The following is a 57,671-nucleotide window of genomic DNA, read 5'->3' as shown; positions in this document are numbered from 1 at the left end:
TGTATCTCCCATAAAAATTTTCGCAGGGTGGAAGTTGTACACAAGGAACCCAAGCGTGCTTCCGAGCATAATAAAGCCCATCATCGTAACAAACCCGTTCCCCATCATAATCGCCATTCCTGAAATGGTAATTAATACAATGGAAGATACTCCCGCTGCCAGACCGTCTAGTCCGTCAATTAAGTTAATTGCATTCGTAATCCCGACAATCCAAAGAATGGTCAATGGAATGCTGAAAAACCCAAACTCTAACGTGCGGTCAAAAGGTAAATTAATGAACTCGATTTGAACACCGCCGTATACTACGACGATCCCCGCAGCAAGCAACTGACCGGCAAGCTTAATTTTTGCTGATAATTCCATCATATCATCCAATACACCTGTAATGATGATGATGAAACTTCCGATTAAAAGTGGCAAAGCATAAGGGCTTGTAGGCTGCATAATGAAGTAACCTACAAGGAAGCTAATAAAGATTGCCAAGCCTCCAAGGCGCGGCATGATGCGCTGGTGAACTTTGCGCTGATTCGGTTTATCTGTGGCACCTATTTTAAAGGCCAATTTCTTGACCAAAGGAGTGACTAAAATAGATGTAATAAAACAAATAAACAAGGTCAAATATAACATATAGACCCTCCTTAAGTTTATCTTAACCAAAACGATTGCTTGCACATACGTGTCTTTTATGATGGATACAACTTACATTTTTAATCTTGGTGTCAATAAGCCCTTTTTTCCACGAACAGGGCCGCGCATGCAATCATCACACGAAGATTGCTCGTACAATCCACTGGAGGATCTTCTCTTTGGCGCTTTTTGACATCTTTCATGAAACTAACTTGTTTGTCATTTTTGGTCGACTCACAACTTGGATTATATCACAATGAATCTATGACTTAAATAGAAATTTATCCTCAACCGATCTCCCCTTTCAGCTACTATATGTTTCTCCTTTATCTACATTTTTCCTTCTTTTCTGCAAATAGAAGGCAAATTTTCTCCTGATTTTGCTATAATGCTAGATAGAAAGCTTACATTCAGGAGGTTCTCATGTTGCGTTTCAAACGAAAAATAGCGATTATTGTTTGTGCATCCACACTATGTATAACCGGGTTAACGGCCGCTAAAACGTCCGCAAACAGCGAAGCCGTATTAGCAAGCGTTGACTGGGTCATGACCAAAATCAATCCATTGCAGCAGAAAGTAGACAACTTAGAAGCGAAAGTGAAAGAATTAGAATCTGAAGTTACGAAGCTCAAACAAGAGCTAGAAAACAAGTAGGTGACGTCATGAAAAAATGGCTGCCTTTTCTATTAATGCTTACATGTATCATAATATTCCCATCTTCTTTTACAGCAAATAGCGGATTACCTTTTTCCTATAAGACGGAAGTGAAAGTTCGTTTGTTACAAAAACCTACATTTTCCGCTACTCTTACCGGTACATATTCGTTAATGGATTTAAATGGGAATCAACTTATTCCGTTAAACGGTAAAAACACCTTGTCCTTCCAGCAACAAAGCGGACAAATTGTGGTGACAATTGGAACAGAAACTGCCGCTTCCACATCTGGTTTTGCAGTATATGAAACCACAACGAGTGACCAAAATTCATTTACAATAACCGGGATGGAAGCTACATCCGGCTCGAAAGATGGAAACATGACGTTCCGGGGTTCCTTTACAGTAAAACCTGGAACAGACCGCCCGCTCGTTTTGAATGTGCTCGATATGGAGGACTATTTAAAGGGAGTCGTCCCTGGTGAAATGCCTGCTCTTTGGCATGCCGAAGCGGTGAAAGCACAGGCTGTCGTTGCACGAAGCTATGCATATACAGATGTCGCAAAAAGCTCATTTTTAGAGATGACCGTCGCCAGCCAAGTGTATAAAGGAAAATCCGTCGAGCACCCGAACTCAACAAAAGCGGTGCTCGATACAGCAGGTGTATATGTGACATATGGCGGAAAGCCTGTTAAAACGTACTTCTATTCCAGTTCTGGAGGACGAACGGAGAATGCAGAAGATGTGTGGGGCAATGCCGTTCCATATATTCGCTCCGTTAAAGACGACTTTGACCGTCATACAGGCAATACCCATTACGGCTGGGAGCAATCCGTTGCCGCAAGTACCATTGCGCAAAAACTCCAATTGCCAAGCACACAAATGCTTTTAGGTTTGCAGGTCGCAACGCGTACAGAAGGTGGCAACGCCAAGCAAGTAACAGCTACTATTTATGATAAAACGTCTAAGCAAACGTCCGAAAAACAACTTCTCGGCACGTCTGCCAGATATCCAGATGCATACCGCACCTTATTTGGCGGGTTGAAAAGCAGTAAATTTTCTGTTTCAACCAATACTTCTTCTAACATTATGAAAGCAGATGGATCCACAGAGAAAACCAGTCATCTCATTGGATACAAAATTCAAAAAGCAGATGGTACAACGGAATACATTGAAGATCCGAACATTAAAGTACGAACAAAAGAAAGCAGCAACTTGCTGTCCACCTCTCCTGCCAACTATACGTTTAAAGGAGATGGATACGGCCACGGCGCAGGCTTAAGCCAATGGGGAGCAAGAGGCATGGCGGAAGCTGGTTATTCCTATGATGCCATTTTAAAGTACTACTATACAGGAATTGACGTTCAAAAATTATACTAAACAACAAAACCCGTCATCCACATCCGGTCACATACCGGTTAGGATGACGGGTTTTCCCATCAAAAGAAAAGTTGTTATTTCACGTCTAAAGCACGATCCACAAACGCCGAAAACTGGGAACGCTTCGTCGGATCTTCCGGCTTAAAATAGCCGTCGTTCCCGTTTGCGATACCATACTGTGAAATGATTTTAATGGCTTCATAAGCTTCCATTTCAGATGTTACGTCTTTATAGTCGCTGAAAGCCGATGTTTTTTCCTCTAATTCAAACGCTCGCTGAAGCACAAGTGCCATATGCTTTCGCTTCATTGATTCAAGAGGTTTGAAATAGCCGTCGTTTCCGTTAAAGAATCCTGCCTCATATACGGTCATAATTTCACGGACATTCGGGTGAGTATCTGGAACATCCTTGAATACAGACGGCTTGTCTGATAAAGGTAAATCAAACGCTTTAATCAGCATGCTGGCGGCTTGATATCTTGTAATCGATCGTTCCGGATAAAACTTTTGCTCTTCCGGATATCCTCGAATAATGCCTTTTGTATATAGGCTCATAATATGTGTATACGCCCAATGTCCCGATTCACCGTTTGGAACATCCACGAACACAGAATCATCCGCTTTCTCCAAAAGCATCGCTACCTCTTTTTTCAGCGCATCGGCTTTTGCCGTTACACTATCCGCTTTTGTTTCCACCTTTTTGATTTCCGTTTCAGCCCATTCCACACTTGCCACTTCCATACTTTCGGCGGCTTCTGTTTCCTGTTGCTGAACTACTTCACTGCTGCAACCAGCTAACGCTAACCATGAACAACATGAGCCCCATACGAGCCATTTTTTTATTGTCATTTTCTTTCCTCTCCCAAACTGCTACCGTAATGTCTTTATCTTCTTCCACGCCTGTTCAATCTCGGCAATTTTACATAGCATACCGATTAAACCTGCTAGAAGTACAAGTATAAAAAAACCGGTCCCTGCGTTCAGCAAGGCATTCGGCAAATGAATGACCATGCTCATCACATAGGAAGCTGCCGCTAACAACCCGAAAAACACCGCATATTTTGTCAAATATGAGCGATTCTTCCTTGTTAATTTTAACACGAAACGACTAGCCAGTAATAGGAAAAAAAGCTGAAAATAAGCGCTCACCGTTGTCGCAAGGGCAATCGCTTCGGCGCCTCCCTCATCAATCCATAAAGCCATTAAAGCGATATTAAGACCAAACACCGCCACGACTCCGGTCACAACAGGATATAACGATTTTTCCATTGCGTAAAAAAAGCGGGTGACATACACATTCGCAGCATGGGCAAACATCCCAATCACAAACCATTGAAGCAATTTTGCCGTCACAATCGTCGATTCTGCTGTAAATGACCCGTATTCAAATACGAGTTCCACCACATCGCGGGCGTATACAAAAAGAAAAATCGAAATCGGAATGATGGTCACAAGCAATAAGCGCATCCCTTTATGGTACATCTGCGCAATCTGTTCAAATTCACGATTCGCCGCTTTTGCTGCCAAAGTCGGATAAATAACCGTCGTAACAGCCGTCATTAAGATGACTTGCGGAAGCTGCACGAGTTTGGAGGCATAATTTAACGCCGCCACAAGGCCATCTTCCAACTGAGAAGCAAACATGCGGTGAAGCAGAAAGTAAAATTGCAAGGTCGCCCCGCCTAGTAAAATCGGAAGGCCGACCTTGATCATTCGTTTCGCATATGCTCCATTCTCCATCTTCCAGCGAAGGCGAAATGACAGCACGCGCTCCTGCCGTAAATCTCGAATCAGCAGCCATACCATAGCTGCCGCCCCGAGCAGTGCTCCCCATGCATATGCTTCTGCTCCCATGACGGGATACAATAAGACAGCAAACAAAACAAAACCAGCATTGTTAACTAACGTTGAAAATGCTGGGCCGAAGAAACGATTTTGGATATTCAATAAACCGGAAAACCACATGGATAAGACAAGAAAGAGCGTCGAAGGAGCCATAATGGCTAATAAAGAAGACGTCATCTCGCTGTCCCCTGCTGTTAATCCCGGAAACAATAATGCAGTCACTTCACTCGAAAACAAGATGAATACAAGCGACAGTACTGCCGTCATCATCGTCGTATAGGTGAACACAAGCTCTTTAAATTGCTCCTGTTCCTGAATGGAATCTACCTTTTTATAAATGCTAATAAAGGCCGTCGTAATCGCGCCCCCTGCCACTAAGTAGATGAACGTAGGGATGGTGTACGCTAAAATAATGGAGTCTGCCAAAGCCGATGTTCCAAAGTGGTAGCCAATGACAGCCTCACGCAAAAAACCGAATAAGCGGGATACGACGTTGATGACCGTCACAACACCGATAATTTTCAGAAGTGATTTCCTCGACAACGCTGATCCCTTCTTTCTTTCCTCACAACTTACACATTTTTTTCAATGAAGGTTTCAATAAGGGAAAGAATATCATTTCTTCCACTTTGAAAAGGCGCAGGTTGAAAAGAATGAATTTTTTCGATTGCCTCACCTAAGTCTTGCTCATCATCCCAAGCAATCAGATGCCCTGTAGCCTGGAACTGGCTGACAATCTCTAACTGATGGTCATCATTGTGTTCACCGTATTTCACCAGTCTCGGCGCGGCAATCATCTTCTTGCTTTTTTTCAGTCCTGACGTAATGGAGCCCGTCCCGCCATGTGTCACAATATAAGAAGCTTGGTCATACAGTCTATCCATCTCTTCATAGCTTGTAAATTTCACAAGCTTCATCTTTGAGGACTTATACGGGGTATGCCCTACTTGGACGATGACCTCTTCACGGATATTTCCTTTTTCAATCTGCTGTTCCACTGCCTTCAACAATCTTGTAAAAGGCAGCTCATGCGTTCCTAACACAACTAAAATCAATAGATTGAACCTCCATATACAGCTTTCGGATAGTGCACTTTCATAGATTCCCATTGCACAATGAATAAATCGGCAATCGGATATATGAGCCGGCCCGAAAGCGTTGGCGTTGTCGTTTTCGCAAAGCTTTCAATAAAGATGACTTTCTTCCCGAAAAGCTTCGCAATGTAACACATCGGCACAGCTGTATGAGCCCCTGTTGTCACAATCACGTCTGGTCGTTCTTTTAAAAACAGATACAACGACTTAAAGCAGTTGTACGTAAACTTAAAGATATAACGGAATAGATAATTTCTCGCTCCATACATTAAAAATGAAAGCTCGTATTCTTTTTGGAGCTCCTCTGTAATGACAGAGCGCTCTGTCACAATATGATAATCATATGTGGAAAAAAGAGGTTTCAGCTGCAATAGCTGTGTCAAATGCCCTCCAAGAGAGGCAATAAACATAACTTTTTTCCGTTTCGTTTTTTTCTTTAGCATTTCTCTCTACCCTCCAGGAGGAGAATAAACCTCTAACACTTTTTGGATTAAATATTGTTGATCATTCTCTCGCGCCCGTTTTTCACCTTTTTCTAACAATTGTTCCACAAATGGTCCATTTGTTAGTACATCTAAGATTCCTTTATACAGTGATTCGTCATTTTGAGGTTCCACCAGTACACCCGCACCGTCTCCCAATAAATAACGAAGCCCGCCTACTTTTGTGCCAACAACAGGGGTGTGGCAACTCATCGCTTCCAACGCCACAAGGCCAAACCCTTCGATATGCGACGGCAAGACAAATGCATCGGCTGCCGCCATCCAAACCGCTATTTCTTGCTGCGGCATCGCTTCTAATATGCGGACATCTGTTAACTCTCGTTCTTCAATTAGCCGATCAAGTTCTTCCCGAAATCCTTTGTCTTTAACCGCACCTATTAAATAAAGAGCGGCGTTCGGTTTCTCCCGTTTCACTTTAGCATAAGCCTCGACAAGCTCGACTAAACCTTTTTGGCGAATTAAATTCCCGACAAACAACAGGATGGACTCATCTTCCGGTAGGTTCAGTTGCTTTCGGGCCTGTTTTGGCTCCATCGGCTTAAACACTTCACGGTTCACGCCCATATTAATAATGGACAGCTTTTCTGTTGGTACATGAAACTCTTGATGAATGGTTGAGTGCAGCTCGTGACCGACAGTAATTACATGATCCGCCTCTTGTAAAATGCGTGCCGTCCACTTGCGAATTCTTGGCGATTTCTTCGCCATGCGGTCGATATCACCGCCATGTGCCGTCACAACCATCCGTTTATTCCATAGTTTTTTGTACAGCAAGGCCAACATTCCGGTCGGAAATACATAGTGGGCATGAACAACGTCATAGCCTCTACCTTTTGTAAACAAGTTGCCGAAAGTTTGAAGCAGCCACATGCTGTATTTGCGCAGCACATTCACTTTTCCCATATTCGGGTTCGTCACAGTTAGCACATCGACGTCAAGTCCTTCAGCTTTTAAAGCTTCGACTTGATTTTTGACGAAAATGCCAAATGTCTTCGCCTGCGGTCCCGGATACATGTTACTGAGCACAAGGGCTTTTGTTTTTTTCATGTCTCATTCACCATGCTTACATTAATTTCGTTAACTGTTCCATCCCTTTCGCCGCTTCCTGTTTGAATGTCGTCGAAATGGAATGAAATTCTTCTAAAGTATGGGGCCAGTCGGTCTCCATTTGTTCCACAAGAGAGACAAACGGCTCTGTTTGCGTATGAAGCGAATTAATCGCGACAAAATTCTCTTCTTTCCCGATCGTTGCCATAAAATCTTGAACTTTTTGATGATACCCAATCCCGATCACAGGTGTTCCTGCCGTCACAGCTAAAATTAACGAGTGAAGCCTTGTCCCGATGACGAGATCATGTTCTGCACATACACGAACAATTTGCTCAGGGTATAAGTTGTCTTCCAAAATACTCGCTGCTTGCTGCTGTTTCATTTGTTGGAAGATGTCTTTTGTTACTTGCACATCTTGAGGATACTTTGTTGAAAAAAAGGTAACTTCTACCTTCCTTTCTTCTACAAGACGATCCAAGTTTGCCGCCATACCACGGATGTACGCATCATATTTTTCATCATCCACAGACGGCCAATATTGACGACTGAAGTAAGGGACCGCCGTTACTGCCACCTTACGAATTCCTTCACTACTCGTTCGTTCCCCATGAACCGGTACAAAAAAAGCAGGGTCTCCAATGACCTCAATCTCTTTGTCAATTCCAATCGAGTGAAGCAACTGCTTCGAATTCTCATCTCGAACTGAAATGGAATTCGCTTTATTCGCCAGCTGTTTAATGAAAAACATGCCGGGCTTTGTTGTAATGGGACCGGCGCCTACTCCGTAGATGGCTACCTTGCAGCCCGCATAATGCCCAAGCTGCCCTAATGTGCTGTATAACGGGGCATCCCGTTTATACATGTCCATCAGCAGTCCACCGCCGCCGATAATAAGCAAATCGAGCTCTTTCATAATCGCATAGCTCACTTTAACGGTATGAAAAACGGAAAGAAGAAAATTCCCCTTTTTATGAAGCAAACGAACCGACTTCACACCATATCGATTCGTTGTGTTTTCCGGATGATTGCTAAAAACAATAATATTCTCTTTTTGGACAGCAAGATGCTCTGTTAATTGTGTCAAAATGCCTGACAAAATAGCTTCATCGCCATTGTTGTCATGTCCGTAATTCCCAATTATGCCTACACGCATCAGACATACACCTAATTCATTGGATTTTTTAAGCAAAAGTCCCCTATATTTTCACATCGGATTCTTCTGCATTCTTCTTTTAAGTCGGGCTTGTCGATCATGTCGAATCCGATAATTCGACACAATCGACAAGCCCGTTCATCAACTTTTTTATTATACTACTCTTAACAGAAGGATTAAACCTTTGTTTTACGTCATTATACCAGTTTTTGCCCCACGACAACAGCAAAGCCCGGTTCCTTCTAGATTTGACAACAATCTAACGTGAAAAGGGATAACACTTTTATCTTCTATATATTCACTTCAATTAACCATTCGCTACATCTTCATTCAATCGAGAAACATCACAATTGTTGATTGAGCAACTCTTTGGTCATGTCGAATTTTCTAGATTGATTTATATAGACAAAAACTGGCATGAAAACCGGAATTTCTCCCTTTTTTCCATGCCAGCTTCTTTCGTCAACGTAAACCATCCGTTACGTAAGTTCATAGTCTATTCGCTTACTTTTTATAATACTCGACAATTCCACGATACATAGCTTCCGCAAACAAGTCTTTATATGTATCTGACTTTAACTTTGCCAAATCGGATGAATTAGAGATGAACGCCAACTCAACCAATACACTTACCATGTCGTTGTTTCGAAGAACGTAAAAGTCGTTATCTTTAATCCCTCGGTCTTTTGTCCCGATAAGGGAAATGATTTGCTTTTGAATTTCAGAAGCAAGCTTTTTACTTTCTTCTCCATTTAAGTTTTGAGACGTATCATAAAATGTTTCGCTTCCGCTTGCGCTTGGACTCGCTGCATTGACATGGATGCTGACAAACATATCAGCATATTTATCTTCTGCTAATTGCACACGGTCGCCAAGAGTTGGGTATGTATCCCCTGAACGAGTCATAATAATCGTCGCTCCCGCTGCTTTGAGCTTTGCTTCAAGTCGTTTCGTCACATCTAATACAATCTCTTTTTCCGTAATACCAGAGCCCACTGCTCCAGGATCACTGCCACCATGACCGGCATCAAGAACGATAACTCGCTGAGCAACTGGATTTCCTTCTGTGTTTTTCAGCTTTAAATAAAGCTTGCTTACATAACCTGTTTGATTGCCGTATTGAACCTTCACCCAGTTTCCGCTAACAGATAACACCGGAACTTGCTGACCTTTTGAAAGCGTACCGATGATGCCATTGCTTGTAGACGGACCTGTTCGAACATTTAAGCCTGATGTTAACGATATCGCAACAGTAGCGGCATCAACAGTCGCTGGCGGTTTTTCTGTATCCACACCAGATACGTCATCATTTGTTGTTTTCACACGGAAATCTGGATTGATGGTGCGTGCTAACGAAGCGGAAAACATAGCGCGATCGGCGTTGTTAAATGGATAAAAACGGTCATTACTATTATTTGTCACAATCCCTTCGTTATAAAGAGCACTAATGTAAGGACGCATTTCATGATTAACATATACGTCTAAAAACGGCTCATCATGGTTGGACGGAACGGGTACATCGAACGCATTGACAAGAATTTTACTCATTTGCTGACGAGTAAGATTATCTTCAGGTCCGAATTTTCCATTGCCTTTCCCTGAGAAAATCCCAAGCTGATAAGCCCGCTCAATCCAGCCAGATGCCCAATGGCTTTTTGGAACATCGGTGAAAGTTGCAGAAGAGACTTTCGCTTCTTGCTCTCCTAATGCAATTAACAGCATCTTTGCTGCTTGGGCACGTGTTAAGTTATTTTCAGGGGCAAAGTAGCTCCCATATCCTTTCACAATTGATTTAGAGCTTAAATAATAAATCTCCTTGCTTGCCCAGTGACTTGATGGGACATCTGAAAAACTTGCTGCTGCACTTACCTCCATAACAGGCTGTGGGGTAACCGCAGAAAGCGGCGACATCGTGACAAAAAACCCTACAGCTGTGCAGGATAGGATTTTTTTCAACATAATTTGACGGCTCCTTTCAATTTGCATCATATTTCTAGGTTAACAAATATATACCTATGTTTCTATAAAATATTTGTACTGATTTTTTAGAACAGATTGCTAGGTAAAAAGATACGGTGTACCACTCTTGTAATTTATTGTAAGTTTAAAAGTTTTAACGTATAATGGATTGGGTATTTAAACCAGTTAAGAGTCGATAAAGTTTAGCAAGCCTGACATGACTGCCTTTTAGTCATGTCGAACTTTCTAAATCAATCTACCTTACATTTTTATCGGACACATTGACTGGAAGTTTAAAAGAAATGGATGATTTTATTGAAGAAACTCATATTCTGTTTATTGTTACTATCCTTTTTTTCATTTGGATTTGCTTTAGAGACGAAAGCTAACACAACTAGCCAGTGGGTGGAAATGAAGTACGACGACGTGCTGTTGCATGAAAAAGTCAACGGCGAACTCCGTCCTTACATGCGCCTCAACACCTCGCAGCCTTATGAACTAAACGGTTCTGCGAGCGAAAACTGGTACAAGCTGAATGTTGACAAAAAAGAAGTATACATTGCAAAAATTCGTGTGAAGCCAGCTACAGCCCCTGCTAACAATAAGCAAGCGACACAAGCGACACTCTCGATCACCACCATTAAAGACACACCCGTTTTTGCTTCTCCTTCTTCTGAAGGAAAAGCGATTGCGACTTTATTAAAAGGCATGAATTATCCAGTTTCAGTTGAAAATGAACAATTTTATGCGATTAACATTGCCGGCATTAAAGGCTTCATTGCCAAATCAATGCTAACGCCTGAAGCCGATAATTCGCCATATGCCAAAAAAGTGCCGGTTTTAATGTACCATCACCTGTTAAAACAAAAGGAAAACTCATTTCCAAAGAATAACGTTATTTTAAACGTAGAAAATTTTGAACAGCAAATGAAATACTTAGCTGAACAAGATTATACGGCCATTTTACCAGACGAGCTCCTTCTGTTCATGAAAGGGGAACTACGCTTACCGAAAAAATCTGTACTCATTACTTTCGATGACGGGCACAAAACGAATTATCTTTACGCGTACCCTATTTTAAAAAAATACGATTTGCGCGCGACTGCGTTTATTATTACGAATCGTATTCAACCACAGCCGGCAACCTTTAACCCGGCCGGACTGCAGTTTTTAAGTCGCCAAGAAATGAACAGCATGAAAGATGTTTTTCAATTTGGAAGCCACACAAACGGATTGCATAACTTAGAAGGAATGACATCACAAGTGTTGTTGAAATCAAAAGCGGAATTGCTTCAAGATTTCACGACGAGCCGCACCATTCTCCAAACAGATTATTTCGGTTATCCGTTCGGACAATATACAGCGCAAACCATTTCGTTATTACAGGAGGCTGGCTATAAGGCTGCGTTTTCGACAAAGGAAGGCTACGCTCAGCCAAATGGCACACTTTTTGAAATTCCACGTTTTGGCATTTATCCATATACGACAATGGACGAATTTAAAAACATCGTGTCTGGACTTAAGTAAAAAGCGGGAGGTGAACTCATGTTCACCTCCCGCTTTTGTATGCCCCTATTGCAAAATTCGATACAAAAATGCACTAAACTGTGCACGTGTCACAGCATTTTGCGGTCGGAATGTATTGTCTTCCTTATACCCTGTCGTAATGCCATTAGCGGCCAGCGCGGAAATTTCATTGTATGCCCAGTAGTTTTGCGGTACATCCGCAAAGTTTTGCGTTAACACACCTTTTAAATCGTACGCGCGCGTTAAAATTGCCGCCATCTGCGCTCTCGTCAACGTTCCGCTCGGATCAAAACGTCCATCCGGCTTCCCGGTGACAATGCCCATTTTAGCAATCGTAGCGATTTCCTTGTAATACATATGGCTAGCCGGTACATCAGCAAAGCCTGGGTTGACTGGTTGCGATGTATCTAATTTCATCGCTTTTGCCAATAAGACCGCCGCATGAGCGCGTGTTAATGATTGCTCCGGTTTGAATGAACCGTCGCCGTATCCGTTAATGACACCTAGTTCGTTCCAATATTGAATTTCATTGTATGCCCAGTGAGTATTTTTCACATCGGTGAACAACGGTTGAGCAAATGATGTATCACGGCTGTACACAGCTTGAATATCATCAAAAACAAGCGTGCCAGTCCCTTGTCTATCAGCAACAGCTTCTGCTACATAAACTTGCTTTAACTGAAGCGGTAAGGTTGCATCGGCAGGAATTGGGGCTTGAACATGCTTCCACCCTGTCCAATTCAGGCCACCCTCTTCGGTAAAGTTAATCGTATGCTCTTTTCCGCTTCCGTCCATGACTTTTCCACGGAGCCAGTGGCTCTTGCCATCTCCATATACCCACATTCCTAAGCTTAATGGTTTACCTGTGATGGCGAGTGGCTGTTTCGCGTTGACATAAGCTGCTGCAATTTCTCCTTTTGCTTGTGTGAAATCATATTGAAGCTTCACAGCCCCTTTCCCTTCACTCACGATGCCGCTTGAGGCAATCGACGCACTTGCTCTAGCTGTTGAAGCACTCCACTGGGTCGCATCATCCATCGTGCTTACTGTTAACGGGTCACTTCCGACTGTAACCGGAATGGAAGCAGAAACAGAGTTAAAGGCTGCTGAAATCGTTCCCTTTCCTTTTGCACTGCCTGCAGTAAATAAACCGCTTGAGGAAATGGTTCCGATATTTCCGGAAACAGACCATTTTAGAACAGACGGATTCAACGTTACCGATTTACCGGTACTATCCACCCCTTTGACTGTCATCTGAGCGGTACTTCCTTCTGCAATTGGCAACGAGTCAGGCTGAAGCACAATTTGCTTAATGTTGTCATTAACCGTAATCGGAAGCTTTACAACAGCTTGTCCATATTTTACGACAATAGAACCGCTCCCGCCTTTTGTTGCTGTGAATGTTAAGCCATTAAACGTACCGGCAATCGTTCCTTCAACCGATAATGATGCCTTAGCCGGGTCAATGTTCACGACGTTGTTATAGCGGTCTAAAGCTGATTTTATGCTAACAGTCGTCGTGCCACCTGTCGTAATGGATGGAGCCGTCAAGCTGGCATTAAGAGTAACTGCCTCGCCAATCGGCGCCGTACTGACGGCTTGAAGCGTCGTTGAAACCGCTCGCTCTGCTGATTGAGACGGCGAATTCACTAATGTTGCATAAATGTTTCCAGGCTTTCTTACTGCCATCGCGGTTGAACCGCCCCCGTCCAAATTGAGGGCCCGATCTGCACCAAGACTGACAAGGTACTCTGCAAACTCTGATAACGTCATACCGCTCGCATACCCGCTCTGACGTCCATCAGCCGTCACCAAAAATACTTTACTTCGGTCTTTGCTTACCGCTACGGCCGTACGCGGATTACGCTCCTTCGCACGCGAGCTGTTCGCGTCAATGGTCATCGATACTTTTCCGTCTTTCACAAGCATCGGGCCGCTCGCTAAAATATATTCAGCATTTTTCCATTTCGAGTCAATATCGACCGTCAATTGAATCGGATCTCCCGCCTTCAAATCTTTCAGTGAAGCTGCCAATGTTCCTCCTTGAACAGACAATACAAAGCCATCCTTTGGAATGGTTGAGTTCCCTGCTCCGTATGAAGTTACCGCCTGCACCGTTCCTGTAACTTTTTCTCCAAACTTCAATCCTTGATCGACACTCTTAGACGCCTTCGTTACGACAATCTCCATTCCGTATGAATTTGTTCTTGTCGTGTCATAGCTGTATTGAGGTGTATACAAAATTACTTCATTTGTGCCGCGCGCTTTATTAATAGAAGAAATAGAAAGCTGACCGCCTGCATAACTAAAAGAAGATTGATAAGCAAACTGATCAATTTGCGGCTTTCCATCTGCTGCTATTCCAAAAGCAGTCGGTACGCTCATATATTCATCAAATCCGCTTGAAATAACCCCTAAATTCATGATCGTATTATTCACTGATAATAAATAAGCTGGCAAACCGCTGTCAAAATGGAAGAATCCTGCATTCACGCTTCCGACAACTGAATGACCCGCTTGCGTATCCGCTTTCGCCTGTGAGGTAACTGTCGCTCGTTTGGAGAGCGGGTCCGGTACCCCAACTTCTATTTTCGTATAAGGGTCAGCTAAATTCATTTCCAGCACACGGACTGCTTGTGGTGTCGATCCGCCGTGACGAACGTCCTTATACGTCACCCCTGGTGTAATTTGCGTCCGCTCATTGACCGTGCCGCTTGATACCGCAATGGCTTCTACATTCGCAGCGGGCAAACTGCCAGCGACAACTTGAAAGCCTAGTACGAGCGCAAGCAACGGTTTTTTCCAATCCATTCTCCTCAACACTCCTCGCTATTTTTCTCTAAAACTATAAGCGGAATTTGTCAATAAACCCCACATTATGGAAACTGATGACTATTTTTCTCTCACTATTGTATAATACAATAAGATTCATAGAAAGGGACAGGGACAAAAGAATGAAGCTGATACGCAAACTTACCATCAACGCCATTGCTCTTGCCGTCACTTTTTCGGGGTTTATGTCAACAGCCCACGGAGCAGAACCGATTGAGGAAGTTCGAAATTATGTAAAAAATTATTATGTAGATAAAGTGGATGAGTCTGTCCTTCATTTGCCAACCATTGATGATATGTTAAGCAAACTCGATCCATATTCCACGCATTTAACAGCAGAAGAATACCAACGTTTCATGAATAATATTAACCAAAGCTATGTAGGCATCGGAATCGGCCTTGAACAACGTGAACAATTTATCATCATTCCGAAAGTCTACCCTAATTCTCCTGCTGAACAGGCAGGATTGGAGGAAGGCGACGTCATCATTTCAGTTGACGGCAACACGACATTCGGATTAACCCTTCAACAAACAGCTGAACTCATTCAAGGAAAAGAAGGAACAAGCATTACCATGGTCATTCAACGCGGCGAGGAAACTCATTCATTTCGTCTCACACGAGAAGAAATTATTTTCCCGACCGTCACCACCGAACCGTTAGCAGGAAATGCCGGCTATCTGTATATTGCCAGCTTTAATGAAGAAACAGTACCAGCCTTACAGCAAGCATTAAAGGACATGCCTCATACGGAGCATTGGATTTTGGATTTGCGTGATAATCCAGGCGGATATGTCGATGCAGCGCTTGAAATGCTCGGAATGTTTCCATCTATTCAAACTGCATTAATTGTGGAGAGCCGCGCTGGCAAAGAAAACTATCTTGCTGTTCCGCAAAAGCAGACTTTCAGCCACCCAGTCTCCCTTTTGACCAACAGCAACAGTGCGAGTTCATCTGAAATTGTCGCAGGTACGCTCAAAGCAACTGACAATGCTATATTATATGGTGACACAACATTCGGAAAAGGGTTAATGCAAACACTGTTCAGGCTGGACAATGGCGATGTGTTAAAACTGACCACCTATCGCTTTTACACACCAAAAGGTGAAACCATTCAACAGACCGGCATCGCGCCGCACATTCAAACAGACACTCCGTTAGAAGATGCGCACGAAGCATGGCTTGAATCAAAGTACAAAACCTATAAGGAATGGCCAAGTATGGAAGACATCGACCCAGCGAAACATTTTACCGTCACGTTCCCCCAATCAATTAACGGCCACTCCTTGCTTAGCCAAAAAATTGAATTGATTGAACTCGGCGGTCAAACGGTTCCGGTTACATTCCACCAAACGAATCTTCACCAAGTAGCCATCTATCCCCAAGAACCGCTTCAGCCAGACGGAGAATATATGCTCGTCGTTCATCCTGGTTGGAAAACATTTAAAGGAAAAGAGATGACACAAGGCCATCGAATCGACATTGATGTTCAATAATGTTCAAAGACGCTAAAAAGTCATGGGCAAACTTCCCATGACTTTTTAGGCGTGTTATTTTGTTACTTGGAAAGAAGCAAAGCTAGTAAGCGCGTTGCCTTGCTGATCGGTGACGTCCACCGTTTCCGTTGCTGTAATCGCCATCGCTTTCGCGGCTTCAGTTGCCGTAAGCGGTTCATTTAATACGATTTCATATTTTGTATTTCCTGAACCCGCAACGACCGCTTCATTGGCATATGCTTTTGCCATCCCGCCTACAAATAGCTGGAAATCAGGAGACACGTTACGCTCACTGCCGCCGATCGTCTCATCCGCCAATGCTTCACTGAAGGTTAACGTAATTTTAGAGGCATCCGGTGCTAACACCGCACTTACTAAAGAAGGTTTTGTATTATCTTGAAATGAAATCGTTTCTTGATAAGATGCTCCTTTTAAAACATTGCCTGCGGCATCTTTGACGTTTTGAATGGTAAAGACACGATTGGCTTGTTCATTGAACTGCCCATTCTTTAATTTCAACACTACTTCTTCCATGCCGCCGTTAAAATACGCTTCTTCAAACACGTTCTTTCCATCGACCATGTAATGGTTCACATCAATCGCGCTTGACCCCATTTTTTCACTATATCGAACCTCCACTGTTCCGTTAGCCGCATCATACATGACATTACCTTGAACATTTCCATTCACATCTAAAACCTCTGGACTCATCGTATCCGCGTCTTCTGTTAACGTGAAGTAGATTCGGTACCCTTTACTATTTCCGTCTAAATCTTTGATGCCGCCTTTTGAAAACTCAACATAATATGACCCGTTCACCACTTCTGAAATATAGTCTTCCAGTTCAATCACTAATCGCTCACTGTTATCAGGGTTAATGGTAATATGATTGGCTGCAATGGTTTTTTGTACCCCCTCTGGTGATACAAGCTTAGCAGTTGTACCCGCTTGAAGCGTCACCAGTTCATCAAACGTCACATACAGAAGATCACCTTTTGTTCTTGTTTCAACAATTTCAGCTGCCGAATTATCCAAATACGAGAACGTTTTCGTCACGGTCTGAAGGTTATTCCCGGCATAGTCGCGCTGACCGGAGAAAGACACTTTATTAAACGCATCATTATTTAGCGATCCAATATGGATGTGATATACTTTCCCTGCCTCATCCACTGTGTAATCACCTTTTGTATCTAATTTTTCATCCTCTTTTAAAGAGAATACTTCACCGCCGTTAACAGAGAGATTACCAGTTTCATAAAGCGGCTCACTAAATGTTACTTGAACGATGCTCTTACTTAAAGGCGTAACCGCTTCTACTTCAGGAGCTATTTTATCATCTGAACCGATCTTCAATTCCGCTTGCACCTTGTTGTTGGCAAAATAGTTCCCTGCTAAATCTTTTGCTCCGACCATCGTTAATGTATACATTCCGTTCTCTAAAGAGGAAGTGTCTAGTTCAATTTGATCCTTTCCTTCCGTAAAGGAAGGGGTAACATTTTTCAAAACACCATTTTCATCTGTCAACGTAATCGTTCCAATTGTGGACAGAGGTTCTGTAAATTGAACTTTCACTTTATTAGCAGCTTGAATATAATTAAGCGCAGTCACAGCCGGTGCCATATTGTCGTTTATATTAATCACTTGATCAAATTTCGGAAAATCTTCTCCGCTCATCGTTTCAATTCCATCAATGATGAAGCGATACGTCTTTTTATTCACAAATGGCTCCTTTGCCATCACAACAGCTGTTTTCCCATCGTTTTTCAATTGAACAGATGTTGCCTTTTCCCCGTCAATCATAATATCGCCGCTCGTTAGCGTATCCGGATTCACCTTTTTACTGAATTGTATTTCAACTGTCTGTAAATTAACCGCCTCAACACTTGTTATTTCTGCTTCTTCTGCTTCAACTATCACTTGAATAGTTGCTTTTTTATCCGTTTCTTCAATCATTCCCTCTACGGTAAAGTCTCCTGCCTTTGATGTATCGACTTTACTCCACTTTACATTCACGTTGCCTTTTTCTCCATTCGCATATGTAACTTCTACTGTATCAGGAAGGTCAACTGGTTCTCCTTCTTTTACTTGAATGGACTCAAGAGAGGCAACGGTCGTAATCTCGCCACGCTGTGCGGCTAATGCGCGGTAAACGAAGGAAGCGAATTGAGCTCTTGTTACTTTTTCTTTCGGTCGGAACAATTCTACATTGGTCACTCCGTTTTCCGAAAGAATTTCTATGTAGGAACGAAATTGCTCCTGGGCTTGCTCTAAATCGGTGACTTGACTTTCCTTTCCTGCCATTCGAACTAAATCAAACGCTTCTACTAACACTTTGGCCATTTGTTCACGCGTAATATGCGTATACGGCATCAACTTCCCATTTGAACCTGTCATCGCTTTTGCGGTAAACACTTCATATGCCGCCTTCACTAACTCTTGATCGGAAGAATTGACCGCGACATCACTAAAAACTGCTTCTGCTTTCCCGTCTCCTTCCATCGTACGGGCAATCATCTTTGCCGTTTGCGCACGCGTAATCGGATCATTCGGACCAAATGTACCGTCTGCGTATCCTTTAATAATTCCTTTATCCGTCAAGGCATCAACAGCTTCTGCATGAGACGTCCCTTTTTCCACATCCGGAAACATCGCCGCACTTGCAGCAGGCGCCATCGCCCCAGCCACCATCACAGCAGATACAGACCCAGCCAAAAATTTACGATAGTTAGTAGACATCTAAAAAATCCCCCTTAGTGATTGATGATTTAGTAATTGTTTCTAAGGGATATTTAACCAGTTTTAGGGAGGGTGAAACCTTTTTTGGGAGGGTTTAGGTGTGGAAATTTTATTTACAATAGATAGGTAATAGAAAAAACACTCTTTAAAAACCCTTTACCCCATTTTTTAATGAGATGAAGAGCTATTAAAGAGTGTTTTAAAGAGCTACTGTTAAAAAGACTTATTATTGAATAGACTTTCCACTCGACTTCGAGGGGAATTGGTAACCATGAATCTTTTTGCATCCTCAAAACTTCGCTCGATGTTGGCATCAATAGTACGTAAAAAACGACCCTTAAGAACAATGATTATAAAGATACCACTACTCCCTTTTTTACCCATTTGGATAAATAAAAGAAAGCCTCACAGAGATTTCTCTCCATGAGACTTTTCGACAGGCTTAGGGTGGTGACTGGCACCGATCTTATCCTAATGAAAGAACGCTCGTGAACATCGGATCCTCTTTCTTTTTTTCCACCTTTGGTTGCTTTGCCTTCAACCTTTCAAACTTTTCAATGATTGGTAGCATAGTCTGATTCAACTCTTCTTGCGATTGACACGTGTTGCGGAAATCGAAAAATTGCTCGGCTGCTTGAAGACGGAACGTTCTCCCTAAATTCACATAGCGCTCTAAACGGAACTGACATAAGAGGGTATCTAGTTCTTTAGCAGTCTTAGCAGTCTTCATATTTTCAAAGAGATCTTCTGTTCGCTCCTCAACAGGAACAAAAGAAACAATCATCTTTACTCGTTCCAACTGCTCGGACAATTGTTCTCGCAACAGGCCACGAGATGCTTGATCTAGGGCTCTTTCCAGTCTGATTAACTTCCCTGGCCATTCACTTCGGTCTACTGTTTGCTTTAATGCTTGCAGCCCATTGTGTACTTGGAGTAACTTTTGCAAGCCTCTTATTCTATATTCACATTGTAGTTGTTCATCCGAGCGGGGAGGCAGCAAGGAAATTTTATCCGTCACTTCTTTTATCTGCTGTTCATCTAACGCCATGCTATGTTCTAATTCATCAAGTGTGCTTGAAATACTATAAAAAAGCTCCTCCGCATTTATGGCTAACGTGAACGTAAATGACGATGCATTGCAAATAAGACTATGTTCCATCAACGGGGATCCTACCGTAGAAATAATTCGATGTTCCACTGTTTCAACCCTTTCTTTACGAACAAATTTCAAAGAAAGAACCAATCTCATAAAATAGATTGGTTCTTTCTTTGTTGTTTACATTAGTTTACAGAAGCAATCGCTTTGTCAACATCTGTTTTAATTGCTGTTAACGTTTTGTAGTTAACTTTGTTGTTATCCGCATCTACTGGGAATGCATTCAAGAATGCTTCCGCTACATCAAGCTGCTCAGCAGCCGTTAAATTCGTATAAGCGTCATACTTTAATGCTTCAAGAGCTGCATCAACAGCAGAGATTGTTGTTGCTCCGTTCACTGCCGACACTAAGTTTGCTTGAGCAGTAATTTGGTTAGCAATTTCAGTTGTTACATCAGCAATAACTGCATAGCCAGCAGTTGGTTTTGCTGCAAGAACTAACTCAGCTACTTCTAATTTAACTGTAGAAGATGCATTGATATAAGCTGTGTCGTTCTGTGCAATTGCAAAGTCTGTTACAGCAGTTTTAGCAGCAGAAGCTGTTGTTGCCGCGTTAAGAGCTACTTTTGCATTTACAGCGTCTACTACTGCTTTAACAGCTGGTACAGATACTGTTGTATTCATGCTGTCTGCAGCCGTTTGGAATGCTGCAAGATCAGCGTGGTACGCATCTTTGTTTGCATCCACAACTTTTGTGAAGTTTAATGTTTTATCTTTTAAAGCTGCTAACAATTCATCAGCTGTTATCGCTGCATCAATGCTATCAAGCGCTGCTTCTGGAGCGTTCACTGTCGTAACAATGGCTTGGATTTCTGTAGCTTCATCTTTATCTACTGCAGCTGCTGCCACAATTGCCGTACGGTATTGCTCTAATAATTGATCGTTTACTGATGTTACATCAAATGCTTTTGATGCAAAGTCAGAACGGTTGTTTAATGTTGTAAATAACTCTTTTAATTGAGTTGTTGTTGTGTCAGCTGTTACACTCGCAAAAGCTTGGACAGCTGTCGCTTCAGCCGCTACGTTCGTGTCGTTCACAATTGTTTGAATTTCTGCAGTCGTATCTTTTGCAGCTACAGCAGCAGCAGTCACTGCATTACGGTAGTTTGTTAACTCTAATGTGTTAACCGTTTCATAAGCGAAGTTGTCGACATCTACAGCAGCAAGTTGCTTTAATGCATTGTCTAATTTAGCATTTGTTGTTGCTAAAGAAACGTTCACAACCGCTTCATGCTTCACTAATGTGTCTAATAAAGGAGCTTTTACTGCTGGTTGTCCTTCTACATCGTCTTTCACGTAAGAGTTTACTAAAGCACGTGCATCTGTCACTTTGCTTAATGTTAACTCATCTGTTGCATCAGTGATAGCTGCATTTACTGCAGTTAAGTTGTCAGCATCAATTTTATTTTGAATGTCTTCTACAGAAGCTTCTGTATTTGTGATAGATGCATCATAGCTAGCGATCCAAGATGCATTTACGCGTTTAAATCCAGAATCTTGAAGAGCTTTCAATAACTCAACTTGGTTTTTCGCATCATTAACAGCTTTTAAGATTGCCTCTTGCTCTTCTGCTGTTTTTGTATCTTCGTTTACTTTGTTGATAACAGCTTGAATTTCTTTAATAGAATCTTTCTCGTCAGCTTGCGTAGCTGCTAAAGCTGTTTGGTACTCAACGATTAATTCTTCTTTCACATCCGTGAAGTAAGAAGATTTTAAAGCATTAAGAAGTTCGACTTGGTTTGAAGCGCTGTTTACTTTTTCAACTGCATCGACAGCTTTTGTATCAAACTCCACTCCGCCTACTGTCCAAATACCTAATTCAACTTCGCTAACTGGTGTTACAAATTCAAATGTCATGTCTGTTTCGCCAATTTCAAGGTTTACCGCTTTTACTTCGTGAATGTTGCCAGATGGGTCAACTACTTCGATTGTGAAGTCTTCTTTCGCTTCTGTCACCTTTGGTAATACTACTTCTACACCTGTTTTTGAAATAGCTGTTACGCTCTCAACTGCTTGCTCAACAACTACTTCCTCTTCTTCAATATTCATCGCACGGTAAACAAACGCTGCAAATTGACCGCGTTTTACTGTTTCAGTCGGGCGGAAATTTCCGTCAGCAACTTGAGTGATACCGTTCTCTGCTAAAATTTGGATGTATTCACGTTGACTCTCATGAGCTTTGTCTAAGTCTTTAATTTCAACGTCAGAACCTTCAACATGTGTTAAGTCAAAGTGCTCAACAATCATTTTCGCCATTTGTTGACGAGTTAATTTTGCGTAAGGATTTAAGTTACCGTTAGAACCAGTCATAACGCCAGCTTTATTTACTTCGTAAGCTGCTTTTGTTAACTCAGCATCCGTTAAAGCAACATCAGAGAAAACTTGTTCCATTTCGCCTTCACCTTCGATTAAGCGAGCAAATACAACTGCTGCTTGACGGCGAGTTAATTCACCGTTCACATCGAACACTCCATCTTTACCAACAAAAATTCCTTCTGTTGCTAAAGCGTCAATTGCTTCTGCAAATTGGTGATCAGCTGGAACATCAGAGAAAGATGCTGCGCTTGCTGCTGGTGCAATTGCAGATGCTACTACAGCTGCTGTTACAGTACCTGCTACGAATTTACGATAGTTTTTCGACATGTTGAAAATCCCCCTAAGTTATGATTATTTCATATTTAACTAGATAGCAAATGTAATTGTTAAATTAATATGAAAGAATGCCTTGTTTCCGCACCGGAAAAAGCTTGAGCAACTTTCTATCCAAATAGTAGCATGCCATCATTCAGAAAAAAAGCGGTTATTCCTGTAATAGATGGAATCAATATGATATAATAATAAAATTTGGAATTTAAATTCTTGATATTAAGATAAACTAAAAACTAATAAACTATAAAAAAATGCGCGATGCATCAGCACTCGCGCATTTCTATATGTCGTTTCATTTACGGCGTAAAAAAGTTCTGGGTATAATATGGAAGATATTTCCCATCAAAAGCTACACCTACTCCTAAATGAGTCCACTTCTCCTTCAAAATATTTTTTCGGTGACCGAGGGAATTCATTAATGCTTCGTGGGCAAAAATACTACTGAATTGGCCCATCGCAATGTTTTCACCTGCCGCAGAATATAAAATGCCATCTCGATCCATTCGTTGAAATGGGGACAGCCCTTGCAGGTTTTGATGATTGAAATATTGGTTTTGAGCCATATCCATACTATGTTTTCGAGCCGTGCCTGAAACAGGATTATGCCACTTCAAAACCGTTAAGCCATCATTCACTCTTTCAGCATTGACTAAGTCAAACAACTGCCATTCAAAGCCTTCACGGAGAACATCGCTTCCATTCCCGTAGAAGCCTTGTTTCTTTTGTTCTGTACTCTTTTCAATTAATTGTACAGCCTTTACGCGTTCGTTATTATGCAAGTCATAAAAAAGGGTGACATAAGCATCATTCACTAAATACGTATCGTATTCCATATCTTCGATTACATAGTTCATCCGATTTTTTTGAATCATTTTAAGCGGAGACCCTAACATTTGTCGGACCGTCGCCTTTGGAGCACCTATTTTCAATCCATCTATAGTATGGAACAAATCTTGATTTGTATACAGCGCTGCTACCTTTCCGTCCGCATAACCAACCATGTAGAATTGCTGATAGTTTTGGTGATACGTGGACCATGTTACACCGTACTCGTTCATTCCTTTGCGCTGAGGAGTTCCAAAATAGTGTTCTACTTGAGATTGTTCGTCCCCAATGACGATGCCATGAACAGAAAAATTTCTCGTTGAGTAAAATAGCGGCTGTTCTACTACTTTTAACGTTTTAGACACATTACTTGTATGAAAACGATGTAAAAATGTCACACCTTGTCCGCGTGTTAACCATTCATCTGGATGGAAAGACTCGTACGTTTTTGGATAAACGCCTTCCTTTGATGGATATCCAGTCGAAAGCTGCTGATCATAGAGCCACTGGACCGCCTGTTTTTCGGTCATCTGTTTCCCTGTAACTGCCTGCGCCAACAGCAAAGCCGTAGTTCCTCTTCGAATCGGTTCATCAGCTGCTTGAACACCATTTACCGGAAGATGATATTTTTGTGCCAATTCATATTGTTTAAATGCCCAATGCTTGTCCGATGATGAGGATGAAACCTCTTCGTGTGGGGCCAAATAACGAAAAAGCATCGTTAAATATTGGGCTTCAGTCAAGTTGTTATATGGTTTTAGCAACCCTTCATGTTGATACCCCTTTATAATTTCTTCGTCAACGGCCCACTTAATCGGCTCAGACCAATATAGTTGTTCTTCATAATCCTGATACGCCATCACTCCTGTATCAATGCTGTGTGATGGATGAATTGCAAAATTTAAAAGGAATGCTATCGTTAAAAAAAGGATGATTACTTTTCTCATTTCTTTTCATCCTCCATTCTTATAATCTTTACTTTTATTATAAAGAATCTCTTTCTAGCAAAATAACCTCCTATTATCCTATTTCCCACAAAAAGAAAGAGATATGCATCAATCTATGCATATCTCTTTCTTTTTGCGAGTGTTTTCAACGAAAAACGAGCAAACACCCAGCCTATTTTGTTTGTTCGAGCGAATTGGCAAAAATAGCGTTGGACAAGAAGCGATAGCTTTGCTTCGTATGCGCACGGAAAGTTAAGTCATTTGCATAAGCGACGATATGATAATCATCATTCTCCCACGTAAATGCCATGATTTGTCCTTTTACTTGCTCTTTGCCAGGCCACCAGCCGGCTTTATAAAAGTCTTTTTCACCGCTCACCTCTAGCAAAGCTTCAGCTCCTACCGGCAAAGCTTTTACCCATGTACCAGAAGCTGTGTACAGCCACTCTTCCTCTCCATAACCGGATGTGTACAGCTGATTTGGTGTAACGTTCATTTTTAAAATACCTTCATGATAAAAATCTGTATTTCCATACTCAAGACCTGGAACGATGTTTTCGTCTTTCACGTGCTGCAACGCTCCGCCTCCTGATAAAATATACGTTTTCCCTTTTTCAACTTTCGCTTTTCCTTGATCATCAAAAATGAGCGAACTATCTGCTGCTTCCGCGACCGTAAAGCCAAGTTCCTTCAACACAAACTTGGAAGCTGCACTTCCAGCCGCATAGACTGCTTTCTTCTCTAGCTTCTTCGCGGCAATTTCACCTTGAATAGGCGCAACATCCACCATATATGTGGACATGTAAGGAGATAAATCCTTTGTCATGACGACAAAATCACCAGCTTGATGTTCTCCCGTTGTTTCCGTAATATATTGAACCTCTTTCCCTTCTGCAAGCAACTCATTGACAAGCTTCACTGCATCGTTATTCGTATTGCCGACGACATATGATGCCACTTGACTGTCAAGCTGAACAGACGGCTTGTCCACTTCAATAATCGGATTGGCTTTATTTTTAAATGCATTCTTTTGGTATACGGCATAACGATCAAATCCACGTAAATCCGGGAAGTTTGTAATAACCGAATCATACATGGCCTCCCAGTCCGAAACATCTTCTCCGTCCGCTAACACTGCATTCGCAAGACCGCGTTTTGCTTGATGCATCGGAACGATGAAGGAGCCTTCTGGATACTTAACTCCTTTAACCGTTACCTCTTTTATCGTCTGTTCGACTTTCACGCCGTTACGAATCAAGTATTCTACCATGTTATAAGCTTCTAAATCATTTTTTTGCAATCCTTCATTGACTGGCAATACATAATAATCTGGGAAGAAGCTTTGATTTTTTTCACGGTCACGACCAATGACCTTGCCGTCTTGGTTAACGAGCCACTCATCTACCGCTTTGTTGTCTTCTCCGTTCACACCGCGTTTAAACACTTCTAATTGATTCATATATAATGTTTCTTTATGTTCAAGCGCATATTTAACTGCACCGAAGCTTGCATAAATTAACGCTTCATTCGACTCTTCATTCAACTCTGGAATTTCAACTGTATGTCCTATCGCTCCGTGGAACATCGCATACATCGCGGTATAAGCGGTCGTCGCATCATCCCAGCCATTTTCATAGTCCAACAACGGAATTTCATATTTCTCATACGCTGTGTTGGCAATCCCCGCTTTTCCCATCGCATGAGCATGGTCAATCATGCCATCCATTAATAAATCATACTCAAAATTCGGGTTATGCGGTGGTGTACACGGCTCAATTAAAAAGCCTTTCACAAATCCATGTAAATCTAAAAATGTTAATGGCGTCCACTTCGCAATTTCCTCTGTGACAATCACGGATTCTTTTTGCGTTTGATAGCCATTGTCACGGTTCAAATCAAAGCCATTCGCATTATGTCTCGTGTTGTTCACGCGTCCATCTGCGTTATGAGCAAGATTAAAAATGAAAATAAAGTTGTCCAAGGCGTCATTAACATTTAACGTAACTGTTTGTGGATTCCCTTGGTCATCGACGGTTTCATACGACACGACTTCTTCAGTCGCAAATGTCTCCAGTAAATCTAGCATCGCATCCACACCAGGTGCTTCATCTGGGTGGATATTGTTAAACCAAATGGGTACTTGATAGTTTTCAAGTTTTCCTGATTCAATATCTTTCTGTAATTGCTCCGGGTTTTCGAGCGCTTGCGGTAATGTCTTATTTAAATACGTGTCAACAGCGGTCTCATTCTTTGCCAATACGACAAAATGCATGTCTCTTCCTTCTACTGTTTGTCCAATCGATTGATACTCAGCATAACGCCCTTCTTTTCTCTCTTCAAAGATCCGATCCACTTCCGGCTTGATTTCCTCGTATTGGCGATAGCTGTCATACACATTCAGCTTTAAAGAAGCAGATGCTGCCTCCCCACTCTCTGGATCTTTGACCGTTAAATCGTAATGATTGATAAACTGCGGATATTGAACACGAATACTGCGAGGTGATAAATCATTTGTATCAAACAATAAATCAAAGTGTAAAACAGCTTTGATGGTCGTTGTTCCTTCTACGTAATGAGGGCTTTCTTTAAACGTGATGTAAGGCTGACCTGTAAAATCCCCTTTGTCTTTGTTCCACTTTCTCCAAGCATTTAGCGGCTTGCCACCAAATGACCATTCAATTTCTGATAAATCAGCTTCATAGCCTAAATCGACCTCTACCGTCACATCTCTTGCTTCTGTCATTGAAAGAAGCGATTGACTGACTTGAAGCGTTTTTCCCCCTTGCTGCGACAATGCCCATGTAGCACTGTTTGGCAGGAAAACGGACAGTAACAGCACCAATACAGTCAGCAGCACTTGAATTTGTTTTTTCATCCCCTTGTTCCCCTTTGTTTTTATTTGAAAATTATGTATTTTCACAACAAAATCATATCACATCTCTTCGGAAAACGAAATATATCGATTTAGAAAGTTCGAGGGTTGGTTCTAAGAGGTCTGAATAATCCCTTTTAAACACCCTTACATTAAATAAAGCGATGTTGAACTATAAAGTAAAATATAGATAGAATGTCTATACAATGATTGGACAATTTGCTAGATTAATGGTTGGTACAATATAAAGGTTACATCGCTCATTGCAGCGGGATGAGGGAGAAAGGGAAGAAGTTATGGAACATTATATAGAAGAAAGGCACTCAACTGCCAGACAGCGCTCTTATATGTATGCTACCGGATCGGGAACATCGTCGAAAGAACGTGCGTCTCGTTCACGTTTGGAGAATAAGCGGGCTCTACAAAGAGATCCGAAACAAAAGCCGCCTCTCTATTCGTTTGTCGCCTTGATAGTATGTATTCTTTTAATTATTTATATCATTGGCGCACAGTTGTCGAAACCAGAACGTATTGTTCAGCGTCTTGAAGAAGCAGTCGCCAATGAGGATTACAAGTATATTGCCGATGTGATGAATGATGCACAAGATGAACTGACTGCCACCGAAGAAGACGCGAAAGCATTTGTTTCATATTTAACGAGAGATCAAGCAGGCTATGAGCAAATATTGAAAGATTTGCATGCATCCTACTTAGACGGCCCTTCTTATATTAACAAGGCAGTTAAACCATTTATTTCACTAAAACAAAATGGACGAACATGGCTCTTTTTCGATCGGTACGAGCTGCAAATGGAAACATACAAAGCTTACTTATCGACCAACTTTGAAAATGTTGACCTATACATCGGCAGTAAAAAAATTGATACCATTCAGTCAGCAAATGACACAGCTGTGACATCATCGTTGTTTCCCGGTATTTATACATTCAAAGCAGTACCAAATAAAGCCTATGGTACAATCGAAACCGTTGAAAAAGTGGATGTGACAAAATCGATTCAAAATAAAGTACAAGTGTACTTAGAGTTGGAAGGCCAATATATTTATCCGTCCTCCAATGAAGAAAATGCTCATTTATTCGTTAACGGACAGGATACCGGTCTTAAAATTGGAGAAATCAATGGGTTCGGTCCTGTAAAAACAGATGGATCTGTGACCGTATATGCCGAAAAGAAGACAAAAAGTGGAGTGAAACAAAGCAGAAAAGTAAAGGTAGAAGAAGAAACGGATTTGTACTTGCCTCTAAAATAACTGACTTGCTTAAAAGGAGCAAAACCCTTCAATAGAAAGAGGAGACCGCAAAGACGATAATTTTAAATTCGTAATGCGGTTTCTTTTTTGAGTAGCGCTTCAATAATGATGTGTCTTAAAATACGAAACAAAAAGTAAGCGTTTATGATTTTTCAGTAAAAAAACCTCCGCGATAAAACGGAGGCTTCAAACGCAAGTTATATGCAAATATAGCTTGCAACGAGGTTATTTGTCTTATCAAAAAACCTCGGTTGGTAGCTATAATGTAATACGAAAGACGATTTTATTTCAACAGGTAATTTTTCCCGAATAATATTTATCGAACGAGAGAATATTTTTAGACCACTATAAAGGAAACTTCCAGTGGCGGGGGTTTTACTGCCTATTAATGCGGGATAAAATGAGACCACCCATCCACTTTTCACAATTTGTCTAGAACGATTTCTCTTTATTATTACTGAAATATCCACATTTACCTTACATATATTCAAAAGAACGCCCATATAATAACTAATTTACCACATAATTCTTAGTGATATCTACCCTTCGTACGTCATATAATGATAGTGGTAAGCCTTTGGTTGGTAAACCATGTTGATGGCCTGTTCTCGATGAACAGGTCTTTTTTTGTATATAATTCTCCATTACCATAACCGATGATTTATGTAGATAAATAGATTATAGTAAAGATAACCATCTTTTACGCAAGGAGCACGAACACAGTGAAAGTTTATTTCTTATTAGCTGGGCTCATTTTGTCTTATTTATCTGCTCCCCTTACGGCAAAAGCCGCAGAGCAGGAATGGATTGTCCACTTACAAAACGGGGCAGACATTCAATCAATCCGGTCATCTGCTATACAAATTTTAAAGCAGGAAAAACAGCAGATGAAAATCATGGCAACCGCCGAAGACATTCATGCTTTAGCATCCGTTTCAGCTGTTCAATACATTGAGCCGAATAAACAGAAACAGGCGAGCTCACTACTTTCCTACAATGACCCGTTCACCTTTCAACAATGGGGACTTGGGGACATTCAAGCCTTGCCGGCTCTCGAAAAGTATAAACAAGTATCCCCCAATTCTCTAAGTGGAATGACTATTGGTCATAAAAACAGGGCAGAAACATTCCGATATAAAGAGCAGCCTCTTTCCCCTGGAGAGTGGATCATTCATACGAATAATAAACCGTTATCTAGACTCTCGGTCACAGTAAGTGAAAGTGAAGGACCTTGGTCCGTAAAAATTTGGGATGAGCAAGGAAACTTGCTCGGTGAAAACGAAAGTTCTCTTTCTATAATAGACGTTTTGTTACCAAAAACGCAAATGTTTCACTCTCTTCATGTCCAGATTGAGGGAACCGAAACCTGGAGCAAGACCCCTTCTTTTCAATTGTACGGAACGAACGCGGTAAGAATTGCGGTCATTGATTCGGGCATCTCCCCGCATGAAGATTTTTGCGGAAATGTGTTGCACAGCCTTGGACGTGATTACGCTGAAGCTCTTCCGTACGCTGAAGACCGGTTTGGTCACGGGACATTTGTGACAGGCGTATTGGCCGCTTGCGGTCATAATGAAAAAGGGATTACTGGCATTTTGGGCAATGCACCTGTCGACATCATTCCATTGAAGGTGCTCGATCAATCAGGAAACGGCGATGATTTCGACATTAGCCAAGCCATTTATGATGCCATGGAGCAAGAAGTGGACATTATTAATATGAGCCTTGCGGGAAAAGGTGAAACGATGATGCTACGAAAAGCCGTGATGGATGCCGTGAATGCAGGGATTCTCCTTGTAGCTGCGGCGGGTAATCACGAAACGAAGACGAGCGGTATTTATCCCGCCTCGTACCCAGGAGTGTTGACCGTAACTGGAACAACAAAAGAACAAAAACCAATCCCCATCGCCAATTATGGGTGGGACATTGATTTAAGCGCACCTGGCGCTAATATTATCAGCACGTATACACATAACCGATATGAAACGAGACGTGGCACCTCGCTTGCTGCCCCTTATGTAAGCGGAGCAGCTGCTTTATTAAAAACAGAATACCCCGAGATGGATGCAATCTCCCTTCGCCATGCGCTCGTCCGTTCTTCTAAGGACATTGGCGAACAAGGAGCAGACCCATATACCGGTTACGGCCTTCTTCAAGTTGAAGACGCACGGAAACTGTCGGCGAACGTAACCGAAGCAATTGAATGGCTCACAATTAAAAGCAATCAGCCATTACCTAAATCGTCCCAACTTATTGGCTTTTCTTCAGGGCTTTTCGGACAACGAGCATGGCTGTTTGCTGATGATCAACTTCAAAACAGCTGGCTCGTCACCGATTCCATCATGACCACCGACTTCCCTCTTATTCAAGGGCAGACAGTGACAGTCATCACGACAAATTCGAGTCAAACGATAACGGCTGATGGGACCGTTAAAGTTGGAGAAGAAACAACGCAAACGAAATTTTTCCAAGATGTCCCTTCTTCTTTCTGGGCATACGAGGAAATTGAACAAGCGGCAGCATTAGGGATTGTGAACGGCTACGGCGACGGAACGTTTCGGCCAAACTCCTCCATCTCCCGCCGCCATGCGGTCATAATGCTAAACAGACTGTTTCAGTGGGACGCTCCTTATTCCTTGAACGCACCTTTTCAAGATGTCCCGCTCGAGATGCCAGGATTCCTTTCTGTTTTCTCTGCCTATGAACAAGGAATCATTAAAGGATACGGGAACCAGTTTCAGCCAGATGGAACATTAACACGAGCGCAAATAGCACTCATGCTAGCACGTGCCTTACAGCCAACTGTCTCATTGTCTCACCATCACTTTCAAGATGTCTCACCTTCTCATCATGCTTACCGAGAGATTCAGCAGCTTGTGAAGTTAGGGATTTTCTCAACAGGCCAATCGTTTCGCCCAAACGAGTCTGTTACACGTGCCCAGCTTTGTGTGATGCTCGTACGAGTTATGAATCATTTGAATAAAACGACAAACTAAAAACAGGCCATTCCGCCTGTTTTTTAGTCTTTAAGAACTATTCATCCCTATCTCAAAATACAGTAAGATAGAAGGGTCTTATAAGAATACGAAAGGGCAAAACCATTGAAAAATGGTGACGCAAAGCTACAGGGGCTAACGTCTCATATCGACTATGCTCGCCAGCTGCCGAACAAAAGTACCTCCTTTCGCCTTATTAGACAGTAAACTAAAGGAGGATATGAATGATGAATCGCTCATGGCTTACGAAAGACCAACGTGAGAGGATAACATACGGAGTAATGGCTGCTTTTATTGGTGCCATTGTATTTGTACTGGCTCACAAATAACCTACATATGAAAACACATACAAACAGCTGTTCAAAAGAATAGCTGTTTTTTTATACCCTTCTCTACACCGCTACATCGAATAAAGTCGACTGAGTTAGCCAAAACTTAAGTGAAGTGAATTTCTCTATACGAAAAGGAGTGTTGAAATGAACGAGAAAGAAGATTATCCAGTCGCAAACTTACAAAACAGCCAACTCGAAAAAATCCGCGATTTGGAGCAGCAGTTGAATCAGAATTCGGATGAGAATATTATTTTGATTGCGTATCATGGGGAAGAGCCAAACTGAAGACATCCCCTAGTGTAACTGTCTCCTATTAGAATTTAACTTAAAATAGCTTTAAACAAAAAGGAGAGTCAGTCACGAATAAGTGAACTGCTCTCCTTTTGATTACCTTACCGAAATCATTTGATATTTTATAAAGATTAACGACTGACAGCTATTTTGATTAATCTTCAGAAATTACTTCTACATTAATATCCATAACTTCTGAAGATTCAATACTAGCCATATCAATATTCCATCCTTGCATTGCAGTTAATGTGTCTGCAATCGTACCCGCTGCACCAAAGCCGGCTAATCCTTCTATTGTAGCTGCATCGTCTGCAGTCAAAATAATCTTAAGCTCATTAGTCGTTGCATCATAGAAGTATTCACCAGCTTCATCAACTTCTGCCTCTGCACCGACAAGAGTATACGTTCCTTGTAAAGTGGCAAGCTCAACAGTCGTTTCTGCATCACTGTATGTTAATTTTGATAAATCAAACGTTGAACCCTCTTCAATATCAACTAATTCAGAGATTATTAAAGTATCCGTTCCGGCCGTATAGGAAACAGTGGTAAATGTAGCTGCATTTATAGCATTAAAAGTACCTGCACCTACACCCTCTTCTCCATCAACTGGGTTTTCTTCGTTAACAGGAGTTTCATTGCTGTTCTCTTCAAATTCCAAAATAGCTGAAATTATTTTGTCGATTTGTTCTCCGTACATCTCTTCTGTTGTTTCTTCTAAATCATATGCCAGAAATGTTCTCGCCTCGTCAATAGCTTCTTGTAATGTATGTATTGCTTCTGCAGCAACTTCTACATCCTCTACACTTTCAATTAGGTACTGTGCTTGATCGACTAGATCTAACAATTCATTTACATATCCAGGTCGGTCACTTCTTCCAATTTCATTTGCTAGGAAATTTTCAATAGCTACATATATGGATTCCTGCACATCCCATATTTCTCCTAAAGTTGTTGTACCTTTTTCTAGGACGACTTGGGCAACGTCAATAACCTCCTGTAAAGTTACCTTAGAGCCTACAGGATATTGTCCTACTCCCGTTCCCTCTTGAGCTTGTCCATATATTCTTTGAGCATAAGCAATGGTCGAAACTAATTCAGTATCCGCTGTTTCTACCAGTTGAGTTCTGTAGAACTGCTCAATAGCTTCTCCCAGTACTCCTTCTGCATACCAAATCTCACCTTGCGTAGCCGTTTGGTAGGAGAATAGTTCCTGAACAGCATCAATAGCTTCTTGAAGAGCTGCTTTTGAGCCGGTCATATACTCTCCAACTTCTGTTCCCTCTCGGCTTGATTGATGCAACTCATTTGCCTGCTCTAGGATATATAGCAAGTCTGTTGTGGATATAGAAACAATTTGGGATGCCTCAAATGTTCTAATAGCTGTTGATAAGGTTTCAATCGCTAGAATAAATTCTTCTTCAGTGATATCTCCGTTAGATGCTACTGCTTCAGCTGTATCAAGAGCTTCTTTCAAAAGCTCCTTAGCTCCCAGTACATATTGACCAACTTCTGTTCCTTCCTCAGCTTCGGTATATAGGTATTGAGCTTCTTCAATCATATAATTCAATTCTGATCTAATGTCGCCTGCATCCCAATCCTTCCCTAACAATACATCTGGAGTGGAGCTACTTAGAACATTAACAGGATTAATCTCAATAACATTACCGTTGTTTGAAATCGTCAATTCAAAAACAGTCCAATATTCTTCTGTACCATCTCCCTCTGGTATTACAAAGGTTTGGTTCGCTATTTTTGAATTCCCTTTATACACTTGCACCTTTGCTCCTGAATTTGAGAGAGGATGTTCTCCAGAAAAATTATGCACAACGAAGGTATACGTTCCATCTACTAACTGGCGAATAGTAGTTGTTTCAGGTCCGTAAGAATCAGTATCATCCCAATCCAAATCGGCATATAAAATGCTGTCTTTCGAGAACTCTCTGTCACCATACCAAATATAAAACTGATTAGAAGAATCTTTTACAGGGCCGACAAGATGGGAATCAACATCTCGAGGAAGTTCATTCCACGAAAGCAGAATTTTGAGCTCATTTGTAGCAGCCGCACGAATAGCTGTTTCATTTTGATTAATATTATAAACAGCAGAAGGCGCTATAGCGAATAGAGAGGACGTAACAAAACCATCCCCTTCCATCTCTCCCACGTACATACCTTGTGGAAGATTTACAGAATAGTACCCGTATTTATCAGTCATAACTGTTTCAACAATAGCACTATCTCCATTATCTTTTCTGAAGTGAATCTTAATACTTGGCACTCCTACACCATGAATGTCTGTAATTCTTCCTTCAAACCCTGTGTTCAATACGACCGATGCTTTCACTGGGTTGCCTTTCACTTTTGAACTATCATTGCTAGGAGCAACCGTAATCTCTAACGTTTTACCGATATTATCTTCCAATGATACAGGAGTATAGAAAATTTTACGTTTAGTTGCATCATATTGTAAATTCTCTAACGTAACAGCCTCTCCATTGAGAGTAGCAGTCACACCAAAATCGTCAATTGTCATACCAGCGACGAACTTAGTAAGATCTACATCAATCATTCCTTGTGTTGCTATTACCCCTTGTAAATGTGTCTCATTTTCTTGAGAGTAACTTTCATCAATATTTTCATTACCTATACGCACAGTTGTATTTGGTACTTGGATAACTAAATTACTTGGTCTTACTGATAATTCAATGCCTCGATCATTTATTTCTGCTGTATTAATATTTCCATTCCCACTAATAATAGCACCTAATGCACTGACTACTAGATTTTCAATATTTGTCTCCCGGGATAGATTAATACGGACATTTCTTGCTCGAGAGTTTACTGTATCGAATGCCCCTTCAAGAGACACTTGCAAATTCGAATCTACATTTTGTATTCCCTCAGATAAAGTAACATTTGTAAAGCCAGGTGCATTTCCTGTCAATCCCTCTTCCTCAATTTTAACGTAAGACTCTAATTGTAAATCCACTACACTTGTATTACCTTGAGCTACAATACGAATTTTCCCATCATTTTTATTTACAATAACAGTAACCAGTACAGAGTCTGTGAAATAAATACTGTTTTCACCGCCACCTTTTACAGTTGTCGTCCCTTGAATTTCTACTCCGTTAAGATGCACATCACCGTCTCCAACTGCCTCGTCGATAACTAAATTTCCTGTCACAACAAGGTTTCTCAATGTTACATCCTTACTTTTAACTACTAGATTGCCATTGATTGTTTGCTTACCTGTTTGAGGACCGTACGTACCTGCAACGGTGATTTCACCTGAACTTGGAATAGAATTTCCGCTATTAGATGAACTGGAACTTCTAGAACCGCCGCTTGATGAAGTCGAATTAGACTTTCCATCTACTTTGCTAATATTAGACTTTACATCATTATAGTTTTTGAATAGATCTTCTACCTTAGTGCCTGACGGTAAAGTCACATTTGACAGTTTAGTGTCCTTACCTAAGTTGATTTTGACCTTTTTATCTTCAATCACGAGGTCTTTAATACTTCCTTTACCCGACAACTCAATCTCGTCATTCATTTTTAATACTGCTTTTTCAATAACCATATCAAGCTGGACCGTTTTTACACCATTTTCAATGATTAGTTTTTCAGTAGACGTTTTCGAGTCTCCAGAAAGAACCGTGTCTGCATACACATGAACTTCTTCCATTGTCGTGTTTCCTTTTGCTGTTACCGCTATATTTTCTTTTCTGATTTCGAGCACACCAATAGAAGCGTTTTCCAATGTAATAGAAACGGTATTTTCTTCAGTAGCTGCCACTTCTTTTTGTTTATAAGCAAGAGTTTGAGAAACTTTTCCTTTACTTATATTAGCAGATTGTTTCACTTCAGCTGCGATAACTGTTTTTCCTTCTACTTGGACATTCTTTCCGTAAAAGTTGTTATTCACATGATTGCTAAGTTCAAGATTACCTTTTACCGTTATGTTTTGCACTAATATATAATCCGCACTAATCTTTAAATCCCCATTGATGAAGCCGTTTTTTCCGTCAAATACAAGCTGATCTTTTGAAACTGTTGCACCTTCTTTAATTTCCAGTGAGGTGACTTTTGTAATTACATTATTGTTTTCTTCAAACTCAATAACCGCATTCTTCAAAATATCGGCATTAGTTTTATGTAAAATCGATTTCACATGATTGTCCAGTCTATAAGACACACCGTTAATCACAACAGCAGAATCTGTTACACTATCAATCTTATATAATGTAGAAACAGGCTTGTTAGCTTGCTCTGTACGATAAATAAACGCTGCCATTTGGCCACGGGTAATATTTTTATTCGGTGAGAATGTAGTCGGGGTTGTCCCTGTTGTAATTTCTTTTTCAACTAACGAACCGACATAACCAGCATACCAATCACTATTTTTTACATCAGAGAATTTATCAACTGACGTTTCTCCAAGCTTAAAGCCTAACGCAATCATCTTGGCCATTTGGGCTCGTGTTAAAGTTTCATTCGGACGAAACGTTTGATCATCATATCCTTTAATAATTCCCGCATCTACTAATGCCGCAACAGAACCATAGTACCAATCCGATGTTTTCACATCTGTAAATCCAGGATTTTTTGTATTCGAAAGATTTAAATCCAATGACATTGCCAGCATTTTAGCCGCTTGAGCGCGAGTTACTGTCTGATACGGACGAAAAGTCCCATCATCATATCCTTTAATAATTTGACGATCTGATAGGTTACTTACCGCCTCATAAAAATAATCGTTACCGTTTACATCAGAAAAAGAGATTTCCTCAGCTTGAGCAGAAGGCACCATCCCTGTTGTTACTACACTTGCCACAACTGCAGTTGAGACCGAAGCTCCTAAAAATTGTTGGTAAGCTTTTGATTTTGGCATCTTATGTATCCCCCATACCTATTAACTAGAACTTAAGTTCTAGTTATATACTGATTTTACCAAAAATATTTTAACACAAAATAATCAAATGATGGTATTTATTTATTTTTTTAATATTTTTTTTACATATATACTACTATTTAACTTTTTTATTCTTCTCTGTAGGTGGTCAAAGACCATAAAAAAAGAGCAAATCGCCTAAGCCATTCGCTCTTTTTCCCTTCCACATTTCAAAAACAACGATATTCCTCATACTACTTCTGTTACCGGACGATCTATCGGCTGATTAGTAGAATAAGTTTCTTCTCCCGCCATTTTCATCTTTCTTCTTTCCTTAAACCAAAGAAGGAAGATAGCGAGTAAAAACGCACCGGTCATAAGAAGAAAGCCGCCAATTTCCGGAATAAAATATTCCAATTCACCCCCGCGGAAGCCCATTCCACGGACAAATTTAAAATGCCAAGCAATCGGCAGAGCGTTACTCACCATTTGGAGCGGCTCTGGAAGCATTAAAACGGGGAGCTGTGTTCCCCCTAATAAGAATGACGGCATAACAATTAACAGTACCCGTCCGCTCGCTTTCGCTTCCGTCGGTGCATTCCAGCCAATAAGCATTGCCATCAAGCTCGCACTTGTTGTATATAAAAGCAGTGGAATCCATGCTTCAAACGGATCACCCTCAAAACGAAAGCCGCCAATTTGCTTCAACAAGCCGATGCTTAAATAAAATGATGCACAGCCAATAAGGGCGTAGGGGATGAGCCTTGAGACAATCCCAAACGGATTTCCCAATTCTTCTCCAAGTCGTCCTTGCTCCCGCAGGCGAGGAACGATGGTCATCGTAGCCCCCGATAAAAGAGACAGCATGAATGTATTAATAAAGCCAATGACCGACGTGTCCATCGTATCGTTTGTCGGATTGTATAATAGGCGCTGTTGAACCGATAAGTTTGTAACCGTTCCGCTAGTCTGCGTATCATTTAATCCGAACGCTTTTACTCTTACTGTGCTGTACATACTGTTTTCTGTACTAATCACCTCTGTCACAGCTGACCGCAGATTTCCTGTTGCTGCTGGGGTCGACATGTCGACGTAAAAACCGATATTACTTTGCTTGCCCTGTGCTCTTGACGTTTCTAATTCCGCAGGCAAATACACGACCGCGATATATTTTTCACGGTAAAGGAGCTTATTCGCATCCATCGGCTCATGGTAAATATCTTCTACCGAAATATATTGTGAAGCATTCAATTTATTGATGAGCTGCAAACTGAACGCACTGTTATCCAAATCGACGACGGCGATCGGCGCCTCATTAACCTGGTTATTTTTAAAAATGTATCCAAACACGACCGCTACGATTAATGGAGCAATTAAAATAATCCATACAAACTTGCGATTCAGAATATGGTTCCACTCATCTCTTAGCTGATTCACCAAGCTTCACCTCCATCGTCATCCCCGGCAATAGTTCCGGTGTACGTGTCACATCAATACGGACTAGGAATGTACTCACATCAGACTGACCTTTTTCATCACTCATACGAATGCTTGCATATTGCGGTGCAGACGTCACAAAACGAGTCGTTCCTTCTACATCTTTATTTAAAGAAACGACATGGGATACTACTTGTTCCCCTGCTTTAAATTTCGACACTTGTTTTTCATCAACGTATAATTCGAAGTAAAGCTGATCTGTTTCCATCATCACAACAGGCGAACCAGCCGCAACGTTTTCGCCAACTTTAGGAATGACGCGCGTTACCTTCCCATCAACCGGTGCCTTCAATGTCATACGCTCTTTTTGAACTTGTAAAGTCTCCAACTGAACTTCCATTGATTCCTTTTGCTTTAATAAAAGATCAATATTAAACGCACTGTTTTGAACATCCAACTGCGCTTGCTGGGCTTTCGTTAAACCAACCTTCGCCTTCTCTGTCGCCACTCTCGCCTGTTCCCTCTCTTCAGCTGTTGCTCCTGCCTCCATTTTTTCTAACAACGCTTGTTGTTGAGCGACCGCATTTTGCGCAATTTCTACTTGTTTTTTCGCAGCTGTCGTTTGCGTTTTCGCTGCTTCTACTTGAGTTTGGGCCGCTTCCGCTTGATTTTTTGCCGTTTCGACTTGAGTTTTGGCCGTTTCTAATCGGCTTTTTGCATTATCTAATTCATTTTTCGCTTTATCCACTTCTGCTTGCGAAACTAATCCATCTTCCAATAAACCAGCTAAGCGATCATAACTCTTCTGCACAAATTCCACTGTTTGTTGGGCTGCTTTTTCTGTTTCCATCGCTGCCTTTACCGACTGCTCGGCTGATTGAGCGGTTTGTTCTGCGATCGTTTCCGATTTCTCGGCGGCTGCGACAGATTGCTCCGCTACCCCGACTGATTTTTGCGCTGACTCTACCGCAAGCGCCTGTCTTTTTAAATCTTCTTCACGTGTTCCTTGATTCACCAAGCTTTCCGCCGCTTCGGCCGATTCAATCCCTAAAAGAGCTTCCTGCTCTTGAACCGCGGCTTTCGTTGAACCTACATTGATCGCATCTTCTGCTTGGGCAATTTTCACATTCATTTGCTCCAAATCAACCTTCAGTTTTTCAATTTGCAAGTCAACATCCGTCATATCTAAGGTCATTAACACATCGCCTTTTTTCACCTGTTGCTCTTCTGTTACTTGAATAGAATCAATCCGTCCTCCTACTTGCTGAAACGACGCGTTCACGACATCCGCCACTAATAGACCGCTCTTTTCTTCCGTTGCCGCTGAGACGGCATCTTTTCCGTCCATCGCCATTAAATAGCCGCCTCCTCCTACAGCTCCTGCTAATGCAAGTAGTGTAATTGAAGATATTAACCGCTTTTTCATAATAAATGTTCCTCTCTCCTTCAAATCTTTCTGTTCTTATTATATTTTAGTACGGCCACATATAGTAAGGAACCGTACTATATGTACAAAAAAATTACGTTTCTTTAATATACTTTAAACCCTTTTGTAATTTTTCCAATAAACCCGCAAGAACGACATGCTCTTCCTTTGTCATGTCCGACAACAGACATGTACTATATTCCACATAATAGGGAAACAAACGATTCATCAATTCTGTTCCTTCTTCTGTTAAGTGAATTATCGTCATCCGGCGATCCTCATGGTTTCCTCTCCGAATGAAACCATCTCGCTCTAACCCATCCATCAGGCCCGTCATCGTGGAACGTGTCACACCTGTATGCTGTGCCAGCTCTGACGGCTTTAAAGAATGGCCTTTTTGAAAAAGCACTAATAAAATTTTAAACTTCGCCTGTGTCAGTCCAAAACGCGACAACTTGGCACTCATTTCATTATAAATTTCACGTGACGTTCGAATTAACGAAATTAACAGCTTTACCGAATCACCATCTACAATCGACAGTTGATTCATCACCGCATCCATCTCATCCAACTTAGAGTTTTTTGACACTCAAACCATACCTTTCCAAAGTACTAAGCATATTGTACGGCAGGTTGCGGTGTGGGTCAAGTCATTAAAAAGTGCCTGTCACGACCCGATTACATTCTTCGGGTAGTGACTGAGACTAACCTCAAAAAGAACAGCCACATAGAGATTCTCTCCATGAGGCCGTTCGACAAACTTCGAGCAGCGTCCAACTATCTCTATGATAGGATAGTTTCATAGAATAAAAGGAGTGATAGCGTTGTATTGCCCAAAGTGTGGGAAGGAATTATCGGATAAAGTTAGGTTTTGTCCGCATTGCGGAAACAAAAAGGGGGAAAAATTTTTAATTCTTCCCTTGTTAACATTCATTAGCGTACTATTCTTTAGCGGCACCCTTTATTATGCCTTGGAACAGCAGCACAAGGAAACGGAAGTTCATTCCGCTGTTGCCAACACGAAAGCGGAGAAGGAACAAACGAAACCGCAACAACAGCCTGTTCAAGCGGCTGCCGTTTCAACGAACGATCTTCCAAAAGAGACTAAAAAACAATTAACGGAGATCATTGCGGAGGTTCAAAGAGGCGTTTATACCATTTATACAGATTCAGGTCTTGGCTCTGCTTTTCTAATGAATGATCGAGGAGACATCGTCACTAACGCCCACGTTGTCGAAGGCTATTACGCCGTTTCAGTTAAAGACAAAGACGGCACAGTATACGAGGGGCATGTGATTGGTTACTCAAACGATATTGATATTGCCTTAATTCGCGTACCTGATTTACAAGGTCTTCCCCCACTTCCACTTGAGACGGAAACGACGGCGCTATTAGGAGAAGAAGTCATTGCGCTCGGCAGTCCAATGGGATTGGAAAACACGGCAACATTCGGCTACATTTCAGGTATTGACCGCAGCTTCTTTATTGGAGAACGCTCATATGATCATGTTTATCAAATGTCTGCCCCTATTGCTCCTGGAAATAGCGGCGGTCCTCTTGTTTCAAAGTCCAGCGGAAAAGTTATTGCCATTAACTCGGCCAAAATGCTGGAGCAAGATTCAGTTGGATTTAGTATTCCGGTCATGGATGTGTATGAATTACTCCAACGCTGGAGCGACAATCCTTTAACATACGATGATATTTACCAGCTCTTTTATACAGAAGACGGCAGCTACTACTATGAAAATCTATGGTCTGACGACGATTGGTACTTTGAAGGCGGCGAAAGCAGCGAAGAAGAAACATACGAATACTATGACATTCCTTCTGAATGGTATACTGATCCGGAAAGCGGTTATGATGGGGAATACATCGAAGAAGACCCAGCCTACTATGAAGAATATGAGGAAGAACCATTATACGACGACACCGTTCCATATACTGAAGATGGAATGTATGACGACAGCACTTTTTATGAAGAAAGTAACACATATGATGAAGGTGAAGTGTATGACGGCAGCCTAACAGATTCTGAAATGGATACAGATGAAGAGTACGAGTACAAACAGGAAATGAACAATGGGTACAGCGATGAGCTAAATAGTGGTGAAGGATGGTAAGAAGAAAGCAATAACTACCTATTCCATCAATACCCCCTTCCTTATGAAAAGGAAGTAATCACCTGCCCATCCACTTTTATGTACTTGCTATGCTGACTGCATTAATTTTAAAGAAAGAGATATACGAAAATATGAAAGAAGCGCCAGTCATTTTCTTCAAATGACCGGCGCTCTTTCTTTTTGTTATAGCCATTTTCGACATATTTCGGGTGGTGACAGTGAATTGCGCCCATCCAAATAACCCATAAAAAAAGAAAAGCCCCACAGAGATTTCTCTCCACGGGACCTTTCACATACTCTAGTTGATTAGAATCAACTATCTGGTAATTAGTCTTGAATTCCAGTTACAGCGTTACCTGTATCTGCAGCAGCACCGTTACCAGCAGCATCGTTGAACCAACCAGTAGCAGCATCTAAAGTATTAGCTACTGTACCAGTCCAGCCTTCTACTGTAGTAGCTTGAGCATCTGTTAAAGTGACAGTGATTTGAGTAGCACTGTTAATTGCAACAGTTGCACCAGTTAATACTACAGAACCAGTAGCAGCACCAGCACCAGCACCGTCTGTATCAGGAGAAGCAATAGTTAACTTAGAAAGGTCTACTGAACCAGATTTCTCGATGTTTGTACCTGTGATTACAAGTTTATTATCAGCAGCTGTGTAAACAGCACTTGTAATTGCTGACGTTGGAGGTGTTGTATCATTTAAACCGTTTCTTGTTACTACAGCATCACTTGCAATAACAATTGCCTCTGCGAATCGGCTTCCAGGAGCTGCTAAACCAACAACAACTTTATCGCCTACGGAGATTTCACGAATGTTCTCAACTGTGAAATCATCGCCATCTGCATCAGTAGCTTCATATACTTCACCATTAGAAGCAAGTTCTTTAGTAGTTAAAGTGCCATCAGCAAGACGAACATCTACTTCACGCTCACCAACTCGGACAGCTTCTACTGTACCAGCAATTTTTTGTCCAGGGTTAATAACGATTTTGTCTACCTCTGAACCGTTAACTTCTAGTTCAACTACTTCACCTTCTTGGATGTCAGAAACAGAACCAGCAGAAACTGCAGGATTTACAGTTCTATTCAAGATATCACTGCTAGTTAATTTATCAGCAGTGTAAGTTTCCAATTCTCCATTAACTAAAGCTTGGATACGAACGATTTCGTTGTCAGTATTCACGTCCACACGAGTGATAAGAGCTGTTTCAGTTGTAATATCAGCAGCATCTAAACCATAAACTGCCAAATGAGTTACAATACCGTCTTCGTCATAGTATGCAAAAGCATTGTTTTGATCGATATCAGCGTTACGTTGCTTTAATTCGCCCCAAGTTGTAACTGTAATGTCATCACCGTCTGGATAAGCTGTACGAAGAGCATCCACATCGAATACAACAGTATCATCTTTTAATTGGAAACCTTCTACATATTTGTCATCAGATTCAATTTTCCCTGATGTGTTTTGTGTAGCATTTTGATAAAACTTAAGTCCCTTAACAATACCATTTTCAACAGAAAGATCGAATACTTTTTCAGTATAAGCATCAAGATCTACTACAGATCCTAATACATCACCATTGTCATTTTTAGCAACGATATAATACTCTTTTGCATTATCAGCATCATTGCTAGCAACGGCTGTTCCATCATAGTCGACCCCATCATTTTGCTCTACTAATGCAAACTCGTCAACTTCCCAGTCACCATTTGCTGGTGGTGTTGCACTACGGTAAGCTGATGGTAAGTCTTCACCAACCTCAATTTCGATTTCACTATTAGCACCAAGAGCTGTTGTTTGAATAACGATTTCATCTAAGCCATCAACTTTAACATCATAAAGTTTTTCGCCATCTTTACCTTTGACTTCAATCTCAAGTAATCCATCGCCCTTGTTATCAAAATACGGAAGGATTACATCAGTTAAGTAGCTAGCTGCATATTGCTCTTCTACTACACCTTCAGTACCTTTAACGAATACTACATCGCCTTTGTAGTTGAAGTAAACTGTTACTTTTCCACCAGCTTGTAACTTCTCAGCTGCATCATCATCAAATGATTCGATATCTTTACCAGCTGTTAAATATTGACCAGCATAATCAAAGTTCTTTCCATCAAGATCGAAAGAATTAGAGAATACATCAGTGATTTCACCTGTAACTTGTTTGCTAGTAACAATTGCTACTCCATTTTCTTCTGCATCGTCATTGTAGAACACATAGTCGTCTTTTTGGATGTCAGAAACAGAGATTTGCTTGCCTTCTTTAACGATGACATAATCTTCAAGATCTAAATCTTCGTTGTCATAACCAAAGATGTATGTGTCATCTGTTTTCTCAACAAGAATGCCACCTTTTGCATTGTAAGCAACAAGTGTTTGTACATCTCCGCTTTCGTTGAAGACTACTTTCGCGAAGTCATACTCGACACCTTTTGCACCAAGAGTTGATGGGTTACCATTTAAGTAGAATGTGAAGTCAGATGCAAGGTCATATTTTTTATCATCGTGAGATAATAATTTTACTTCCCCAGCTGTTACATTACTATTTACAGTAACAACATCTTTTGTTACTTCAATTGCAGATTCTTTTACTTCTTGATCTTCTTCAAATGTGTATTTTACAAGGTCACGATTTTCATCGAACCATACACGTGTTTCACGACCAAGTGCATCATAGAAGTCAAACTCAGTGTCTTCATCTACATCAACTGTTACAGAAGCACCGTTGTAGTTGACTTTGAATGTACGCTCTTCAACATCAACGTCTGTAATTGTAGATTTTGTGTATGCAGCACGTTTGAATGTAGCTTCAAGTACTTTACCATCAACAATTACTTTTACATCGTAGTCTTGGTTGTCTTTAAGTACTACGCTAGCATCTTCTTTAGCGAACAACTCAACTGTAGCTGTTTGGCCGTTAGAAGATAATTTTACTTCTTTCACGCCGTAACGGTCTAATGTATCAGCATCTTGTACTGTGATGTCAGAAGCTTCAAGACCAGATACTGCTTTGTTGAATTCGATTGATAAGAAACGGTTTGTATCATCAAGTGCTGTTACTTCTGTAATCGCTAACTCACCAGCAACCGCTTGTTGTGCACGGTATACGAATGCTGCGAATTGACCGCGTTTTACTGTTTCAGTTGGGCGGAAGTTTCCGTCAGCAACTTGAGTAATGCCGTTTTCAGCTAAGATTTGGATATATTCACGTTGGCTTTCGTGAGCTTTGTCTAAGTCTTTGATTTCAACTGTAGAACCTTCAACGTGCTCTAGGTCGAAATGCTCAACGATGATTTTTGCCATTTGTTGACGAGTTAATTTTGCGTAAGGATCTAATTTTCCGTTGTTGCCAGTCATAACGCCAGCAGCGTTTACTTCGTAAGCTGCTTTAGTTAATTCAGCGTCAGTTAAAGCAACATCAGAGAATACTTGCTCCATTTTACCTTCGCCATCGATTAAGCGAGAGAATACTACTGCCGCTTGACGACGAGTTAATTCACCATACATATCGAACTTTCCATCTTTCCCTACGAAAGTTCCTTCTGAAGCTAAAGCGTTGATTGCTTCTGCGAATTGGTGATCAGCAGGTACATCAGAGAAAGATGCTGCTGCGCTTGCTACTGGTGCTACAGCAGATGCTACTACAGCTGCTGTTACAGTACCAGCTACGAATTTACGATAAGACTTTGGTTGGTAAGCCATTGAGTTATTTCCTCCCTTGGTAAGTTAAAAAATATTTCAAACTGTATTAAGATTAAGATTCTTTTTATCTATGTATCTCTATTTCTCTTAATGACAGTCGACTAACAATTACAAATAATAGTATAGATAGTTGCAGGTTCATTGTCAATGTTTTTAAAAATTGGAAAATTGATGAACGATTGGACGTTTATAAGCATCCTACTTTCCCACAAAAATCCCAAATGAAACATCGATTAGAAAACCTTACCTTTTATTTTACATTATTTACTGCACATTTCAACATTTTTTACATAAGTTTGTAGATTTTTAGTATAACAGACCTTTTTATCTATTTTCTACTTAATAGCCTGACCTTTTCTTTTATATAGTAGAATGTCACAATAGCTTCATTAAAACCTCTTAAATGCCCCTTCAAAGGTGCTCTTTAGTCATGTCGAATTTTATAGATCGATTTATATTAACCAACAAACTTACTGTATGAAGGATGATAATTTCCTATGACTCTATTTTGTTACATAACTGTAAAATAACTATTCTGATTTTTATGATAGACTTACTTCAGTAAGAAACGACATAAAAAAACATAAAAATAACATAAAATCGACATAAAACGGGTAAACGATAAATTTGGTATACGGGGTGTACATATGATTAAACGAACATTTGTAGGAATAGTTTCAAGTTTTTGCATTCTTTTTTCGGCTAACGGACAAGCAGCCGCTCAGGGTAACGATGATTTAGTCAGCCTGGAGAAAATTGTACCAGCTGCGAAAAAATACATCGGCGTTCCTTATAAATATGGTGGAACTACAGCAGCTGGCTTTGATTGCTCTGGCTTCATCCGCCAAGTATTTAATGAAATTGGGGTATCTCTTCCGCGAACAGCAGCGGAGATGTATAAACAAGGAACTAGCATAGCTAAAAGCGACTTACGTGTTGGCGATCTTGTTTTCTTCAATACAACAGGAAAGCCCGCTTCTCATGCTGGGATTTACATTGGAAATGGTCAGTTCATTCACGCTTCTTCCTCTAAAGGCATCACGATTACTAACTTGAGCGATCCTTATTATTGGGGACCTAAATACATTGGGGCGAAGCGAATTATTGATTCAAAACTAGACGAAGGCCAATTCCGTGATATCGCTACTTCTTTTTGGGCATATGATGAAATTAAAAAGCTCGCTGAAGACAACATTACATTAGGGTATGAAGGAGATTACTTCAAACCGCTTGAAGAAATTACACGGGCAGAAGTTGCCGCATTATTATCTAAATCATTGAAACTTGATATGTCTAACCGTACGAAAAGCTTTAACGATGTTTCGACTACTCACTGGGCGACAGGCGCGATTAACGCTGTGCGCAGCGCAGGCATCATGAACGGAGACCAAAACGGAAACTTCCGTCCAGATGATGTGTTAACACGTGCTCAACTATCAGCTGTACTTGTTCGTGCATTTGAATTAAATTCTGATTCGGGCGCTAAAGAGTTTACAGATGTAGAATCGGTACATTGGGCGCACGACTATATCGATAAATTGTCCGCATCCGGTATCACAACAGGTTATGCTGATCAAACATTCAAACCAGAAGATGAAGTCAATCGTTCTCAATTCGCTGCATTCTTATACCGTGGCTTAGAAAAATAACCAATACTTATGAAAAAGACCTCGCGAGGAACATCGCGAGGTCTTTTTGTCTTACTTCAAGAAAGCTGAACGCTTTAAGAATAATGCAAACTGTGAACGTGTGACATTTTCATTTGGACGAAACGCTTCTTGAACAACCGTGATACCATTATTTGCGAGACGGTTGATGTCCTCATAATTCCAATGCGACGTTGGCACATCAGTAAAACGAAAGGCTTTTTCTATTTGTTGATAACGATCATCGTACGCTCTTACTAAAATCGAAGCAAGCTGTGAACGCGTAAGGGTTTCTTTCGGCCGGAAAGCCCCTCCTTGCCCCATTAGCCCATATGCTTCCAAAATCGCCATTTCTTCATAATAGAGGTCTCCTGGTTGAATATCGTTCGCTTTTACTTTATAACCCGCTGGAAGAGTAAGTCCTAATTCTTTCACAAGCATTTTCGCCGCATGCTGGCGAAGAAGTGGTTGATTTGGATAAAACAAACCGTCCGGATAACCAGAGACAACGCCTCTCGCCTGTAAATAACCAATCGCGGCAGCTGTTTCATTATCTGTGCTAACATCTGTAAATACTTTTACATTACCGCTCTCAATATCAGAAGAAGCAACATATCCTTCAATGCCATTGCCTTCTACTTGATAGAAAACGTATTGCTCTGTCGGATCGTCCCCTTTTTCAAATGGTCCCCCAATAATCGTAAGAGGTGTATAGGGCAAAAGTTCTTTAACGGGTGCCCCGTTTAGACCATTATATAATAGAAAGAAGTCGGATTTCGGATCACCATACACCGTGTCGTTCAACTCATATCGCTGGGCAGTCTCTGTATCCAGTTCTGCCCACTCGGACCCTAATACATCAAACGTCATGATGCCATTTTCATCATAAGAGATGTTAACGTCTGGGATGTCACCAATGGGAAGATTACTGAATTGCTCAATCGCTTCTAGCACTGCACCCTGATATGTTTCATTCTCCATATTTGGGTCGTTCTCTTCGGTCAATCCATCGTATGCCATTAAGGCAAAATACCAATGTTCAAGAATGTCGGGATTTTGGCCGCTAATATTCGGAAGCGAATCCTCCTCCCATTTTTCCTTCAATAAAGTTGCACCTACTTCAATGTTGTAACGGGTATCATATTTCAGACGCTCGGGATCAATCCCCAATTCTTGTGCTTCCTGTTCCGAAAGCTTCACGTTCATGATGCCAATTCCGCCGTCTTCTGTGACAATTGGCTCGCCGTTTTCGTCAAATTGCTTCATCTCGGTATGAACATATGCCATTGCCTTCAAAATTTCTGGCGGGATGTTGTGTTGAACAGCTGTTTCATAAAGAAGTTCTTTGACGTCTTCCGTTGATAACGGTTCTGTTGCATAAATCTCTTCATAGCCGCTCACGGCTTCTTCAATCTGATCATACGTGATACGAAGCTTTTTAGAGCCTCGGTTAAAACCAGTATCTGCATGCTGGACCGCCTGGAATGCTACTTCCGGTATAGAAAAACTGTTGAACAGTGATTTTGCTTGGTATTTAAGCTTACTGGCTTCATACCATTTTATATAGCTCATTTCCCCTTCTATTTTATCAACAGAAACAGGGAAATAATTCCCATTTAAATCTTGACCAAGTAAATACGTTGTTTCTCCGCCTAAGTTCGGGTAATAAAACTGCAGATCGAACGCACTTGCCCGCTTTCGTTCATCTGTTAAGTATAAGCCAAGCGGAGGTTGTTGTTCGTATTCATCTGACGAGAGACGCTCTATCCAATATGTTTGCAAATCTTCATCTTCAAAAGCTGTGTGAAGCTTTGCGTTATACTGCATATGTCCTTTTAGCGCATTTTCTGACCCGAATAATTGGACATAGTCTTCCGCTAAAATTTCCGTCATCATCCATTCGTACGAACCGTCTCCTGTATTCGCTTCTGGATAATCAGAAAGGTCTCTTGCACGGGCATATTCAGACTCTAGCCATTTTTCAGGAACTAACGATTCGTCCTTAAATAAATGATAAAACGTAAAATGGTGACCGTATTCGTGTGACAGCGTTTGGGCAATCGCCTCTACTGTTGTCAGCTCATTCCCTCCATACAGATGAATTGTCCGGTCTTCTAATAACTTTACACTTCGTTTTGAATGCTCATACTCCGCAAAATATTGGCCGAGTACCGTCTTGCCAGCTGGAAAATCAGGAAAGATGACAACTTGACCGAGAAGGGCGAGTTCTTCCCCGTGCTTATTACTTAAAAGCTCTTGTTCCACTTCTTTTAGCTGATTCTCTGTATTCCATTTCGGGCTGTAGCTCTTAATGATCAATCCTGATGGACTTTCGTACATCGCCACAAGCTCGTAATAGTCTTCATAGTCAAACTGGGCCGTTTTTACCTTTGTTTCATCCACTACATGGGCCAAGCCCGTTGATGGATAGACCATAATGAAAAAGGCACAAGCTAAGCCCATCGATGCTAACAGTTTCCTCATGATTGTCCCTCCTCTTTCTTTCATCATATCACAAGTTTCAAAGATTAATAGCTAGTAAAATTGATTTACCAAATCCCCCATGACTAAAGAGCTGTCATAGGGGATTTGATAAACCTAAGGGTGCGTCACCACCCCTTACGGAGTTGGTGACGCACCCTTAGGGAAAATCTTTTAGGGCAAACTCAGGTCGCCTAAGCAGCCGATTTTTGTGCTTTTGAATAGAATGATAGTATGAGCCATTACTATGAGGAAATACATAGAAAAGAAGGTCCAACCTGCATGATTTCATGCAGGTTGAACCTTCTTTTTTTCTTGTTTCTTCTATATTATATAGATTTCCTTCTTTGCTCATTTTCCGAAACGGGCCTCGGTGTTTAGTTTGTTTTGACCGTTAATGTGTACGGGTTCGTGCTGGAGCGGACGTTTGCGTCTTTTACTTCGACAAAGTAGCTGCCTTTGGCGAGCTGGACGGTGCCGATTTCGTCGTCCCCGATAAAATATTGATCAAGCTTGGCGACTTCTTTGCCTTTTGCATCATAGATCGTGATGACTCCATCCAGCTCTTTTGATGTTTGGAGCGTGAATGTGTATGAGCCAGCTGCTGCGGCATTAAATTGATAGAAGTCTTTGTCACCATATGGCACGCCAGCGTTTAAAAATGCTTTTGCTTGCCATGTTTTGGCGTCTGTTTGTTTGAACGCAAGTGGTTTGGATGGTACGTTGTTTGTTACTTTCGATGCTGCGTCCTCATCTTTCGTATTGAGAGCATGTAAAGCCATCTCATATTCACTGATGCTTGAACCTAACCAGTTTTCCACGACTAAGAAGTAGCCCACATCTTTTTTCGCTTTAAAGGATCCTGATTCTGGTTCATTGCCCCAGCCGTAGTCAAAGAGAATCACATTTCCTGCTTCTTTGTCATCCATCGTCATGTTTCCGTTTGTATCCTCAATGACCACAACTAATGGATCAAGCGGTAGAGTCAACTCAAGTGGAAGACCTTCTTTTTGTTCCGCTGTCGCTTGTAGCGGATTTAAGTTAAAGCCAAATAACGTCTCTTCTTGACGATGCTTATAATAGAAAATATCCACATCACCAGGCTTAATAAAGTTTCCAGTCACTTTGTTTCCTGCTGATAATGTTTTAGCACGAATAAGTTTGTCATTGTTTTCATTCGCATCTACAGGAGCATTTTTGACTTTTTTTCCATTTAATTTGTATTCATCAAACGACACACCATTCATGTTGGACATACTTAAATAGTACTTTGTTCCTTTTTCCATGTAGAGGGTCATGCTTGTTTCCGTTTGTTCTTCCGTCATGAACGGGTTGAACGACATCCATGAGCTGTACACCGGATACATGGTGTCTTCTTTTTCATCGTACACAAATAACGTCATTTCAGGACGTAACGTATCCGTCTGGTTCATCGCCACTTCATAAATAGCGGATTCATTTACTTCAAATTGATACCAATCTTGATCACCGACTGTTTGGAAATAACCGGTCTTCTCTTCTCCTAATGTAAATGGAAGCGCGGCTTCTTTAATGTTCGCCACTTCTTCTTTTTCCATATCAAACCACATACCGCCTCCTAATAAGGAGAAGTCATAAGTAGAGGATTTGTATGCACCGTTTTTAAACATTTCAGCAGGCGACTCTTGTTCTATTTTTTCTTCTGTCATCATGTCGCCCATCTCTTCAGGCATCATGTCTTCCTGCGGATAACCATCTTCATCTTCCGGCAGTTCTTTCGTTTCGGCTTTCAACTCATATGGAAGAAGAGATCCCGCAATGTGCTTTTGTTCCTCTTCTTTACTTTGTTCAATCATCGGACCAAAGAAGAACAAGAAATCACTAAAAGAAGTCGCTTCTGCTGACACTTCCAAGATGTATTCCATTTCCGGCATCGCTTCAAAGGATAAGGATTCCCCTTTACTGAAGCCGTTATTATTACCCCATGCTTCAGGGAATGGCCATTGTTCTTTCTCCCATTCTGGCAAGTCAGCCGGCGGCTCTTCATGGAGCATATCAGCCGAGTAGATCTTTAATTCCGTATCCAAGCCAGGAACTCCTGACAATGTAAAGTTAATCGTCGTTGGCTCTTCTACTTTAAACTTGAAATAATCCTTGTCGGCTTCTTCCTCATTTAACAATGTGAAAGAACCACCCTCGATTTCACTGCTGTCAAACGGAAGTTCGCTAATGTTGACAGGTTCTTCTTTCGTCGCCAGTTCATCGGAAACTTCGGCTGCTTTCATAAGCTTTAACTCATACGTCGATTCGCCGCTTTCACTATAATTCTCATTTTCGTCGGCTACACCGATGACAAGTGTACCGTCAGCCGGCGCTTTAAACAAATACGCTTCCAATTCATTTTGGCGCGCCTTGTTTACATCAATGGTTTTCTCGACTTGTCCGCTTTTCGAGTAGAATTTCAGCTTTAATTGAAGGTCATATTTAGCTGCCCCGCTCAATACCGATTGAACGTATTCTCCTTCTTTTAAGCTCACCTTCACCCAATCCGTTTGGCGTGTAGACGTGATGCTTCCCGTACGTGTCATTCCTTCTTCTGAAATCGTCACAGCTTCAGCCGATGCTAAAATTTGCGAGTCAGTTTGATCTTGATAGGTTGGTAGATTTTTAGGATCAAAATTCAACGCAGCGACTGGATTAACAAGTCCATGTCCGTAATCTAAGTCAAAGCCCTTTTCCCCAAGGTCGGTTGCCGTTTTTTCAAGAATAGCTTCTACTTGATAGGAATTTAAATCCGGATATTTCGATTTAATTAATGATGCTACACCAGCGACAACTGGAGAAGCCATCGACGTTCCGCTCATTTTTGCAAACGTAGACCCTTTAATAGGTGTATATAAAGAACTGTATACATCTTCTCCAGGAGCTGTCACATCGATGCCCGGTCCGTATGTTGTAAAATACGCTTTTTGATTTTGATCATTCGTCGCTCCGACCGTAATGACACCATCATAAGAACCAGGGTAGTTGTACTGAATGGCTGCGTCGTTCCCCGCTGCTGCTACAACGACGATGCCTTGATCAATGGCCTTTTTAATGGCCTCTTCTACAAGCGGCATCTCAAACGGTGCCCCCAAGCTCATATTAATGACGTCCGCACCTTTTTCAGCTGCCATTAAGATGGCATCTGCCAGCACATAGTCAAACCCTCCCATTTGGTCAAAGACACTAATGGATAAAATGTTGGCTTTCGGATTGACTCCGTGTCCGCCTATTCCGTTATCACCTTCTGCAGCAATAATCCCGGCAACATGCGTGCCGTGGGCATCCGGCATTGCTGGATTGGCTGGGTCGGTAATGCTAATTGGCGGCAAGACGCGTCCTTTCAATTCTGGATGATTCGCGTCAACGCCTCCGTCAATAACCGCAACGGTAACATCGTTTTTCCCAGCCATCGAAATTGCTTTATCGATGTCTAATAACGAAAGATGATACATTTCTTTTTCTTTCGGATCACTTACATTGCCAAACTGCTGAAGCTTCACACTTGGTGACACGGATGCCACACCGCTCATATGGCGATAGGCCTGAAGTGCTTCCTCCATCTTTTTGCCCTTTTGGAGTCGTACGACATCATAGCCAAGCTCCGGATAAGAACGAATAACTTGTCCACCGAGCTTACGGTGGTCTGCATTTGAAATTTTTTGATTGTACTTCACGATTAGCGTATTATCGCTGTACGGCTGAAGTTCCTTTTGCTTTTGCTGATAAAACAACTTGCTGCTTTCTTTTGAAGAAATATTTAATCTTTCTAATACGTTATATTCCGGTTTCTCTTTTCCAACTACTTCGCCCGTGACCGCTGCTGAAGCGACCGTTGGAACGAATAAAGATGAAGCGAGTCCAAGCGTGAAAGCTTGTTTCTTCCATTTCCCCATGGGTGTACCCCTTTCTTATGTAAAATTTACCACATTATATAAACGTACCCTAGAAGGAAAAAGTTTCATGTTTTAAGAAAAAAAGTAATATTTTTTTTAAAACGCTCTCATTTTTGTTGTTGTGAATCCATTGTTCACACGTTTGAACTACGAAACATTTCACCCGCTCATTCGTAAATAAAAAGAGACAAATGCATGAATCCCTTCATTTGGATATACCCTAACAGAAAATGTTTACCATTAGTCCGTGAAAGTGAAATCGAAGAGTGCTATACTATCTTATAGACCATTTTGCATAACTGTTTAGACGAGCAGTACCACTATAACGATTGAAGATTCAAGCAGTACTTATATATAGGAAAGGCTAGGAGAATAAAGATGTTATCTTACATCAAGAAAATGATTGGCGATAATCAAGAACGCCGAATTAAAAAATATTACAAAACGGTACAAGAAATTAACCGGTTAGAGCCTCAATTTGAACAATTGACCGATGAAGAGCTGAAACAAAAAACAGCGGAGTTCAAACAACAGCTAGCCGATGGCAAGACCATTTTTGACCTCCAGATTGAAGCGTTTGCTACTGTGAGAGAAGCAGCCAAACGTGTATTGAACATGCGCCACTTCGATGTACAGCTAATCGGTGGGCTTGTGTTAACGGAAGGAAATATTGCCGAAATGCCGACAGGGGAAGGAAAAACGCTCGTCGCTTCCTTGCCGAGTTATTTGCGTGCCCTCGAAGGGAAAGGGGTCCACGTTATTACGGTCAATGATTATTTAGCTCGCCGTGACCGCGAATTAATTGGACAAATTCATGAATTTTTAGGATTAACAGTCGGCTTGAACGTACCGATGATGCACCCTGAACAGAAAAAAATTGCGTATCAAGCAGACATCACATACGGTGTCGGAAACGAATTCGGTTTTGACCATCTTCGTGACCGTATGGTGTATGACGCGAACCAACGTGTACAGCGTCCGTATCATTACGCCATTATTGATGAAGTGGACAGTGTGTTAATTGATGAGGCGAAAACTCCGCTTATTATTGCTGGAAAAATTGCTTCAAGCTTTAACTTGCACCATTTATGTGCGAAAATCGTGAAAACGTTTGAGCTTGATGTTCACTACCACTTTGATGAAGAAACAAAGGCAACAAGTTTCACTGATAAGGGAATTGAAAAAATTGAACAAGGATTTGGCATTGACAACTTATATGAGCTGGAACACCAAACTCTTTATCATTACATGATTCAAGCATTGCGCGCTTCAGTTATGTTCAAGCGTGATGTGGACTACATCGTGAAGGATGATCAAATTCTGCTTGTCGATATGTTCACTGGACGCACGATGGAAGGACGCACATTAAGCAACGGACTTCATCAAGCAATTGAAGCGAAAGAAGGCGTACCTGTAACAGAAGAAAATAAAACACAGGCATCCATTACCATTCAAAACTACTTCCGTCTTTACCCTGTTTTATCCGGAATGACTGGAACAGCGAAAACAGAGGAAAAAGAGTTTCAAGAGCTATACGGAATGGACGTCGTACAAATTCCGACAAACCGCCCAATTCAGCGTCAGGATGAAGCAGACCTCGTCTTTGCGACAACTGAGGCTAAGTACAAAGCGGTTGCGAAGGAAGCGAAGCGTGTCCATGAAACTGGTCAGCCTGTGCTTATCGGAACAACATCTATTCTGCAATCGGAAGAAGCCGCTTCGTATTTACGTGAAGCCGGTATTCCTTACCAAATTTTGAATGCGAAAAGTGTGGATCAAGAGATTGAACTAATTTCTACAGCCGGCCAAAAAGGACGCGTGACGATTGCTACAAATATGGCAGGACGTGGAACGGATATTAAACTTGGAGAAGGTGTGGACGAGCTTGGAGGTTTGTTCGTTTTAGGAACAGAACGCCATGAATCCCGTCGCATTGATAACCAGTTGAAAGGTCGTTCTGGACGCCAAGGGGACCCTGGACGCTCTCAATTTTTCATCTCACTTGAAGATGATATGTTCCGCCGCTTTGCGCGAGAAGAGCTGGAGAAGCTGAAAACACAACTGCAAACGAATGAAGATGGCCTTGTTCTCAATAAAAAAATTGGGGAATTCGTCGACCGCGTTCAACGCATTTGTGAAGGAAGCAATTATGCAATGCGTGAGTACAATTTGAAATTAGACAACGTCATTAATGAACAGCGCGGAATTATTTATCAGCTTCGTGACAAAGTGCTCTTCTCAGAAGACAGCCTGTCACTCGTTGAACCAATGATTACATCATATGCCAACGCCTTAATCGCAGCCGTGTGCTCCGAAGAACAGCTGCCAGAGGAGTGGGATTTAAAAATTCTTTCAACTGAATTAACAACTATTCTTCACGGCTTCCCAATTACGTTTGACCACCCTGTTCACGAACTAGAGGAAGTTGAACAAGTCATCATGCCGGCTATTAAGCAATACATTGAACAGCTAGAGCCATACCGGGAAGATCGTCGTTTCCAATATACATTAAAATCGTTAATGTTAAATACGATTGATCGTGAATGGATTAAACACTTAGAGTCCATGGAACGCCTAAAAGAAGGAATTGGCCTGCGTAGCTACAGCCAAGAAGACCCGATGCGCCAATATCAGCGTGAAGGCTTGCAGCTGTTTACGTCGATGTACCATGACTTAGAAAAAGAAACGGCTATCCAAGTAGCTGAACTCGTAAAAACCGCTCAAGGTTTGTAATGAAAATATAGAGCGATGGGGATTTTCCCCATCGTTGTTTAACGGAGGTTTCACATGTTATCATTTTTCAAACGTAAAAGTAAAGAACCAAAAAAACAAGGACTGGACAGTACAGTCGAATCAACGGATATTGGAGCAGCAGATAACAGCACAGCGACTGAAGAACTAATTCAAACAAAGTTGTCGTTTCATCCAGAATGGGACGTAAAAGAAGAAGACCGTTACGTCTATCAATTCCTTAACAACGAATGCGCCCCTTTAAAGCCGAATCAATTGTCTTTATCTGGTTTAGAACTGCAACGCGACGAAGGGACAGGCCGTGTGACGGTGAATGCCCTTGTTCGCAGCAGCTTAGACCGTCCGATTCAACTTGAAGAGATGACATTAGTCTTACTCGGAACAGATAAAGAATTATTAGCGAAAAAGAAGTTTGATTTATCCAAGCTTGGTGAACTTCCTCCTGCTTCTAGTCGCCCTTGGAATTTTGTGTTTGAAGCGTCTTCTGTTAAAGTAGACGAACTTCCAGAAAGCGGTTGGACACTTGCTTTCCAATTGAAGCCGGCTCACCAGCTTGACTTAGAAGAAAGCTGGCAAAATGCTCTGCCAGAGGACGAAAAACAAAAATTAAAAGAGCTTGTTGAAAAGCAGCTTACTCCTCCTGGCGAAGGTGAAGTAAACTTCATGGGACTTCAAATTCAACGCAGTAGCGAGGAACATTTACATGTATCTGTCCTTATTCGTAACGGCAGTGAAAAAGATGTGACATTCCAGCAAATCCCGCTCATCGTCGAAGACGCAAGCGGCGAGGTTATTGCGACAGGCGGATTCCAAATGAATGAGTTCACCGTGAAAGCTTACACAACAAAACCGTGGACATTCATCTTCCCGAAAGAGCTTATCCAAAAAGAAGCGATGGATTTAAGCACATGGAAAGTGTATCCGAAACAATAAACTTTAGTAAAAAAGAACAGCGAAAACTAGATAAAAAGAACCTGCTAAGCGATGTGCTCAGCAGGTTCTTCAAGTTGGTTCAAATTCGTTTATTTTGTTTCCTGACAAAGAAAAAATGAGAAAAACGCCTAAACGTTTAGGCGTTTTTCTCATTGGGCTACCAACC

At 41.4% G+C, this 57,671-nt stretch carries 32 protein-coding genes and 1 riboswitch (1 of these 33 cut by a window edge); of the genes, 11 read left to right on the top strand and 21 right to left on the bottom strand.

All coding sequences use genetic code 11. From position 1 onward, the window contains the following. Nucleotides 1–627 carry the 5' portion of a glycosyltransferase family 4 protein gene (locus ACXAEO_RS20920; RefSeq protein WP_474884707.1) on the bottom strand. 435 nt of this gene lie to the left of the window's left edge, so only the first 627 of its 1,062 coding nucleotides appear in the window; its start codon is at nt 625–627; its stop codon lies beyond the left edge, outside the window. 423 nt (nt 628–1,050) lie between these two features. Here ACXAEO_RS20920 and ACXAEO_RS20915 point away from each other — a divergent pair, with 423 nt between their 5' ends. Further along, complete coding sequence (locus ACXAEO_RS20915; RefSeq protein ID WP_474884704.1) at nt 1,051–1,281, top strand: hypothetical protein; 231 nt, start codon at nt 1,051–1,053, stop codon at nt 1,279–1,281. 8 nt (nt 1,282–1,289) lie between these two features. Further along, nucleotides 1,290–2,660, top strand: a complete 1,371-nt coding sequence (locus ACXAEO_RS20910; protein WP_474884702.1) for a SpoIID/LytB domain-containing protein — start codon at nt 1,290–1,292, stop codon at nt 2,658–2,660. Nucleotides 2,661–2,734: 74 nt separating this feature from the next. Here the strand turns inward: ACXAEO_RS20910 and ACXAEO_RS20905 are convergent, their stop codons facing one another. From ACXAEO_RS20905 to ACXAEO_RS20875, 7 genes are all read right to left on the bottom strand, one after another. Next, nucleotides 2,735–3,508 (bottom strand): S-layer homology domain-containing protein, encoded by a 774-nt coding sequence (locus tag ACXAEO_RS20905; protein ID WP_474884700.1) that lies wholly within the window; start codon nt 3,506–3,508, stop codon nt 2,735–2,737. Between the two features lie 21 nt (nt 3,509–3,529). Further along, a complete protein-coding gene (murJ, locus tag ACXAEO_RS20900; RefSeq protein WP_474884698.1) occupies nt 3,530–5,047 on the bottom strand; it encodes a murein biosynthesis integral membrane protein MurJ in 1,518 nt (505 codons plus the stop codon). A 29-nt stretch (nt 5,048–5,076) separates the two neighbouring features. Further along, a complete protein-coding gene (gene pssE, locus ACXAEO_RS20895) occupies nt 5,077–5,559 on the bottom strand; it encodes a PssE/Cps14G family polysaccharide biosynthesis glycosyltransferase (RefSeq protein ID WP_474884696.1) in 483 nt (160 codons plus the stop codon). Continuing rightward, nucleotides 5,556–6,041 carry a PssD/Cps14F family polysaccharide biosynthesis glycosyltransferase gene (pssD, locus tag ACXAEO_RS20890; RefSeq protein ID WP_474884694.1) on the bottom strand — a complete coding sequence of 162 codons (486 nt, stop codon included), beginning with the start codon at nt 6,039–6,041 and terminating at the stop codon, nt 5,556–5,558. Before pssD ends, pssE begins: the two co-directional genes overlap by 4 nt. A gap of 6 nt (nt 6,042–6,047) precedes the next feature. Next, nucleotides 6,048–7,148 (bottom strand): glycosyltransferase, encoded by a 1,101-nt coding sequence (locus ACXAEO_RS20885; RefSeq protein WP_474884693.1) that lies wholly within the window; start codon nt 7,146–7,148, stop codon nt 6,048–6,050. Between the two features lie 16 nt (nt 7,149–7,164). Continuing rightward, on the bottom strand, nt 7,165–8,304 hold the full coding sequence (locus tag ACXAEO_RS20880; protein WP_474884692.1) for a polysaccharide pyruvyl transferase family protein: 1,140 nt from the start codon (nt 8,302–8,304) through the stop codon (nt 7,165–7,167). A gap of 504 nt (nt 8,305–8,808) precedes the next feature. Then, on the bottom strand, nt 8,809–10,263 hold the full coding sequence (locus ACXAEO_RS20875) for an N-acetylmuramoyl-L-alanine amidase (protein WP_474884690.1): 1,455 nt from the start codon (nt 10,261–10,263) through the stop codon (nt 8,809–8,811). A 315-nt stretch (nt 10,264–10,578) separates the two neighbouring features. Here ACXAEO_RS20875 and ACXAEO_RS20870 point away from each other — a divergent pair, with 315 nt between their 5' ends. Further along, nucleotides 10,579–11,790, top strand: coding sequence for a polysaccharide deacetylase family protein (locus ACXAEO_RS20870; protein ID WP_474884688.1), 1,212 nt, complete (start codon nt 10,579–10,581; stop codon nt 11,788–11,790). A 45-nt stretch (nt 11,791–11,835) separates the two neighbouring features. On the opposite strand, the gene ACXAEO_RS20865 is transcribed toward ACXAEO_RS20870, so the two are convergent. Beyond that, a complete protein-coding gene (locus ACXAEO_RS20865) occupies nt 11,836–14,601 on the bottom strand; it encodes an S-layer homology domain-containing protein (RefSeq protein WP_474884687.1) in 2,766 nt (921 codons plus the stop codon). A 143-nt stretch (nt 14,602–14,744) separates the two neighbouring features. Here ACXAEO_RS20865 and ACXAEO_RS20860 point away from each other — a divergent pair, with 143 nt between their 5' ends. Continuing rightward, nucleotides 14,745–16,118 carry a S41 family peptidase gene (locus ACXAEO_RS20860; RefSeq protein ID WP_474884685.1) on the top strand — a complete coding sequence of 458 codons (1,374 nt, stop codon included), beginning with the start codon at nt 14,745–14,747 and terminating at the stop codon, nt 16,116–16,118. Nucleotides 16,119–16,172: 54 nt separating this feature from the next. On the opposite strand, the gene ACXAEO_RS20855 is transcribed toward ACXAEO_RS20860, so the two are convergent. The 5 genes from ACXAEO_RS20855 to ACXAEO_RS20835 form a co-directional block, all read right to left on the bottom strand. Then, nucleotides 16,173–18,854: an S-layer homology domain-containing protein gene (locus ACXAEO_RS20855; protein ID WP_474884683.1), complete on the bottom strand. Its 2,682-nt coding sequence runs from the start codon at nt 18,852–18,854 to the stop codon at nt 16,173–16,175. Nucleotides 18,855–19,320: 466 nt separating this feature from the next. Further along, nucleotides 19,321–20,052 (bottom strand): hypothetical protein, encoded by a 732-nt coding sequence (locus ACXAEO_RS20850; RefSeq protein ID WP_474884681.1) that lies wholly within the window; start codon nt 20,050–20,052, stop codon nt 19,321–19,323. Between the two features lie 83 nt (nt 20,053–20,135). Next, complete coding sequence (locus ACXAEO_RS20845) at nt 20,136–22,652, bottom strand: S-layer homology domain-containing protein (protein WP_474884679.1); 2,517 nt, start codon at nt 22,650–22,652, stop codon at nt 20,136–20,138. Between the two features lie 302 nt (nt 22,653–22,954). Beyond that, nucleotides 22,955–24,430 (bottom strand): CAP-associated domain-containing protein, encoded by a 1,476-nt coding sequence (locus ACXAEO_RS20840; protein ID WP_474884677.1) that lies wholly within the window; start codon nt 24,428–24,430, stop codon nt 22,955–22,957. Between the two features lie 172 nt (nt 24,431–24,602). Next, a complete protein-coding gene (locus tag ACXAEO_RS20835; protein WP_474884676.1) occupies nt 24,603–27,305 on the bottom strand; it encodes a M14 family metallopeptidase in 2,703 nt (900 codons plus the stop codon). 293 nt (nt 27,306–27,598) lie between these two features. Between ACXAEO_RS20835 and ACXAEO_RS20830 the strand changes: the two genes are divergently transcribed. The 3 genes from ACXAEO_RS20830 to ACXAEO_RS20820 all read left to right on the top strand — a co-directional run bounded on the left by ACXAEO_RS20830 (nt 27,599) and on the right by ACXAEO_RS20820 (nt 32,183). Then, nucleotides 27,599–28,570, top strand: coding sequence for a TcaA 3rd/4th domain-containing protein (locus ACXAEO_RS20830; protein WP_474884674.1), 972 nt, complete (start codon nt 27,599–27,601; stop codon nt 28,568–28,570). Nucleotides 28,571–29,292: 722 nt separating this feature from the next. Then, the gene (locus ACXAEO_RS20825) at nt 29,293–31,566 is read left to right on the top strand and encodes a S8 family peptidase (protein WP_474884672.1); all 2,274 of its coding nucleotides are present in this window, start codon (nt 29,293–29,295) and stop codon (nt 31,564–31,566) included. An 85-nt stretch (nt 31,567–31,651) separates the two neighbouring features. After that, nucleotides 31,652–31,739, top strand: a riboswitch (cyclic di-GMP riboswitch). A 303-nt stretch (nt 31,740–32,042) separates the two neighbouring features. Next, a complete protein-coding gene (locus ACXAEO_RS20820; RefSeq protein ID WP_474884671.1) occupies nt 32,043–32,183 on the top strand; it encodes a hypothetical protein in 141 nt (46 codons plus the stop codon). Between the two features lie 160 nt (nt 32,184–32,343). On the opposite strand, the gene ACXAEO_RS20815 is transcribed toward ACXAEO_RS20820, so the two are convergent. The 4 genes from ACXAEO_RS20815 to ACXAEO_RS20800 all read right to left on the bottom strand — a co-directional run bounded on the left by ACXAEO_RS20815 (nt 32,344) and on the right by ACXAEO_RS20800 (nt 40,538). Further along, nucleotides 32,344–37,086, bottom strand: a complete 4,743-nt coding sequence (locus tag ACXAEO_RS20815) for an S-layer homology domain-containing protein (RefSeq protein ID WP_474884669.1) — start codon at nt 37,084–37,086, stop codon at nt 32,344–32,346. A gap of 249 nt (nt 37,087–37,335) precedes the next feature. Further along, complete coding sequence (locus tag ACXAEO_RS20810; protein ID WP_474884667.1) at nt 37,336–38,523, bottom strand: ABC transporter permease; 1,188 nt, start codon at nt 38,521–38,523, stop codon at nt 37,336–37,338. Then, the gene (locus ACXAEO_RS20805; RefSeq protein ID WP_474884665.1) at nt 38,504–39,949 is read right to left on the bottom strand and encodes an HlyD family secretion protein; all 1,446 of its coding nucleotides are present in this window, start codon (nt 39,947–39,949) and stop codon (nt 38,504–38,506) included. Before ACXAEO_RS20805 ends, ACXAEO_RS20810 begins: the two co-directional genes overlap by 20 nt. A gap of 94 nt (nt 39,950–40,043) precedes the next feature. Further along, complete coding sequence (locus tag ACXAEO_RS20800; RefSeq protein ID WP_474884664.1) at nt 40,044–40,538, bottom strand: MarR family winged helix-turn-helix transcriptional regulator; 495 nt, start codon at nt 40,536–40,538, stop codon at nt 40,044–40,046. 235 nt (nt 40,539–40,773) lie between these two features. Between ACXAEO_RS20800 and ACXAEO_RS20795 the strand changes: the two genes are divergently transcribed. After that, a complete protein-coding gene (locus ACXAEO_RS20795; RefSeq protein ID WP_474884661.1) occupies nt 40,774–42,069 on the top strand; it encodes a trypsin-like peptidase domain-containing protein in 1,296 nt (431 codons plus the stop codon). 327 nt (nt 42,070–42,396) lie between these two features. Here the strand turns inward: ACXAEO_RS20795 and ACXAEO_RS20790 are convergent, their stop codons facing one another. Then, nucleotides 42,397–45,777, bottom strand: a complete 3,381-nt coding sequence (locus tag ACXAEO_RS20790; RefSeq protein ID WP_474884660.1) for an S-layer homology domain-containing protein — start codon at nt 45,775–45,777, stop codon at nt 42,397–42,399. A gap of 647 nt (nt 45,778–46,424) precedes the next feature. On the opposite strand from ACXAEO_RS20790, the gene ACXAEO_RS20785 reads away from it, so the two are divergent. Then, on the top strand, nt 46,425–47,426 hold the full coding sequence (locus ACXAEO_RS20785) for a C40 family peptidase (protein ID WP_474884659.1): 1,002 nt from the start codon (nt 46,425–46,427) through the stop codon (nt 47,424–47,426). A gap of 51 nt (nt 47,427–47,477) precedes the next feature. Here ACXAEO_RS20785 and ACXAEO_RS20780 read toward each other — a convergent pair whose 3' ends face one another. Together ACXAEO_RS20780 and ACXAEO_RS20775 are read right to left on the bottom strand one after the other, a co-directional pair. Beyond that, nucleotides 47,478–49,907, bottom strand: a complete 2,430-nt coding sequence (locus ACXAEO_RS20780) for an S-layer homology domain-containing protein (protein ID WP_474884657.1) — start codon at nt 49,905–49,907, stop codon at nt 47,478–47,480. Between the two features lie 374 nt (nt 49,908–50,281). Further along, entirely contained in the window at nt 50,282–53,821 is a 3,540-nt protein-coding gene (locus tag ACXAEO_RS20775; protein WP_474884655.1) for a S8 family serine peptidase, read from the bottom strand. 378 nt (nt 53,822–54,199) lie between these two features. Here ACXAEO_RS20775 and secA2 point away from each other — a divergent pair, with 378 nt between their 5' ends. Next, complete coding sequence (gene secA2 / locus ACXAEO_RS20770; protein ID WP_474884653.1) at nt 54,200–56,554, top strand: accessory Sec system translocase SecA2; 2,355 nt, start codon at nt 54,200–54,202, stop codon at nt 56,552–56,554. Nucleotides 56,555–56,608: 54 nt separating this feature from the next. Further along, complete coding sequence (locus tag ACXAEO_RS20765) at nt 56,609–57,505, top strand: accessory Sec system S-layer assembly protein (RefSeq protein ID WP_474884651.1); 897 nt, start codon at nt 56,609–56,611, stop codon at nt 57,503–57,505. The last annotated feature ends 166 nt before the right edge of the window (nt 57,506–57,671 follow it).

The sequence above is a fragment of the Bacillus sp. ABA4_010 genome (genome assembly GCF_056159105.1).
This window is presented reverse-complemented; position numbering and strand designations above follow the sequence as displayed.

Excerpts from the sequence above, each read along its gene's own strand:
- ACXAEO_RS20915 (WP_474884704.1), top strand. The coding sequence starts at position 1,051 with ATGTTGCGTTTCAAACGAAAAATAGCGATTATTGTTTGTGCATCCACA.
- ACXAEO_RS20910 (WP_474884702.1), top strand. The coding sequence starts at position 1,290 with ATGAAAAAATGGCTGCCTTTTCTATTAATGCTTACATGTATCATAATA.
- ACXAEO_RS20905 (WP_474884700.1), bottom strand. The coding sequence starts at position 3,508 with ATGACAATAAAAAAATGGCTCGTATGGGGCTCATGTTGTTCATGGTTA.
- pssD (WP_474884694.1), bottom strand. The coding sequence starts at position 6,041 with ATGCTAAAGAAAAAAACGAAACGGAAAAAAGTTATGTTTATTGCCTCT.
- ACXAEO_RS20885 (WP_474884693.1), bottom strand. The coding sequence starts at position 7,148 with ATGAAAAAAACAAAAGCCCTTGTGCTCAGTAACATGTATCCGGGACCG.
- ACXAEO_RS20880 (WP_474884692.1), bottom strand. The coding sequence starts at position 8,304 with ATGCGTGTAGGCATAATTGGGAATTACGGACATGACAACAATGGCGAT.
- ACXAEO_RS20875 (WP_474884690.1), bottom strand. The coding sequence starts at position 10,263 with ATGTTGAAAAAAATCCTATCCTGCACAGCTGTAGGGTTTTTTGTCACG.
- ACXAEO_RS20865 (WP_474884687.1), bottom strand. The coding sequence starts at position 14,601 with ATGGATTGGAAAAAACCGTTGCTTGCGCTCGTACTAGGCTTTCAAGTT.
- ACXAEO_RS20860 (WP_474884685.1), top strand. The coding sequence starts at position 14,745 with ATGAAGCTGATACGCAAACTTACCATCAACGCCATTGCTCTTGCCGTC.
- ACXAEO_RS20855 (WP_474884683.1), bottom strand. The coding sequence starts at position 18,854 with ATGTCTACTAACTATCGTAAATTTTTGGCTGGGTCTGTATCTGCTGTG.
- ACXAEO_RS20845 (WP_474884679.1), bottom strand. The coding sequence starts at position 22,652 with ATGTCGAAAAACTATCGTAAATTCGTAGCAGGTACTGTAACAGCAGCT.
- ACXAEO_RS20840 (WP_474884677.1), bottom strand. The coding sequence starts at position 24,430 with ATGAGAAAAGTAATCATCCTTTTTTTAACGATAGCATTCCTTTTAAAT.
- ACXAEO_RS20835 (WP_474884676.1), bottom strand. The coding sequence starts at position 27,305 with ATGAAAAAACAAATTCAAGTGCTGCTGACTGTATTGGTGCTGTTACTG.
- ACXAEO_RS20830 (WP_474884674.1), top strand. The coding sequence starts at position 27,599 with ATGGAACATTATATAGAAGAAAGGCACTCAACTGCCAGACAGCGCTCT.
- ACXAEO_RS20820 (WP_474884671.1), top strand. The coding sequence starts at position 32,043 with ATGAACGAGAAAGAAGATTATCCAGTCGCAAACTTACAAAACAGCCAA.
- ACXAEO_RS20815 (WP_474884669.1), bottom strand. The coding sequence starts at position 37,086 with ATGCCAAAATCAAAAGCTTACCAACAATTTTTAGGAGCTTCGGTCTCA.
- ACXAEO_RS20805 (WP_474884665.1), bottom strand. The coding sequence starts at position 39,949 with ATGAAAAAGCGGTTAATATCTTCAATTACACTACTTGCATTAGCAGGA.
- ACXAEO_RS20790 (WP_474884660.1), bottom strand. The coding sequence starts at position 45,777 with ATGGCTTACCAACCAAAGTCTTATCGTAAATTCGTAGCTGGTACTGTA.
- ACXAEO_RS20785 (WP_474884659.1), top strand. The coding sequence starts at position 46,425 with ATGATTAAACGAACATTTGTAGGAATAGTTTCAAGTTTTTGCATTCTT.
- ACXAEO_RS20780 (WP_474884657.1), bottom strand. The coding sequence starts at position 49,907 with ATGAGGAAACTGTTAGCATCGATGGGCTTAGCTTGTGCCTTTTTCATT.
- ACXAEO_RS20775 (WP_474884655.1), bottom strand. The coding sequence starts at position 53,821 with ATGGGGAAATGGAAGAAACAAGCTTTCACGCTTGGACTCGCTTCATCT.
- secA2 (WP_474884653.1), top strand. The coding sequence starts at position 54,200 with ATGTTATCTTACATCAAGAAAATGATTGGCGATAATCAAGAACGCCGA.
- ACXAEO_RS20765 (WP_474884651.1), top strand. The coding sequence starts at position 56,609 with ATGTTATCATTTTTCAAACGTAAAAGTAAAGAACCAAAAAAACAAGGA.